This window comes from Hyalangium ruber, assembly GCF_034259325.1.
GTDB classification, from domain to species: domain Bacteria; phylum Myxococcota; class Myxococcia; order Myxococcales; family Myxococcaceae; genus Hyalangium_A; species Hyalangium_A rubrum.
The window spans coordinates 57,508-114,260 of record NZ_JAXIVS010000019.1 but is presented as its reverse complement, the minus strand read 5'-3'; the positions used below and the strand labels follow the sequence as shown (position 1 = coordinate 114,260).

The following is a 56,753-nucleotide window of genomic DNA, read 5'->3' as shown; positions in this document are numbered from 1 at the left end:
GGACGAACTCCGGCCGGCCGCGCCCCTCGTGGGTGAGCAGGTCGGAGATGAACACGACGCCCCGAGGGGTCTGCTGCCACCAGAGGGTGAACATGACCTCGGCGGGGCCGGGCGTGTGGAACGCGCTCAGGCCTCCGGGGAGGGAGGCGCCGCTGGCGTAGAAGTTGTCCGGCTCCTCTTCGAGGCCGTGAGCGTTCTCCGGGGCCCACACGGGTACGTGGAAGAGCTTGCGGAAGCGCCAGGCCGAGCGCTGGTGGTTGCCCGCGGTGAGCACGATGGCGCTGATGGTGCCGAGCGGGCGCAGCAGGGACTCGTCGATGGGCAGCGGGTCGATCAGGACGACGGCACCATCCCGGTCCACCACCGCATAGGCGTCACTGCGCGCGCCGATGCGGTCATCCCGCACGTGCCAGTTGTAGACACCTGGGACGATCTCATCCAGGTCCGTGGCCTTCGTCTTCGGCTCGCTCATGCGAGCAAAGCTAGGCACTGCCCGGGAAAGCCCCCGAATGAGCCCGCTGGGCCTCTCGGTCAGCAGGCGAGCAGGCACGGGGCTTCGAAGGGGCAAGGGGGACTCCCATCTTTCCCAGGAGAGACCGGGAGAGAGCCATGCGTCTGGGCCTGACGTCGCGACCGCTGGTGCTGTACGACGGGGACTGCGGTTTCTGCCGGAGGTGGGTGACTAGGTGGCAGGCGCACACCGGAGGGCGCGTGCGCTTCCTTCCGGCACGGCCGGCGGTGCGCTGGTTGCTGGGCATCCGACGCAAGGAGGCGCGGCGTGCGATGCAGCTCATCGAGCCCTCCGGCGCTGTCTTCCAGGGAGCCGAGGCCGCTTTCCGCATGCTCCTCTCGTCGCCTCGACGCGGGACACGCTGGGCCGCGCGGTTGGGATTGCTCCCGGGCGTGCGCTCGGTCACCCGGGGGGTGTACCGCGTCATCGCGAGCCACCGAGTCCAGGCCTCGCGGCTGGATCGACTCCTTTATGGGCGGCGCTACGTGGGGCCCGCCGACTATCGCCAGGTGCGGTGGCTGTTCCTGAGGTTGCTCGGAGGCACCTTCCTCATCGCATTCACCTCGCTGGGCCGGCAGGTGCCGGGGCTCTTCGGCTCGCGGGGCATCCGCCCGGTGAAGGACTGGGTGGGCTCGGAGCAGCTCCAGACACTGGGGAAGGAGCGCTTCCACCTGCTGCCCTCGGTGTTCTGGCTGGACGCGTCCGATGCGGCGCTGGTGCGCGGCGCCCGGGCCGGACAGCTGCTGTCGCTGGCGTTGCTCTTCAATGTCGCGCCGAGGACGAGCGCGGCCCTGCTGTGGGCCCTGTACCTCTCCTATGTCTCGGTGGGCCGCGAGTTCCTCTCCTTCCAGTGGGATGCCCTGCTGCTGGAGATGGGGCTGCTCGCGGTGGTGACGGCGCCGGGCGGCGTGCGGCCCGGGTTGGGGCGGGAGTCGCCCTCCGCGCTGGACGTGGCGCTCTTCCGGGCGCTCCTGTTGCGCCTCTACCTGGGCTCGGGCCTCAGCAAGCTCCAGTCCGGAGACCGGACCTGGCGGGAGCTGACCGCGTGCAACCACTATTATGAGACGGCGCCCCTGCCCACGCGTGGCGGCTGGTACGCCCACCAGCTGCCCCAGCGCCTGCAGAAGGCCTCCACGGCGGCCACCCTGGTGATGGAGACCGCGGTGCCGGTGCTGACCCTCCTGCCGAGGCGCCCCCGCCAGCTCGCCTTCGCGCTCTTCGGCCTGCTGCAGGGGACCATCTTCGCCACGGGCAACTACGGCTTCTTCAACCTCCAGTCGCTCGTGCTCGGCCTGTGGTTGTTGGACGACGAGGCCCTCGCGCGCGTGTTGCCCCTCGGCCCCGTGGAGCCCGCGCGTCCTCGGCCGCTCTGGCGCACGCTCCTGGGAGGCGCGGCGGCCCTGCCGCTGCTCGTGCTCGGCGCCAGGGAGCTGCTCGCCCGCTTCGGACTGCCCCGGCAGCTCCCACGGGCCCTGGAGCGCCTGGAGGAGTGGGCGCGTCCACTGCGCGCGGTGAACTCCTATGGCTTGTTCAGCGTGATGACGGTGGAGCGGCCGGAGATCTCCATCGAGGGCTCGGAGGATGGAGAGCACTGGCGCGAGTACCCGTTCCGCTACAAGGTGTCGCGGCTGGACCAGGCGCCCCGGCAGGTGGCCCCGCACCAGCCGCGCCTGGACTGGCAGATGTGGTTCGCGGCCCTGGGCTCGCCGCCCAGCTGGTTCCTGTCGCTGCTGGTGCGGCTGCTGGAGGGCTCGCCGGAGGTGTTGGCGCTCCTCGAGCGCAACCCGTTCCCCGAGCGCCCGCCCCGGTATGTGCGCGCGGTGCTGTACGACTACCGGATGACGGACCCGGCCACGCGGCGGAGCACGGGGGCGTGGTGGAAGCGCGAGCAACTGGGGCTCTACGTCCCACCCGTCGCGCTGGGCCTGGGGGCGCGAACCCACCGGGGCCCCCTGCTCCAATGGAACGTCGAAGCATGAGGCCCCGGGCGCCGTCCGCCCGCTGAGAAGCTCCGCCGCTACGGCTTCTCGGCGGGCTTCGTCGGGGCGGGAAGCGGCGTGGACGCGGGAGCGCGCTTGCCGCCCTTCTTCTTGCCGGGCTTCTCCACGGGGTCGCCGGGGCAGCGGGGCTCACCCTCGGCGGCGGGCGGGAGGATGGTGAACTCGACGCGCCGGTTGAGGGCCATGCCCTCCTCGGTGTCGTTCTCCGCCAGGGGCTTGGTCCGACCGAAGCCCTGCGAGCACAGGCGCTCGGTGGACACGCCGCTCTCTTCCAGGTAGCGGCGCACACTGGCCGCGCGGCGGTTGGACAGGTCCAGGTTGTAGTCATCGCTGGCGCGCGCGTCCGTGTGGCCCTCGACCAGGAGGCGGTTGATCTCCGGGTGCGTCTTGAGCACCTGGGAGACCTCCTCGAGGATGGGGAAGGACTCGGAGAGGATGACGTCCTGGTCGGTGGCGAAGTTCACCTGCTCCAGGATGAGGATCTTGTTGCCCTGGATGCGGACCAGCGGGCAGCCGCCCTTGCCGTCGGGACCGGCGGCGACCTGGGGACACTTATCGAGCGAGTCCTCCACGCCATCGCCGTCGGCGTCACGAATGGGGCAGCCGCCACGGTCGGCACGGCCCGGCTCCTTGGGGCACACGTCGAGGTCGTCGGTGACGGAGTCCCCATCCGAGTCGGGCGGAGGCGGAGGAGGCGGCTCGGGCGGCTCCTTGAACTTCTCGATGGCCTCCCACTCGGCCGTCTTGGCGGGCACCCAGACGATGGAGGTGAAGAAGCGCAGCGAAGGGGCCTGGAGCGAGCAGCCGCACCCGCCACCGCCGCCGACGGTGAAGGTGAGGCCGGTGGAGCTGTACCAGCGCAGGCCGAAGAGCAGCTCGGCGGGGATGTTGCGCGGCTCGTCGGGCAGCTTGTCGAGCCCGACGGCGCCGTGGACCATGCCCACGGCGGTGATGCCGGAGCCGCGGAGGATGGGGACCTCGGCGGCGATGCCGAAGGGGGCCATGTCCCCGACGGTGGTGCCATTGAAGACGCGGTCCGGGCGGTCCCAGAGGCCGGCGGTGCCGGACAGGAGGATGCCGCTCTCGAAGCGGTAGTCCACCAGCAGGCCGGGGGAGTAGGTGAGCTCGCCGTCGCTGGCGAAGGCCTCCTGGTCTCCGGTGGGAAGGCCGAGGCCGAAGGTGATGGCGGCGCCCAGGCCGGAGTCCTCGGGGCGGCGCCGCAGGCCGGGGACGGCGACCTTGCCGGTGAGGCGCAGGTCTCCGAGGACATAGCCCTTGATGGCGCCCTCGGAGCCGATGGCCTCCAGGTTGTCGCCGCCCTGGGCGAGCACCAGGGGCATGTCCACGCCCAGCTCGGCCCAGTCGAAGACGCCCACGGTGGCCATGGCGTCGAGCTGGAGGCGGTTGCCGACGAGGCTGAGCACCTTCTTGGAGGAGTCGCCCGACTTGTTCACCAGCACCAGCGGGTCGAGCGAGAAGTTGAGGAAGAAGCCGCCGGAGGCGGACATGTGCGCGAGGGGCCGGGATTGGCCCACCATCACCACGTCTTGAGGGGCTCCGGAGGGCCGGAAGAGCTGGACATCGAAGCGCGCGTCCTGCGCGGTGGCGGCGGTGGCGGCAAGGCCCAGCGCCAGGGCGAGGGCCGTGGTGAGCGAGCGCTTCATAGAGAGCGGCGGGAGTGCAGGAGGAGGAAGCCCACCAGGAGCATGGCGAGGAAGGCGCCGGTGCCGGTGGAGGTGAGGTCGGCGGTGGTCGTCTCGCAGCAGAACGAGCCGCCTTGAGGCGAGGTGCCCGGCTTGCGGCGGCCTCGCTCGCACTCCTGGGTGAGGGGAGAGCAGTACTCGACGCCGAGGCAGTCGCCGCTGTCTTCACACTGCTCGGTGCAGGTGTTGGTGCTCAGGTCGCAGGAGCCACCGCAGGGGCAGTGGGCGTCGGCGAAGCACTGGACACAGGCCGAGCCGTTGCAGACCAGGCCCTGCTCGGCGCAGTTCTGTTCACAGCCGGTGGGGTTGGTGCAGGTGAAGGTGGCGGGGTTGCACTGGCCGCCGGTGCCGCAGTCGGAGTTGTTGCGGCAGGCCACGCAGGCGCTGCCGGCGGTGGTGCCGTCGGTGAGACAGAAGGGGGTGGCCGGCTCACAGGCCTCGCAGCGGGAGCCGCAGTGGCGGTCGGTGGTGCAGGAGGCGCACTCCCCGCTGAGACAGAACTGGCCGCTGCCGCACTCGAGGTCATTGCGGCAGGTGACGCAGACCTGGCCATCGAGACAGAAGGGGCGCTCGGTGGGGCACTTCACGCATTCGGCGCCGCAGCGGTCGGAGGTGTTGCACTCCGGGACGGTGTCGACACAGCGGCCGTTGATGGTGTCGCACTTCTGGCCGCCGAGGCACTGGCTGTCGGTGGTGCATTCGACGCAGGAGGGGGAGGCACCCGGGGTGGGGGAGGCGCACTGGGTGTTACCGGGGCAGCAGTTGCAGGAGTTGCCGGCGCAGCTGTCGTTGGTGGAGCAGGTGACGCACTGGTGATTGGAGCAGCTCTTGCCGCGCTCGCATTCGGAGTCCTGGTTGCACTCGCGGCACTCCTTGAACTCGGGGGCGCAGACCTCGTCGGGGGGACAGTCCTCGTCGCGGTTGCACTCGACGCAGGTGGCATTGGGGACGTCACAGACCTGGTCGGCGGGACAGTCGGTGTCGTCGTTGCAGCCCTGGCAGGTGTTGGTGGCGGTGTCACAGCGGCCGGTTTGAGGACAGTCGGCGTCGTCGTTGCAGCCCTTGCAGGTGTTGGTGGAGGGGTCGCAGCGGCCGTTGGGGCACTGGCCGTCGACGGTGCATTCGACGCAGGTAAAGGTGCCGTTGACGTTGATGCAGTTGGGGGTGCTGGCGCCACAGGGAGAACAGGACGGGCCACAGACCCGGGAGGTGTCACAGGGGGCGCACAGCGCGGCACCGTTGCAGTAGAAGCCGGAGTTCAGGCCACAGCCACCGTTGCCGGGCGTATTCGCATTGGCGCGGTTGCACTGTGCGCACTGGTTGAGATCTTGTGGCGCGGTAGGTGTGCCAGACGGGCGCCCGGTTTCCGTCTGGAAGAACTTCTCAGGCGAAACGAGAAGAAAATCGGCTTGCCTCAGAGAGGCCGAGGTGGCTGCTGTCTGCTCGAAATCAGAAAAAACTCCCTCGAAGAGCGACATCTCGAGGGCCGCGTGATCCGTGCCCTGCGCGTAGAGGACCTCGACAGGATAGAGCCCGGACTGCAGGAAGGTGACGTTGTTTGTGCTTCGCCACGTGTATTGGAACCGCACAGGTGGCCGATTGATGACCTGGTACTGAGTGTTGGCTTTATCGAAGATGGTAAAGCTCACTGCGTCATCGGTGTAAAAACCGAAGTGAAGCACTTTGCCTACCATGTCCGGAGTGACGTTCAGGTACCCGCGGAAGCGTGAGCCAAAGGGTGTCGTCGTATCGTTGATGAAGAAACCGCAGCCGTAGCTGGGACACCCCTGAATGGCGTCAAGGAAGTCCCCTCGGCTCGCTTGAGGGGTATTGGTGTGGTTGTTGGACAGATCGAACGGTGCGCGGAGCACGTAAGTCACCCGGCTCGCTGCGGTCCGTTCCATGAAGTCATTCAGCCCACCGATAAAAGCCGAAGTACTCTCAGGAAAGTCGACGTTCGGATCCGTCGAGATGCTGTTGGCAACGCACAGTCCCGTGCCGCTTTGCCCGGGTGACGGCACCACCGGATCGCCGGTCACGACGACATCAGGCAACTTTGCCGCCTGCGCGGTACTCGCGAGGCACACAAGCACTGTCAGTGCCAGATAAGCACTTCGAAAAGTTAGCGAGAACAAGGGGTTACATCATCCGCCATCCCCCTTCGGGGATCAACGTTCCGGATGCTCCAGAAAGCAGGTTCGGGGTGTTACGGGAGTTCCGATTTGGCCCCCGCTACAACCCCCCGTGCTCACTTGCCTGCTGTGCCCCGACGCTTGCGGTACTTCGCCGCCAGTTTCGCCTCCGGCTCCACGAACGTCAGTAGCAACCGGTGCAGGTCCGCCATGTGTCGCCGCACCGCCAACCGCTGAAACTGCGTCAGCTTCGGAATCACCGGCACGAACCGACTCATCAGCATCAGCCACTCGTCATGTCGCGGGTCCGGCGGTCTGGGATGCGGCCGCTCGGACGACGAGAGTCCCAGCAGCTGATCCGCCGACTCGCCCAGCTTCTCGCAGATGTCCGCCAGCCGCTCCACCCGGGGAAAGATGCCCCCACGCTCCAGGCGCCCGTACACCTCAGGCGAGATGTCGATCAACTCCGCCATCCGCTCCTGTGTGATGCCCTGCTGCATCCGCGCCCTGCGGATGTTCGCGCCGAGAGTCTTCTTAAGGGCCTTCGACCGCTCGCTGTCCATGACCTCTGCCCATCGTGAAAAGTCGGGGCCATAGGTAAGACGTAATGAGTTGGGTTCGCAAGGACATGCGAGGTCCGCATGAGAAGCCGACCACCCAGGTTAGAACTTTACCGGTTTCGTGCTTCCGTCCTACCTGTCAGGGATGTTAATCAGGTCGATTCCTGCTACTTCCGGCTCCGAGACTGGCGCGTACGCCGGGACATCACCGCCGATGGCCCCTTCTTCTTCATCAGGGTGATCAGCCGCTGCAGGTGAGCGAAGGTTTGCATCAACTCCTTGCGCTCCGCCTCCGTCAAGCGTGACTCCATCTGCAGGAAGAAGTGACGCATCACCGTCATCATCTCGTCGTAGGCCGGTGAGGTCGGCGCGGCCGGCGGATGACTCGGGCCAGCGGTGAAGCCCAGCATCTGATCAGGCGACACCCCAAGGATTCGGCACAGGAGGACCAGCCGCTCCAGCCGCGGCAGCACCTTCTTGCGCTCCATCCGTCCGAGCACCTCGGTCGACATCTCGACCATCTCGGCCAGGCGTGCCTGGGAGAGCCCGAGGCGCAGCCGCGCCTTTCGGATGTTGGCCCCGATGGCCTTCTTGAGGGTTTCGCTCAGCTCCTTGTCCATGGCCATCCTATGCCCACCGCGAAAAGTCGGTGGCGTTCATAGGACGTAGAGCGTTGTCCTCCAAGGACACCCGGGGTTGGGATGCACAAGGGACCGGTCAGGTCATAACCTTGTTGGTCTTCCCGTCATTTCCTACCCATCACGGGTGATTCTTGCTCGGAGACCCGGAGCTCAGCGCGCCTCGGCCTCGGCGTTCGCTCGGCCCACCGCCTCACCGTACGCCTTGACCTCCACCGCCGCCCGGAGCCGAGCTCCCGCCTTCACGGGCGCCACGGTCGCCTCCCAGCGCGTCTCGCTCTTGCGGACCAGGTTCGACACCGTCGAGCCCTCCAGCCCGCTCACCATCACGGCGCCATCCGCGATGGGCGGAGCGCCCGCCTCCGTGGGACGGGCGTTCACCTCCAGCTGGAACCGGTCTCCCTCGGGCCGCAGCGTCACCTCCGCGCTCACCGAAGGTTGGACCTCCACGCTTACCGGCCGGAGCACACCCACCGCGTCCACCGTGTGAATCCCCGGCGCCAGCATCACCGCCTCGGTGCCCACTGCCTTGCCCTTCACGCGCAGCGCCATGCCCGCCGCCGGGTCCACGGACAGCTTCACCTGCCCACGCCCCTTCACCCGCACCGGGTCCTGGGCTTCGCCGCGCTCCACCTTCACCGCCACCACCTCCACCTTGCGCGGCGCGGAGGGCATGCCCGGCAGCCCCAGCGCGTCCACCGCCTGCACCCGGGCGTAGTACCGACCCGGCGCCAATGCGGTCGTCTCGAAGGTGGCCGTCACCTCCGAGGTCGGAGCCGCCTGGGCCACCAAATCATTGAGCCCTTCATCCTTCGCCAGCACCGCGCGGTAGCTCACCGCCCCCGGCACGGGTTGCCACTTCAGGGGGTGGAACTGGGGCGTGCCACCGAGCGCCAGCAGCACCTCGCGCACTCCCGGGGTGCTCCAAGCCGGCGCGGGGAGGAGTGGACGCGGGGGCTCGGGCGCCTTGCCCTGCTCCACGCGCGTGCCGTTTCCGCCAGGGACCTCCACCCGCGCGCCCTTCGCAGAGACCTGCGCCTTGCCGTCGAACACCGCCACCCGGCTCATGCGCTGCTCATCCACGCTGACGAACACGTCCTGCCCGGTGGCCGCCACCTGTGCCGAGGGAGTCTCCAGCGGCAGGGACTCGCCCCGCAGCGCCGCCAGCCGCATGCGCAGGTCTCCTTGCACCAGCTCCACGCCGCCTGACTTGCGCTCCGGCTCCTTCGGGGTGGCCTGCGGCGCGCCGTAGATGACGACGAGCGCGTTCTCTCGCAGCTGCAGCTTCGAGGTGTCCTTCAGCGTCACCTCCGCTCCCGCGCCGCGCAGGGTGTTCACCTGGTAGAGCCGGTACAGCGCCTCGCCCTGGCGCCCTGGCTTCCACTGCGGCTCCTGTGGCGGACGCGTGTTGACGTCCGGCTTTACGTACGTGAGGTGAGCCTCCGGCTCGGGGCGGATGCGCAGGCGCATGCCCGGCACCAGCGGGGGGTGCGCGTTCTTCAAGGCATTGAGCGCGTGGAGCTGCCGGTACCCATCCGGCGTGCCCCACAGGCGCTGGCCGAGCAGCTGGCACGTGTCTCCCGGCTGCACGACGATGAAGTCCTCGCTCGGGCCCTCCGGCTCGGCCGCCCCCACCACGGTGGCCAGGAGCAGCAGTCCCAGCCCCAGGACGCGCTCAGCGGCGCGCCCGCAGGGCACGAGCCACCTTGCGAGAGAGGTCCACCGGATCCAGCGGAAGCGGGATGTAGTCATAGACTCCACCTTCAATGGCACGGGTCATCACCGTGAGGTCGTCCTCGCCGCACAGCAGCACCGGCGGCCCATGAGGACGTGAGGCCAGCTGGCGCGCCAGGGGCAGTGCATCACCTCCGGCCTCGGGGACGATGATCAGTGCGCGCACGTCGCCCACGGACACCCCTTCGACGCACGGCACGACGCGAAAGCCGGCCGCGGCGAGCGCCGTGCCGACTCCATGAGGATTGGCGAGGCCCCCCGCCTCCATCACTCCCACGGGAGCATCCGAGGGCACCTCGGTCTTCGAGGGCTGGGGCGCCGGCAGGGGGCGCTCCTTCTTCTTGCCCTCGCCTCGGGGCGCCTGGGCCAGGGAGATGGGAAGGGAGAGCGACTGGCGCAGCCGCAGCCGCATCACCTGGGCGTTGTCCGGGCGCTGCTCCTTCATCTTCGCCAGGCACTCGAGCACCAGCGTGTCCAGCGCCGGCGGGATGGAGAGATGGGGCCGCAGCTGCCGCAGGGGCGCGGGAGGGCGGTACAGGTGCCCGCTCATCACCTCCGCGACCGGCATCTCTCCGAAAGGCGGCTGCCCGATGAGGAGCTCGTGCAGCACGCACCCCAGAGCGTACAGGTCCGCGCGCCCGTCCAGCGGCTCTCCTCGGCACTGCTCAGGAGACATGTACCCCGGCGTGCCATGCACCATGCCCGAGACGGTGATGCGCTCCTGAGGCGAGCCGTCCACCAGCTGCGCCAAGCCGAAGTCCAGCACCTTCACGCGAGGGGCGGACAGCTCCCCGAGGAGCATCACGTTGCCGGGCTTGAGGTCCCGGTGGACGATGCCCAGCGCATGGGAGGCCTCGAGCACCTCCAGCACCTGCGCCACCACCTCCACCGCCAGCGGGATGGACAGCGGGCCCTCGCGGAAGGTGACCGTGTCCAGCGTCTCGCCTTGGAGTCGCTCCATGACGAGGAAGAGCTCTCCGGCCTCCTCGCCGAAGTCGTACACCTGGGCCGCTCCTGGATGCTGGAGCCGCGCCATCAGCCGGGCCTCGCGCTGGAAGCGCATCACCGCTCCCGGCGCGGTGGCGATGTGCGTGTGCAGCACCTTGACCGCCACCTGGCGGGACAGGCCCACGTGCTCCGCCTCGTACACCGTCCCCATCCCGCCCCGGCCCAGCACGCGCTGCAGGTGGTAGCGCCCGGCCAGGGTCCTCCCCAGTCGCGCATCGGGCTCGGTGCTCACGCGGCCACCTCGAACACCTGCGTGGTGGCGTTGCGGCCATGCAGCGCGCGCTCGCCCAGGTGGCGCAGCACCTCGGCCTCCTCGCCCAGCCGCTCCCGCGTCGCCGCGCTCACGAGGATCTGCCCCGGCTGCGCCATCGACTCCAACCGCGCCGCTACGTTCACCGCGTCGCCGATGACCGTGTACTCCATGCGCTTCTCACTGCCGAGGTTGCCCGCCACCACCGTGCCGGTGTGCAGCCCCATGGCCAGCTGAATCTCCACGCCCCACTTCTGCCGCCAGCGCCGGTTGCCCGTCTCCACCCAGCGACGGAGCTCCATCGCCGCCTCCACCGCCTGGCGTGCGTCGTCCGGGTGCGACTCGGGCGTGCCCCACACCGCCATTACGCTGTCGCCGATGAACTTGTCGATGATGCCGCCGCGCCGGTGGATGATCTCCGTGGCGAAGGTGAACAGCTCGTTGAGCAGCGCCACCACCGTCTCCGGCGGCAGCGACTCCGACAGGCGCGTGAAGCCGCACACGTCCGAGAAGAGCACCGTCACCTCGCGCCGCTCGCCTCCCAGCCGTAGCCGGCCCGGCTCCCGGGCGATGAGCTCCACCACGTCCGCGGACAGGTAGCGGCTCAGCGCCGTGCGCACCCGCGTCTGCTCCACCAACTCCTTCTCGGAGCTCTCCAGCGAGCGCGCCATCTCCCCGAGCGAGCGCCCCAGGTGCCCCAGCTCGTCCGCCCGCGTCTCCACCTCGCCCTCTACCTGGGTGAAGCTCCGCGCGGCGATGCTCCGCGTGGCGCGCACCAGCGCCTGAATGGGACGCGAGAGCTGCCGGGCCCCCAGCCAGGCGCCGACGAGCGCCACCAGCGCGCAGAGCCCCAGCGCCAGCCCCACCGAGAGCCGCATGTCCCGGAGCGTCTTGAAGGTGAGCGGCTGCGAGCGCTGCACCACGATGGCCCAGCCCACCTCGGGCACCGTCACCAGCGCGCCGAACATCGGCATCTCGGCCTCGAAGTCGGAGGCCGCCACGAAGTCCGAGTGGAAGGACACCTCCCGGCCAATTGCCGCGAAGAAGTCGGACTCCGCCAGCGAGGCGCCCAGCCGCGAGCGCGTCGGGTGCAGCACCACCCGCCGCTCCGCGTCCACCACGTACACGCCCTCCTCCAGGCCGTCCCACTCCGTGCTCAGCACCTGGAGCTGATCCACCAGGGGCTTCAGCCGCACGTGCGTCAGCAGGTAGGCCAGGGGCTTGCCCTCCACGCTCGCGCGCTGCAGCACGCGCAGGGAGGGAAGCTCTCCCGCCATCGTCAGCCCGAGGACCCGCAGGCCCTGCTCGGGTACCTCCGTGAGCAGCGCCGTCGGCAGCGTCGCGGGCGTGTCCGGCTCGGCGACGCCCCGCGCCTTCAGGGTGCCCAGGCGCTCACCCTCCAGGCTGTAGAACGACACGAAGTCCAGGCTGGTGGAGAACGCGAGCTGCGAGTCGGCCAGCTTCTCGCGCTCCTCCTGCGTGCCCACGTCGGGGGCGAGCATCAAGTAGCCGATGGCCGCGCTCTGCTGTCGGGCGCGCTCCAGCTCCTCCCGCAGGGCTCGGCGCACATCCAACGCGATGGAGAGGTGCAGCTCGCGCGCCGAGTGCAGCAGCGCCCCCTCGTTCACGTTCATCATCGCCAGCCCCAGCCCCACCAGCGGCGGCACCGCCACCGCGAGGATGAGCAGCAGCAGTCGGGCCGCCAGCGGCAGGCGAGTGGTCGCTACCGGCGCGGTAGGCGCGGGCTGAGGGGGAGGGGTCTGCACGGCGCAGCTCCAGCAGAGGCCGAGGGAGTGTCCGATAGTGCAATGAACCCACCCCATCCGCCAGCAAGGCGGGGGCCGTTCCCCTGCTGAAGGTGGGTTGCCCGCCTACTCCGCGAGCCTTCGGGCGGTGACTTCCAGGGCCTCGGCGGTGCGCGTCCACTGGGCTGACTGCGTGTCCAGGTGTCCCAGCAGCGGGGCGAAGAAGCGCGCCTCCAGGGCTTTGGCCAGCGTGGCGCCGTGGGCGTCCGCCCACTTCTGGGTGACGCGGGCGCGCACGTCCGCTCCCAGCAGGTCCACGAAGCGCTCCAGCAGCGGCGTGGACAGCAGCGTGCCGGCCCAGATGACGGCGTCATGCCCCATGCCGCCCGTGGCCACCGTCACCACCGCCGCCGCCCCCGAGGGCACCGAGTAGACGAGCGTGGTGAGCGCCTGGAGCAGCTCCTGGCGCATGCCGCCCTGCAGCTCCTCGCCCACCAGGCTCCGGCAGAAGGTGTAGAGGCTGTCGCGGTCCGCCGCGTGGGCATGGAGCGGCTCGAAGCCCAGCGGCTCCTCCAGCCGCGCCAGCGTGGGCGGGCCGAACGCCTCGGAGAGCTGCTCGCGCGTCGCCGCGTCTCCCCGCCACGCGGCCACCTCCGGCGCCATCAGGTCCACCAGCCGCCGCACCCCGTCACGCAGCGTCTCGTCCGTGGCGTGGAGCACCGGCGCCGCGGAGGGCTCCGCGCCCGTGAAGGACTGGGCCACCTTGCGCGAGACGAACGTCAGCGCCGTGGCCAGCGCCCGGAACGGCAGGCGCACGTAGCGGTGGAACGAGCTGCGCGCGTCCAGCTCGTCCCGGAAGGCATCCACCAGCACGTCCGCGGGCACGCCCTTGAGCGCCGCGCTCTTGCCCACCGCGAACAGCTCGTGGCGCAGCCGCTGGCGCAGTCGCTCCGGCTCGTGGGTGGCCTGTCGCGCCGCCCGGCCCAGCGTCTCCATCTCCGCGCGCGCATCCGCCAGGGAGGCGGCCAGCGCCCGGGCCTTCAGCTCGCGCACGTGCTCGGCCTCGCCCAGCAGCGCGGAGAGGGTGGGCTGTCCGTCCAGCGGCTGGGTGCTCAAGGGCCGCTGCCCGGCCTCCACCTCCGGCTGGTGCGGGGCGAGGTAGCGCGCCAGGGGCGGGTGGCCCACGTCGGAGGCCAGCTTGTCCAGGTGCCCGCGCGCCACCTCCTCGCGCGTGGCCTCGTTGTAGACGAGCAGGTACGGCCGCCCGCGCCCCACCCCCGCGCGCAGGAAGTCCACCAGCGCCGCGTTCTGGTACGTCTGCCGGCTCACCACGAAGACGAGCACGTCCACGGTGACGAGCAGCGCCTCGGTGCGCTCGCGGTTGTCGCGGTACACGCTGTCGAAGTCCGGCGTGTCCATCACCAGCAGCCCCTGGGGCACCGCCTCCGCCAGCACCAGGTAGAGGCGCCCGGACGGGCCCGGCTGGTCCACCGGCGCGCTGGAGCCCGTGGGCACCGGGACGACGTCATAGCGGCGGGTGAGGAAGTCGCGCAGCGAGCCCGTCCACGTCTCCGGGTGCGCGGCCGCCAGGCACTGCTTGGTCAGGCCTCCCTCGGGGCGCGCGGGAGACAGGGCCGCTCCCACCAGCGCGTTGAACAGGGTGGACTTGCCCACGTTGTTGGGCCCGGCGATGGCCACCAGCAGCAGCGGCGCATCTCCCCCCAGGCGGGGCAGCAAGTCCCGGCGCAGGCGCTCGGCGAGGCGGCGCGCGGTGTCCGCGTCCTCCGCGCCAGAGAAGCGCTCTGGCGCGGGCAGGACAGTGAGGGCCGACTCCAGGGCTGCGCGCAGCTCGGGCAGGGTGAGCATTCGATGACCGGAGAACACCACGCGCCGCACGCTCCGCCCAGTTCTTCCGCGCGTCCCTGTCCGCCGAGGACAGAGCCGCCTGGCGGCGCTATGGTGCCCGCCATGCGTACTCACGTTGCCAGCCTGCTCGTCGTGGGGCTCCTGGCCTGCACGGCCTCGCGCACGAATGCGCCCGAGGCGTCGGTTGCAGCCCAGGAGCAGGCCCCTCTGCCGTTCATCGAGGATGACTACGCCCGCGCGCTCGCGGAGGCGAAGGCGAAGGGGGTGCCCCTCTTCGTCGATACCTGGGCGCCGTGGTGACACACCTGCCGCTCGATGCGGGCCTACGTCTTCACGGACAAGGCGCTCGCGCGGCACGCCGGACGGTTCGTCTGGCTCGAACTCAACACGGATCTCGAAAAGAACGCCGTCTTCCAGGAGAAGTACCCGGTCGAGAGCTGGCCCACCTTCTTCATCATCGACCCGAGGGAGGAGAAGGCCCTCGTGCGCTTCGCGGGCAGCGCCACCGTGGCGCAGCTCGAGAAGCTCTTCGAGGATGGTGAGCGCGCCTATCTCGGCAAGGCCGAGGGCGCCGAGGCGGCATTGGCGTGGGGCGACTCGCTCTATGGCCAGGGCAAGCCAGCCGAGGCCGCCGAGGCCTTCAGCCGGGCGCTCGCCGAGGCTCCCGCGGACTGGTCCCGCCGGGGCCGCACGCTGGAGTCACTGCTGACGGCCCTCTGGGGCGCGAAGCAGACCGAGGCGTGCGCGCGCAAGGCGATGCAGGAGCTACCGCTCGTGCCCCGCTCTCCGTCCCTGGCCAATGCGACGACCATGGGGCTGATCTGCGCGCTCTCGCTTCCGCCGGACCACCCGGCGGGCAAGGAGCTGGTTCGCACGCTGGAGGCCAAGGCCGTCGAGGTGATGGCGCCTCCGCTCATCGACATGCCCGCGGATGACCGCTCCGGCCTGTACGAGGCGATGGTGGAGGCCCGGTCCGCCGCGGGGGATGCGGCGGGCTCGAAGGCGCTGGCGGAGCAGTGGCTCACGTTCCTCGAGGGCGAGGCGGCCAAGGCTCCCAACCCCGAGGCGCGCACCGTCTTCGACTCGCACCGCATGGTGGCGGCGCTCGCGCTGGAGGAGCCGATGCGCGTGGTCCCCGCCATCGAGCAGAGCGAGCGGGACCTGCCCCTCGACTACAACCCGCCGGCCCGGCTGGCCAACCTCTACCGGATGCTGGGCAGGCTGGATGAGGCGCTCGCCGCCAACGACCGGGCACTGGCGCGTGTCCAGGGAAGCCGACGGCTGAGAGTCCTCTCCGACCGGTCCGCCATTCAGGTGGCTCGCGGAGAGAAGGACGCGGCCGTGAAGACGCTCGAGGAGGCGATCGCCTACGGGAAGTCCCTGCCCGAGGCGCAGGTCTCGCAGCGCCAGCTCGATGCGCTCGTGAAGAAGCTCGCCGAGGTGAAGGCGAAGTAGGGCACCAGGCCGCGCCGCTCAGCCCGGCGGCGCGGCGGCGCGAGCGTCCAGGTCGAACAGCTCGTACGCCTCCACTGGCGCCTCGCGCATTCCGCCGTCCGTGAAGACGAGCACCGCCTCACCGGGCCCTGTTCTCGCTGGGGCGCCGTGGGCATAGGAGACCTGCGCGCCATCCGTGAGCAGGTGGCGCAGCATGCCCTCTCGCACCTCGCCCGGAAGGCGCAGCAACTGCCGGGTGCGCTTGTCCTTCGTATGGCCCACCACCTGGGTGAGCCCCAGCGGCAGCCGCCGGGGATCGAAGCGCCGGCGGGGAGTGCGGCGCGTGAGCTCCGCCTCCTCCGGGCTCAAACTCGGGCGCTGGTAGAAGATGCCCACGCCCTCGCTGGAGGCCGCGCTGCCCGGGTGGTGCAGCTTGGGGATGACGAGGCGGCCTCCCTTCCAGGCCTCCACCGCCGCATCCAGCGCCCCGTTGAGCGCCGCCGCCACCGTGGGTGCGTCCCCCTGGCTTCCTTCCGCGACACCCACCTCTCGCAGGTCCTCTCGCGTGACGCCCGCATGCAGCACGAGCAGCGAGGGCCCCGCCGCGTAGGCCACGCGCAGGCGCCGCTGCCGCAGCAGGTGCGTCACCCACGCGCGCTGCTCCTCCCGGAAGTTGCCGAAGTCACGAGAGACGAGCTCCACTGTGGGCACGTGCGGGTAGCGCTCGAGGAAGGCGTGCTCCTGCGCTTCGTCCGTGTCGTCTCCCGAGTACACGCGGTCCGCCTCCGCCTGAGCCTGGGCGAACGTGGCGTCGGTGAACTCCGCCATCTCTCCCACGCGCCCCAGGTCGTGGTTGCCGGCGAGGATGATGGCCTGATCCGCCGGGTGCGCCGCGAGCCACGCCACCAGCCGCAGGCAGCTTCGCGCCACCGCCTCCCGCTCCTCCCGGCCGCCCCAGTCGAAGTGGTCTCCCACCGAGACGAGCTGCACGTGTGGCAGCAGCCACCCATTCGCGCCGAGCAGCCCATGCCGGTCCAGGATGGCGAGGAAGCGGCCGAGGTCCGCCTGGGGATCGCCGATGGCCACCCTCCGCGTGCGCGGAACGGGGGGAGTCTGAGCGGGCTCGGAGTGGGGAGCGCCCGCCGCGCATCGGGCGGCGTTGTCCAATGCAGCCTGGATTCGAGGGGAGGTCACCCGCCCATCCTAGGCATGGCGCCAGCGCTCAGGGGCCCTGGAAGAACTTCGCGATGAGGGCCGAGCGGCTCTCCACCTGCGCCTTGCTCAACACGTGGGTGACGTGGACCTCCACCGTGCGCTCCGCGCAGCCCAGCCGCGCCGCGATGGTCTTGTTGCTGGCCCCCTGGACGATGTGCTCCATCACCTCGGCCTCGCGCGCGGTGAGCTCCCAGCGCTCGCTCAGCACGTGGAGTCGCGCGCTGGCCTGTGCCTCCGAGCTCCGGTCCACCAGCAGGTAGTGTGTGGAGAGCCCGGGCACCCGCAGCGGCGTGACGGAGGCATCCGTCACCCCCTGCTCGCCCCGCGCGTAGCGCCGCGTCACATCCGCCAGCGCTCGGGGACTGCGCTCCGCCCAGGCCTTGCCCGCGCTGTTGGCGTGTACCACCCGCCCCGTGGCGGTGAGCACGTAGGCCGGCTGCCCGAGCGCCTCCAACGCCGCCTCCAGCGCCGAGCCCAGCAGCCCTGCCTCTCGCAACCGCAACTCCACGCTCAGCCGGCGCTGCAGCGAGGGGATCAACTCCTGCAGCAGCCGCTGCTCGCGCGGCGTGAAGGGCTCGGAGCGCAGCGCTCCCACCCACGCCAGCAGCGCGGGGCCCTCGCACACCAGCGCGCGCACCTGGAACATGTGCTCCATGCCCAGGCGCCGGTACAGCGTCCCCGCCGCGGTGCTCACCCGCTGCCGGACCTGCGCCTCCTCCTCCGGGCCGATGCCCAGTCGCCTCCAGCCCTCCTGGGGCGCGTCAGGCAGCGGCGGCGCCTGCGACTCCACCTGCGCGTGGGGGCTGAAGTGCAGCGCCCGGTTGCGCTGGGCCGGCGCCGGACGCGCCGGATCGTAGTAACCCCAGGGGTTGGGTTGCTGGCGCAGAAACCCGTTCAACGTCTCCAGCAACTCCCCCTGCGGTTGGGGAAAGCCCACGCCGTGGCAGAAGCTGGCCACGTACTGCTCCGGGGCGACTTCTACCCCGTAGGACACCATCCGCTCGGCCCGAAGGCTCTCGCGAAAGGTGCCTAGCAGCCTCGGGAGCACCTCCTCCCCAGGCTCGAGCACCTCCAGTTGTCCCCGGAGGTCCGCCAGGAGGGCTCTATCCCTGGAATCCAATTGATTCACGATTTCCAAGTATAGCTCCTCCTGTGACACGCAGACGAGCCTTCGGAGGGTGCTCCCACGGCGGAGCGGCTTCCTCTGGGATTCGGAGGAAGTGCGCAAAATTGAACGAAGGGACGACCTAAGGGGTTCCCCCAATAGAAACTAATCGACCCCTCACGCGAAACTACTGTCTGGCCCATGGGGGGGAGGGCCACCCTTGAAGTCGTCGTCTCTCGGCGCGCGTCAGGCTCTCATTCGCAGGCCTGGCGCGCGTCGTTTTTTTCCAGCGCCCCGGGCCCGTGGCTGACGCCTTGTATGCTGGGGGAGCGCCATGACCATCGACATCGCCTTCAAGACGCCAGACGCGCTCGTGTTCGCCACGGACGGACTGGCCACGGTGATGGAGGTGGACGCGCGCGGGCAGGAGCGCTTCCTCTCCAACATGGCCAACGTGGAGAAGCTGGTGCCGCTTTCGGGCGGCCGGCTCCTGGCCATGTTCAACGGGGTGGGCTCGATCGGCTCGGGCACGGTGGCCACCTCCCTGCGGGCCTTCGATGACCGCGCGCCGCTGGGCGAGAGCGAGTCCGTGGGCGACTACGCGCGGCGGCTCCATGCGTCGCTGGAGGCCCAGGCGCTGAGCCGGCTGGGAGCGCTGCCTCGGCCCTTCCACCTCATCCTCGGAGGCTTCTCGCAGCAGCCCGAGCATGGCGTGGATCCGCCCACCCTCTGGTCCATCCAGTGGAGCGTGGACCCGAGCCTGCCCACCACGCCCACGCCCATCCTCCATACAGAGGAGGAGGGCGGCGCGGCGCGGCACCGCTTCGGCGTGCATTACGCGGGCGTCACCGAGGCGGTGGCGCGCTTCGTGGAGGGCTTCGACCCGGCGCTGCCCGAGCGGTTGGCGGTGCTGCTGGCGGGCACGGACGCGGAGGACGGGCCTCCGGGGCTGCTGGAGCAGCTCGCGCAGGAGGCACGGCGCCTGGAGTCCCTCGCCGAGCCGCTCTCCAACGCGGCGGCCCGGGGGCTGGCCCGGAGGTACGCGCGGCGCGTGCTGCGCGCGGGCTTCTTCTCGGCGGCGCAGGAGCCGCTCTCCGAGCACTTCTCCCTGCAGGCGGCGGTGGACTACTGCGTCTTCCTCGCCCAGTGCGCCTACGCGCGGGAGAACCTCTCGCCCACGCGACGGGGGGCTCCGCGCGTGGGCAGTACACTTCAGGTGGCGTACCTCGTTCCCAGCCGCCCCGCGCACGTGCTGGCCGGCATCCGGCTCGGGGTGCGCCTGCAAGGCATCGACGGAGGACTTCCATGAGTACACGCAAACCCCAAGGCAAGGGCAGCGGTACCCGGCGCGGCGCCGCGAGCAAGGCGGCGGGGAAGAGCGCGGCGAAGAAGGCGGGGAAGAGCGCGGCGAAGAAGGCGGCCGGTTCGGCTCGCAAGCGCCCCGTGGCTGTCCCCGAGCCGAAGGCCGAGGCCGCGCCTCCTCCCGCCGCGTCCTCGCCCACGGGCGCGCCGCTGGCGTTCGGCAGCCGCGTCTCCGAGATGCCTCCTCCCGCGCAGGTGCGCTCGGCGGAGGCGGCCGCGCTGCGCGGCATGGTGGCGCGCCAGGGCTTCCGGGCGGTGATGTCCCTGGAGCCCGAGTCCGCTGCTCCCCCGTCGGAGGGCTCGAAGCGCAACGTCGTCGAGTCGAAGGCGAAGGACGGGCAGCGGCTGGCCGCCCTGCGCAAGGAGACCTCGAAGCGGCCCGTGGCCACGGTGCGGCCGGACTACTTCGGCACCGCCGAGCACCGTGCCAGCGCGGAGCAGCTCGCGCGCATGCTCGCCGGGGAGGCGGTGTTCCCCAAGGCCTCCGCCGCGCAGACCCATGTCCTGTTGCGCGTGGCGAGCCCCAACCCCGTCCCGGGCGCCTTGCTGGAGCGCGAGGGGCTCTCCGTCGCCAGCGCGGACCCGGCCTGGCGCGAGCCCTTCCAGGCCCGGCTCGAGGACCTGATGGCGCGCTACCGGCCGCTCACGGACCTGGAGATCCGCCCCGGCCTCACCCTGACCTACGGAGAGGTGGTGGCGCTCGCGGGCGACTACTACGCCACCCCCGAGGAGCTGGCGTCGGAGCTGACGCCCGCGGTGGCCGACGCGATTCGCGGGGTGACGCCCCAGGACGAGGGCACCTTCCTGCTCAACACGCACCGCGGCTGGTTCGACTACGCGATGCTGGCCAACGAGAACCAGGACCACTTCGCGCCCCGGAGCTGGGCCCGCTACGCCCGTCACCACCGCGAGGCGCTGGAGATGGCGGTGCGCAAGGACCTGGACGCGGCGCTGGTGCGCAACGCGTTCGCCGACCACTTCCTCACGGACGCCTTCGCCTCGGGCCACCTGCGCGTGCCGCGCAACGCGCTGGAGGGCCTGTCCGGCGCGCTGCCCACGCGCAAGATGCATGACGAGGAGAACGTGCATGGGCTGTGGGTGCAGAGCGCCAGCGGCTTCGTGTGGCGCTCGTACGGCGACGACCACCTGGGCACCAACCCCGTCCACCTGACGCTCACCGCGCACGCGGTGGGCCTGTCCCTGCTGCGCATCTTCAAGGCCTACCGGCTGGAGGGCGAGGCGCTCTACCAGCTCATCGACGCGCTCGGCGAGGCGCAGCCGCTGGAGCTCACCGCCGGAGAGATGGTGGACCCGCGCACGCTGCCGCGCTTCCTGGGCGACGTCGCGGGGCTCCCGAGCATCCGCGAGCACCTGCCCGTGCCGCTGGGCACGGCGGACGAGCCGGACACGGCGAACGTGCTGGCCAACTACCCGCCGCAGGTGGGCCCCGACGGCAAGCGCCGCAAGGAGACGCCGGACTTCGACGCCTACTTCCGTTTCGAGTGAGCGGTGCTCCGGCTCATTCGTGGGCCGCCGGCTCCAGCTTGCCGGAGAGCGCGGCCAGCACGCTCAGGGCTCGCTGGAACTCCTCCAGGGAGAGCTTGCCCGAGGCGAACTGCTCGCTCAGGCTCATCAGCGACTGGGTCTCGGCCACCGCCATCCACGCGCGGTGGGACTGCTCCTCGGCCGCGTTGGCGGGAGGTGCCCACTTGCGGGCCAGCGTCTCCAGCCGGGCGCTGGCGGCCTGGGCCAGCGCCTGGAGCTCCTCGAGCTGCTTGGGCTCCAGCCGCCCCGGCTTCCCGTCGATGACACAGAAGGAGCCCACCGTCTGGCCCGCCACCCGCAGCGGGAAGCCCACGTAGGCGCGGATGCCGTAGGTGTCCACCAGCTCCGTGGGCAGCGCCGGCTCCTTCGTGGCGTCTTCGATCTTCAGCGGCTGGTCTCCGGCCACCACGTACTGGCAGAACGAGATGCACCGGTCGGTGGCGCGCGAGGACGCCAGCTCCGGAGGCAGCCCCGCCTGCGCCCGGAAGAACTGGATCTGATCCACCACGAGGCTCACCAGCGCGATGGGAAAGCCGCTCACCTCCGTGGCTCGGACCACCAGGCGCTCCAGCTCCGGGTCCGGCGTCCGGTCCAGCAGGGCCGCGTCGAAGGCGTTGAGCCGCTGGTGCGCATCCAGCCGCGAGAGGTCCTTGGGGATGGCGTCGTTCATGAGGGGCCTACCTCGCCCCGGGCGTGGCGCAGGAAGAGGGGGAAGACGACCTTCTCCTCGGTGTCCATCATCGAGCGCAGGGTGGAGGCCACCGTTCGGAAGCGCTGCAGGAGCCGATCCGGGTGCGGGTCGGGGAAGCGCAGGAAGCCCATGATGGCCTCGCCCATCACGTTCATGTTGCTGCGGAAGATGTTGAGCACCGCCGTGCTCGTCTTGTCTCCCTTGAGCTGACACACGCGGACGGAGTCTTCGTAGAGCGCCACCTTGGCCTGGCGGTGGGGCACGAAGAGCTCCTCCAGCCGTCGCATCGAGGATTCGAGCTCCTGAGGGCTGGCGACTTCGCAGTGTTGGAGGAGGGCTCGCAGGCGAGCGTGGTCTTCCTGGAGGTGCAGGACCTGGGTGCGTTGCATGTCTCGAGCGCCGAAGAGGGCCGGCAAGGCTACACGTTCGTGAACGAGGGTTCTCAAGCTTCTGAAATACCTGGGGTTTGCCGGTCCGGATCCGAGCCGGTGCTTTAACGACAAGGGTCGGAAATCTCTATGAAGATTTCTCGGTCCGAGGCGCCACCTCCGCGTAGCGGAACATGTTGCGATCGCTGATGAGCGGGCGCGAGTAGGCGCCCGACACCGCGCCGATGAAGGTGCCGATGACGTGCAGCGCCAGCCACCCGCCGACGCCGAGGCCCGAGAAGAAGCGCAGCAGGTCCGGGGCACCGACGCCGTAGGCGAGCAGGAGGATGCCCGGCACGATGATGGAATTGGCCACCGCCGCCGCCAGGGCGCGCTTCATCCGCCCCGCGTGGAAGCCACCGAAGGCGCCGCCCAGGAGCCCGTTGAAGAAGGGGATATAGAAGATGATGAGGCTGGTGAACACCATGGTCGCCACGCTGACGACGAGGATGTTGTCCTTGAAGTGGATGCCCTCCGGCTTCAGGGTGACGTCCGGGGGCAGGGTGGCGTACTCCACATGGCGGGCTGGCTCGCTGGCGTAGGAGCGCGGTGTCTTGTCCTGGTCAGGGGCGGGCGGAACGAACTCGGGCATGCGGGGCTCCTAGGCACGGGGCGCATGGCCCCGGGTGGTTCAGACAAGGGACTGGTGCTGTTGAAGATGTGACACGCACCCGCGAGCGGCACGGGGGGGGCTGCTCGGGAGACAGGCCGCCCACCAGGCGCCGGGACGGCTATGCTGCCGCGCCCGTCGTACCGACACCCTGTCTGGATGGAAACCTCATGAACCTTCGCCGTGTCCTGCTGAGCCTTGCCCTCGTGACCCTGGGTCTGCTGTCCGCCTGCACGCTGCGCCCGCATTACCGAGACGTGGTGCAGCCCGCCGGGGCCTCGCAGAAGGCCGTCGAAGGGCAGACGCTGATCCTTCGCGTGGTGGAGCCGGGCTCGGGCAAGCCCATCGCCGGGGCCCGGGTGCTGGCCGGCGCGGGCCATCCGCGCCTGTCGGCCGTGACCGACGCCGAGGGCCGCATCTCCGTGCCCGTCTCCCGGGCGCTGCTCGACGAGAACCCGCTGATGGAGGTGGTGCTGCCCAAGGGCGTGAGCCAGTACCAGTTCCAGCTCGCCCGCGCGGAGGAGGCCCCCGCCGAGGCGCCCGCGCCGCAGCCCTCCGAGCCCGCCACGGGCACGGACACCGCGGCCCCGCCGCCCTCCGAGACGACCCCGCCGCCGTCGACGATGGGCGGCACGGACGCCGGCGTCTGAGTCACCGCTGAATCCGGGAGGGGAGCGGGGCGGAAGCCGCTTCTCTCCGCCCCGCGCGACGCTCAGCCGAGCTTCGCGTGGAAGAACTCCACGGTGCGCCGCCACGCCGTCTCGGCGTTCGATGGCGAGTACACCTCGGGGCGCGTGTCGTTGAAGAAGGCGTGCTGGGCGTCGTAGCGGTGGAGCTCCACCGACACGCCCGCGCCCTTCAGCTTCTTCTCCAGCGCGTCCACCCGGTCCGGCGAGCACCAGTCGTCCTGCTTCGCGTAGTGGCCCTGCACCGCGCCGCGGATCTTCGTGAGATCCGCCCGGTCATCGCCGGGGATGCCGTAGAAGGGTACGCAGGCGGCGATCTCCGGATCCCTCGCCGCGGCGAACAGGGACACCGCGCCGCCCATGCAGAAGCCCGTGATGCCCAGCTTCGTGCCCGGGTGGCGTTGGCGCAGCGCCTCGGCGGCCCGGCGCAGCTCCGCACCGACCTGCTGCCAGTCCGTCGCCCCCATGTATTGCTGGGCGGTGGCCGCGTCCGTCGCCACCTTGCCGTGGTAGAGGTCCGCGGCGAAGACGGTGAAGTCCTCGCGCGCCAGCCGGTCGGCCACCTCGCGGATGTGCGCGTTGAGGCCCCACCACTCGTGGATGAGCAGCACCGCGCCGCGCGTCTTTCCTCCCGGCGCCTCGCTCAGGTAGCCCGGCAGCTCGGTGCCATCCTTCCCGGTCAGCTTCGTCGTCTGCGTCATGTGTCGTGCCCTCGTCAGCGGAACCAGCGCACGAGGCGCCGGCCCTGGCGTTGCCCATACGCCAGGAGGCGTCGGGTGAAGTCGCTCGGCAGGGAGGTGAAGCGCACGCCGTAGCGCCCTCGCATGTGCTCTCCCGCGTACTGCCGTGTCCACACCACCTCGCCCTCGAAGGGCAGCTCCGCGCCCTCCAGCGCGAGCGTGCCCCGCACGGGAGTGCCCGGCTGCATCGGCTGGAGCATGTCCGCCTGGAAGCCGCTGGGCGAGACATCGCGGGTGTACACGGGGAGCATTCCACGCAGCCGTACGGCGAAGCGGTGGGCCTGACGCGGCAGAGCACGCGGGAGGTACATGCGAGGCAGCCTGCCACCGGGCGCGAGCGCGGCAAGTTTCTGCTGGCGTGGGCCCGTCAGGCACCCCACATTGAGCGGGAGGGGGCGGGAGCCCCGAGCGGGAGGTGGCATGTCCAAGGCGTTCACCAAGGAGGACAGCGCGGGCGATGAGGGGCTCGTTCCCCCTCGGCCCCGCTCCACGTCCGGGGAGAAGCGCTACATCACTCCGGAAGGCTATCGGGCGCTCGAGGAGGAGCTGGCCGCGCTGCTTGCACCCCAGGCAGGCGACACCGAGCTGTCGGAGCTGGACGCGGGCGTGCGCAAGCGGGAGCGCGAGCGGCGCGCGCAGCAGCTCGCGGCGACGCTGGAGGAGGTGCGGGTGGTGGCGCCCGAGGCCTCCCAAGAGGGGCGTGTCTTCTTCGGCGCCTGGGTGACGCTGGAGGATGAGGACGGCGCGGAGACGGCCTACCGCATCGTCGGGCCCGACGAGGCGGACGTGCGCGCGGGCCGGCTGAGCGTGGAGTCCCCCCTGGCGCGGGCGCTGCTCGGCAAGGAGGTGGGCGAGTCGGTGCAGGTGGAGCGGCCTCGTGGCGCGGTGGAGTACACGGTGACGCGAGTGGCCTATGCGCCGCCCACTCACTGAGGCCAGAGAGCAGGCGGGCCGTCCCGTTGGGTAAGGAAGGGGACCCCCTGGGTAGACAACGCCCGTGTCCCGGGGCGTAGAGTCGAGGTGCCGCGCGGCAAGTCATGCGCCCCCGCGCCGCCTCGCCATGACCCCTTCCTCGCCGCGCCTTCCCGTTCGCCTCCGGCTCCTGCTGCTCGGGGGCTCGGTGCTGGTGGGACTCTTCACCTTCCTCTATGCGCGGTTGGTCTGCACTTTCATCTGCAGCCTGCCGCCGCCGGTGCTGGCGCGCACGGTGCTGCTGCTGGCGCTGTTCCACATCGCCCTTCGGGAGCTGTTGCTGCGCTTCATCCCCGCGCCCCGGGAGCGCTCTTCCCCCGCGCGCCATGCCTGGCTGATGTCGGTCTGCTCGTGGGTGCTCGTGGGCCTCGTCGGCATCGTGTTGCACGCCTGGCGCTACCCGACCTTCCCCCTCTTCAGTCACCTGAAGTTCGCCGTGGGGTACTGGCTGCTCGGCGGCGGCATCGTCGCGCAGGTGGAGTACCTCCTCTTCGAGCGCGTGCTGCCCGTCCCGCCCTCCGTCTCGCTGGAGGCCCAGCTGCGCGAGCGGCTCGGGCGCAGGCTCGGCGAGGGCTACGTCATCTTCACCACCGTGCCGGTGGCGGTGTTGCTGCTCACCCTGCTGCGCTTCATCGACGAGCTCGGAGGAGACCGGCGCTACGTGTTGGAGGCGGCCGTGCTCGCCGTGGGCTTCACGGGCGGCGCGCTCGCGGTGGCCATCGCTTATGGCCGCAGCCTGCGCCGGGATTCGGAGCGGCTCATCGAGGCCATTCGCCGGGTGGGCAGCGGAGACTTCCAGCCGAGCGCGAGCACGAGTCGCCCGGATGAGCTGTCGCTGGTGGCCGCGGGCATCAACGAGATGGCGGGTGGGCTGCAACTGCGCGAGCGCATCCGCGAGGCGTTCGGCCGCTTCGTCTCGCCGCAGGTGGCCAGCGAGTTCATCGAGAAGTACGCGCGCCAGGGGAAGATGGGCGTGCTGGGCGGCAGCCGGCGGGACGTGGTGGTGCTCTTCAGCGACCTGCGGGACTTCACGCACCTGTCCGAGTCGCTGGCGCCCGAGGTGCTCATCGAGGTGCTCAACGGCTACTTCCAGGAGATGGTGGAGGCCATCCAGCGCCACGGAGGGCTGGTGGACAAGTTCATCGGGGACGCGGTGCTGGCGGTCTTCGGGCTCACGGAGGGCGTGGGCAACCCGGCCGCGGCGGCCGTCGCGGCGGGCCTGGAGATGCAGCGGCGCCTGGAGGCCTACAACACGAAGCTGGCCGAGCGGGGCATCCAGCTCCAGTCGGGCATCGGCATCCACGCGGGAGACGCCGTCGCGGGCTACCTGGGCAGCACGGAGCGGGTGGAGTTCACCGTCATCGGCCACACCGTGAACATGGCCTCGCGCATCGAGGGCCAGGCCCGGGAGCCCCGGCCGCCGCTGCTGTTCAGCGAGGAGGTGGCCCGGCGGCTGGGGGATGCGTACCCGGTGCGGGAAGTCGCCACGGTGCCGCTCAAGGGCGTGGCGGGAGAGACGCGGCTGCTCACGGTGGAGGCGGCGACCCGCCCCGCGCAGGCGGCCTGAGGACTCGCGGCGGTCGCGGCGGCGGCTATGATGGCCCCGTCCTTCGCCCGGGAGTCCCTCAAATGAAGCGCTTCGTCATCGTCTTCTCCAACGAGCCGGAAGACGCCGCTCCGTGGGTGGCGCGTGCCTGTGCGTCCGCGAAGCTGAAGTTCGTGGACAATGACCCCATCACCACGGAGATCTCCCGCATCCCGGAGGCGCAGAAGCAGTTCCTCCAGTCCAACCTCCCGCCGGGCGAGAACCCGGCGCTGGCACCGCACTACCAGGCGGCGCTGGAGAAGGTGGCGGGGCGCGAGACGCGCGTGGGCCTCTACAGCCTGAGCTGGCTGCTCTACCTGGGGCAGGCGGATGGGTGCGTGCTGGACTTCTCCGCGCTGGAGTCGCAGCGCAAGCAGGGGCTGGCCGCCGGCATGAAGCAGAAGGACGTGGACGCCTACGTGGCGAAGTTCACCCAGCAGATGCGCGATCGCGCCAGCAAGCACGTGCCGCGCGAGCGCATCCTCGAGCTGCCCGCGGGCGAGCCCGAGGCGCGCAAGCTCGAACTGAGCGCCGACTTCATCCGCAAGCTGGGCTGAGCCGGGGCGGCGCTTCTCGCCTACGCCCCCGGCTCGCCCTGCGCGGGGGCTATACGCCCATCAGGCCTTGCTGGAACTCCTGCATGTCCGTGATGAGGTCCGCTGCTCCCTTGATGACGGAAGCGGTGCCCAGGACGATCTGCAGCGGGCCGGTGATGGCGTTGAGGCCGGGGATGGTGCCCGCCACGTCCAGGCCGAGCTGACCGGCCGCCAGGGCGATCTTGATCGGATCCTTCGGATCCTCGCCGATGGCGCCCACCAGGTCCTTCAGGCTGCCCAGCGCGCTCACGCCGCTGACGATGTTGCCGATGAAGGGGATGGACTTGAGGCCCGCCTTGGCGGCGAACTTCGTGGCCGCCTCGGTGATCTTCGCCTTGATCTTGTCCGGCAGCGCGTCGACGAAGCGCCCGAACAGCCGGGTGAAGTTCTCGATGCCCTGCTGACCGAAGGGCAGCTCCACGCCGGCCACCTCGAAGTGGTCGCCGTGGCCCAGCAGGCTGCCGGCCGCGCCGGCGATCTCGCTCATGGCCCCGCCGATGTCACCGCGCGCCAGCTTCTCGAACGCGTTGAACATGTTGGCCGCGGCGCCCGAGTCCACCATCGCCGCGTTGAGCTGCGGGTCGGCGAACAGCTCGCCCACGCTGCCGGGGATCTTCGCCAGGGTGTTGAGGAAGGCCTTGGCCACCTCGGGCGAAGTCTGGGCGATGGTCCGGCCCGTGGCCGCCAGGCCCGCGGCGAAGCCCGCCACGTCTCCGCGCTTGAGCGCGTCGAAGGCTTGGCCCAGCGACTGGCCCACCGCCTCGTTGCCGATGAGGCCGGCGGCGGCGACCAGGGTGTCCTTGGCCCAGGCGGGCAGACCGAGCTTGTCGGCGAAGGCACCCACCATGCGCGCGCGCAGGTCCGGCGAGAGGCTACCCACCGCCTTGCTGAGCGACTTGAGCGCCTCCTGCGGGTTGGGAGGGTTGGAGGCCAGGTGCTTGACGGCGTCCAGCACGTCGAACACGGCGCCGCCCAGAGCCACGATGTCGGCACCCGACTGGATGCCGAAGGGCTTGAGCTTGTCCATGATCTCCGGGTTGGAGGCCAGGGCGTTGGCGGCGGCGTCACGGACCGCCGCGTTGCCGAGCAGGCCGCGGAAGCCGTTGACGAAGTCACCCTCCATCATCTGGTCGAAGGTGGCGTGCAGGTCCTTGTTGTTGACCAGCTCCTTGACGAAGGCCGGGTCGGTGAGCAGCGACCGCGCCATGCCGGCGAAGCCCGTCTCCGGCAGCTTCGAGGCCATGGTGATGATGGCCTTCTCGACGACGGTGGACGGAATCTTGCCCGCGGCGTTCTTGAGGTGCTGGAGGGCCGCCTGCGGATCCGTGGGGAAGGCCTGCGCGGCCTTGAGCAGGTCGGGCAGGGCGCGGGCGGACTGAGCCAGCTCGGAGGCGGTCAGGCCCAGGCTGTCGAGGGTGGTGCGGACGTTGGGCGGCAGCTTCGCGATGATCTTCTGGCCGAGCTTGTCCAGCAGGGCGGGGGCGGCCTCGGCGGCCTTGCCCAGCGCCGTGGCGCCGGCCTCGATGTTGCCATCGGCGAAGGCCTGCATCGCGTCGAGCAGGTGCGGGGCGGCCTTGCCAGCCTCGACGAGGTCGGCCGGGGTCAGGCCCATCTGCTCCAGCTTCTGCTGGACGGCCGGGTCGCTGCCGAGGGCGGTGAGCGCCGCGTCGCGGGCGGAGTCGTTGCCGAGCAGGCCGCGCAGGCCCTCCATGCGGGTGCTCTCGTTGAAGAGCTTTCCGACCTGGTCGTGGAGGTCCTTGTTGGTGATGAGCTCCTTGAGGAACGCATCATTGGTGAGCAGCGTCTTGACGGCGCCGAGCTCGGCGGGGAGCTGGTTGGCCAGCCCCTTGAGGGCCTGGGTGGCCAGGTCCGGCGCGGCGATGCCCGCCTCGCGCAGGGCGGTGAGCGCGCCCTGCCAGTCGCCGTTGGCGACCGCCTGGGTGGCGTCATAGAGGTGGGGCAGGGCCGGGCCGGCGGTGCGCAGGGCCTCCTCGGTGATGCCGAGCTTGGCGAACTGCTCCTTGACGCTGGCGGGCAGCTTCTCCACCAGGCGCTGGCCCAGCTTGGCGGCCAGGTTCGGCGCGGCCTCGACGGCCTCCTGGAAGGTGGACAGGGCGCCCTTGATGTCGCCGCTGGCCAGCTTCTCGAACGCCTCGATGAGCTTCGGGGCGGCCTTGCCGGCCTCGACGAGATCCTCGGGGGTCAGGCCGATCTTCTCGAGCTGTGCCTTGACGGTCGGGTCGTTGCCGATGGCGGTGAGCGCGGCGTCACGGGCCTTGTCGTTGCCCAGCAGCTCCTTGATGGCGCTGGTGTCGCCGCCGATGAGCTTCTCCAGCGAGCCCTGGAGATCCTTGTTGGTGACGAGCTCCTTGAGGAAGGCGTCGTTGGTGAGCAGCGACTTGACGGCGCCGAGCTCGGGAGGGAGCTGGTTGGCCAGACCCTTGAGGGCCTGCGTCGCCAGCTCCGGAGCAGCGGCAGCGGCGTTCTTGATGGCGCTGTAAGCGGCCTTCCAGTCGCCCTTCGAGATGGCGTCGGCAGCCTCGTAGAGGTGGGGCAGCGCGGCGCCGGCGCTCTGGAGCGCCTCGGGGGTGATGCCCAGCTTGGCGAACTGCTCCTTGATCTGCGGGGGCACGCGGTCGAGCAGCTTCTGTCCCAGCTTGGCGGCCAGGTCCGGAGCGGCCTGCACGGCGGCCTGGAAGTCCGTGAGCGCGCCCTTCACGTCACCGGCCTGCAGCTTCTCGAAGGCCTCGAGGATCTTCGGCGCGGCCTTGCCAGCGGCGACGAGGTCCTCCGGCGTCAGGCCGATCTTCTCCAGCTGCGCCTTGATGCCCGGGTCGTTGCCGATGGCGGTGAGCGCGGCGTCACGGGCCTTGTCGTTGGTGAGCAGCTCCTTGATGGCGCTGGTGTCACCACCGATGAGCTTCTCCAGCGAGCCCTGGAGGTCCTTGTTGGTGACGAGCTCCTTGAGGAAGGCGTCGTTGGTGAGCAGCGACTTGACGGCACCGAGCTCGGGAGGGAGCTGGTTGGCCAGACCCTTGAGGGCCTGCGTCGCCAGCTCGGGAGCGGCAGCGGCGGCGTTCTTGATGGCGCTGTAAGCGGCCTTCCAGTCACCCTTCGAGGCGGCATCAGCGGCCTCATAGAGGTGGGGCAGAGCAGCGCCCGACTTCTGGAGGGTCTCGGGGGTGATGCCCAGCTTGGCGAACTGCTCCTTGATCTGCGGGGGCACGCGGTCCAGCAGCTTCTGGCCCAGCTTGGCGGCCAGGTCCGGAGCGGCCTGAACGGCGGCCTGGAAGTCCGTGAGCGCGCCCTTCACATCGCCAGCCTGCAGCTTCTCGAAGGCCTCGAGGATCTTCGGCGCGGCCTTGCCAGCGGCGACGAGGTCGGCCGGGGTCAGGCCGATCTTCTCCAGCTGCGCCTTGATGCCCGGGTCGTTGCCGATGGCGGTGAGAGCCGCGTCGCGAGCCTTGTCGTTGGTGAGCAGCTCCTTGATGGCGCTGGTGTCACCACCGATGAGCTTCTCCAGCGAGCCCTGGAGGTCCTTGTTGGTGACGAGCTCCTTGAGGAACGCATCGTTGGTGAGCAGCGACTTGGCGGCGCCGAGCTCGGGGGGAAGCTGGTTGGCCAGACCCTTGAGGGCCTGCGTCGCCAGCTCGGGAGCGGCAGCGGCGGCGTTCTTGATGGCGCTGTAAGCGGCCTTCCAGTCACCCTTCGAGGCAGCGTCGGCGGCCTCATAGAGGTGGGGCAGGGCGGCGCCCGACTTCTGGAGGGTCTCGGGGGTGATGCCCAGCTTGGCGAACTGCTCCTTGATCTGGGGCGGCACCTTGTCGAGCAGCTTCTGGCCGAGCTTGGCGGCCAGGTCCGGAGCAGCCTGAACGGCGGCCTGGAAGTCCGTGAGCGCGCCCTTCACATCGCCAGCCTGCAGCTTCTCGAACGCGTCCCAGATCTTCGGGGCCGCGCTGCCAGCCTGGGTGAGGTCCTGCGGCGTCAGGCCGAGCTTCTCGAGCTGCGCCTTGACGGCCGGATCATTGCCGAGCGCGGAGAGGGCGGCGTCGCGGGCCTTGTCGTTGCCCAGCAGGGCGCGCAGGCCCTCCAGGCGGGTGGAGTCATTGAAGAGCTTGCCGACCTGGTCGTGCAGGTCCTTGTTGGTGACCAGCTCCTTGACGAAGGCGTCATTGGTCAGCAGCGACTTGAGCGCGCCGAGCTCGGCGGGGAGCTGGTTGGCCAGCCCCTTGATGGCCTGCTGCACCACCTCGGGCGCGGCGCCAGCGGCCTGCTTCAGGCTGTCGAGCGCCTTCTGCCACTCGCCCTTCGCGGCGGCGTCGGCGGCGTCATAGAGGTGGGGCAGCGCGGCGCCCGACTTCTGGAGCGTCTCGGCGGTGATGCCGAGCTTGGCGAACTGCTCCTTGATCTGCGGGGGCACCTTGTCGAGCAGCTTCTGGCCCAGCTTGGCGGCCAGGTCCGGAGCGGCCTGCACGGCGGCCTGGAAGTCCGTGAGCGCGCCCTTCACATCGCCAGCCTGCAGCTTCTCGAAGGCGTCGATGAGCTTCGGGGCGGCCTTGCCAGCGGCGACGAGGTCCTCCGGCGTCAGGCCGAGCTTCTCGAGCTGCGCCTTGACGCCCGGGTCGTTGCCCAGCGCGCCCAGCACGGAGTCGCGGAGCGAGTCGTTGCCGATCAGCTCGCGCAGCGTCCCCAGGTCCGCGGGGTTCTGGATGAGCTTGCCAATGGAGGCGTGCAGGTCCTTGTTGGTCAGCAGCTCGTGGGCGACCTTCGGGTCGCTGAGCAGCGTCTTCACCGCGCCCGCGCTGGCCGGCAGGTTCTGCGCCAGTCCGCGCAGGGCCTTCTCGGCGATCTCCGTCGAGGAGGCGGCCGCGTCTCCCAGATGACCGAGCGCCTCTTCCCACTTGCCCTGGGTGGCCGCCTGCGCCGCCTGCTCCAGGTGCGGCGCCGCGTGCGCGCCGGCCTTGACCAGGTCATCGGCCGTCAGCCCCAGCTTCTCCAGCGCGCCCGCGCGGGGAGGGACGACCGCCGTCTGCGGCGCGGTGGTGGACCCCAGCAGCGCCTGCGTGTTGCGCTGGTTGGGCTTGGCCGCCTTGGTCTCGAAGCCGTCCGACTGCGGCTTCACCTGGTTGCGCGCCTGGTTGCGCGTGCCCGTCTGCTGCTGGCCCTGGCCCTGGGCCTCCTTCTCGGCCTTGGGCGGGTCCTTCGGCTTCGGAGGAGCCTTCTTCTCCTCGGCATCGCGCAGCCTGTTGTTCGAAGAACCACCACCGGTCTTGTTGACGGACATGACAACCTCGAGAGTTCAGGAGCTCCCAGGAGGGCCTGGGGCGGGGAGGTGGGAGAAACTCCCCCATGCTGGGGTTATCGCCCCCGCGAAACTCCAGTTGCGTGATTCGGTTTCTTGCTGGGTTTTGACGCAGTGCGGATCACTTCGAGGCGGAAGCGGCGATGCCCTTCTTCACTTCCTCGAGGGCCTTCTCGGTCAGCTGCACGGCTTGATCACGGCTGGCGCTGGCGGGGGCCTTCACCTCGGCGCGCTTGAGGGCGTTGAGCGCGTAGCGCAGGTGGACGAGCGCGTCGTCCAGCGTGGGAGGGCTCGCGGCATAGGCGGCGTGGCTGAGGGCGCCCAGGACGAAGGCGGCGGCGACGGCGAGAGCAGTGCGGCGCATGCGGAGGACTCCGAAAAGCGATGACGGGAGAGCCCTCAGCGTAGTGGCTTTTCTGGAAAAGCTCGATAGGGCTGTATTTTTGAGAGGGCACCGTGCGGGGCTCCCTCACGAAATCGATCGAATCGTGGAGCGCGGAGCAGCCGCCCTGCCAGGGTGTCTCTTCGCCCCTTTCACCCGCAGTGACACTCTGTGCCCTCGTCTTCACCCACGGGTCGGGGAAGACTCACTGGGGGTGGGTCAGTACCCAGAATTCCGTTCACAAGGTGAGCAGCCAACCTATCAGGAAAATTGAGCTTTTCTGACCAGGTAGGCCCTCCACGTTTTCTGTCGAAAGTCGCTCAATGACAGCAGTTCGACACCGAGGAGAGACACATGAATGCGCGCTTCAACATGACCTGGAAGGTGCTGCTGGGAACGCTCGGGCTCTCGCTGATCGGCTGCGGAGGAGCCGCCGAAGGGGAGGGCGCTTTGACGCGCTCCGTCGGAGCACTGGAGGGCGCCGTCACGGTGACGCTCAACGGAGCCGCGGAGATGACGTTGGAGTGCGGCGTCGACACGTGGGTGGATCCGGGCGCCACGGCGACCGACGGGGACGGCGCGCCGCTGGAGGTCCAGACGTACAACGGTGGCAATGACGAGTACGGCCCGGGCCCGAGTTCCGTCGCCGAGGGCATCTACTACGTGCAGTACGCGGCGCATGACGCTGAGTGGAACTGGGACACGAAGCTGCGCTCGGTGGCGGTGCTGGACACGCGCGCGCCGACGCTGGTGCTCAATGGCGACGCGGAGGTGACCCACACCTGCGGCAGCGCCTACGAGGACCCGAGGGCCACGGTGGCGGACGAGTGCTACGACGTGAGCTCCCAGCTGATCATCACCGGCGAGGTGAACGGGTGGATCGAGGGCACGTACACGCTGGTGTACGAGGTGGTGGACGGCGCGGGCAACGCTCCGGCCGCCGTGACGCGCACCGTCCACGTCGTGGACTGCCCCACCTACGAGTAGCAGGAAAGGCTTCTCCGCGAGGGCGGAGCGGTTAAGGTGCGCGCCTCGCAGCGTCCCACCTGCTGGAGTCTCCCGCGATGAAGGCTCTCCTGACCGCTCTTGCCCTGTCTCCCACCCTGGCGCTCGCCCAGGACATGGATTTCTCGAAGGTCCAGGTGACGGCGACCCCCGTCGCCGGCAATGTCCACCTGCTCGTGGGAGCGGGTGGCAACATCGCCGTGTCGGCGGGGCCGGACGGGGTGCTGGTGGTGGATGATCAATTCGCCCCGCTGGCCCCGAAGATCAACAAGGCCATCGACAAGCTGAGCAAGAAGAAGATCCAGTACGTGCTCAACACGCACTGGCACTTCGACCACACGGGCGGCAACCCCGTCTTCGGCAAGGAGGGGCTCATCGTGGCGCACGACGCGGTGCGCACGCGCCTGTCGGCCGAGCAGAAGATCTTCGGGCAGCCGGTGGCGCCGCTGCCGAAGGAGGGCCTGCCGGTCATCACCTACGACAACCAGATGTCCATCTTCTTCAACGGGGAGGAGATCCGGCTGACGCACTTCCCGGCGGGGCACACGGACGGCGACACGGTGGTGTACTTCACCAGCTCCAACGTGATGCACACGGGTGACCAGTTCATCGTGGATTCGTTCCCCTTCTTCGACATGGAGAACGGGGGCACGGTGGAGGGCTACGTGCGCAACCTGGAGAAGATCCTCCAGACGCTGCCGCCGGACGTGAAGATCATCCCGGGGCACGGGCCGCTGGCGAAGAAGGAGGACATGGAGCGCATGGTGGCCATGCTGAAGGAGAGCACGGCGATGGTGCGCGCGAGCCTGGCCGCGGGCAAGACGCTCGAGCAGGTGAAGGCCCAGAGCCTTGGCGAGAAGTACAAGAGCTGGAGCAACGCCTTCATCAAGGAAGAGCAGTACCTGGAGATGGTCTACAAGGGCTTGTCCGCCTCGGCGAAGAGCCCGGCGGCTCCCGCGCCCGCCCCGGCTCCGGGGAAGAAGTAGCGTCGTACCGCGGGGCAGGGCGGTGGAGCGGCGCCCGGGCGCTTTGTTAGCCTGGGCCCGTGGACACCCTGACCCGGCCGGATCCAAGTCGCTCGCAGCGTGATGAGCTGGAGCGGCTCCAGCAGGAGCTGCGCGAGGCCCGTCGCCAGCGGGAGGCCCTGCCTGGCGAGAACGCCGAGTTGGCCGCGCGGGTGGCCACGCTGGAGCGGGAGGTGCGCTGGCTGCGCCGCACGCTGGCGGTGGCGCGAGAGGAGGCCGAGCGGCCCGCCTCCTCCCTTCCGGAACAACTGGTGCTGCCCTTCCGCGTGGCGCCCTCGCGGAGGACCGCTTACGGGCGGACGCGCTTCGCGTTGAAGCTGGTGCTGCCGACGCTGGCCTCGTTCATGTACTTCGCGGGCGCGAGCGTCGATTCGCCGGAGCGCAGCGCGCTGGCGGTAGGCCTCTTGCTGCTGTGCCTGGTGCTGGCGTTCGTCCTTCAGGGGCCCGAGGACGATGAGGAAGGGCCCGCCTGGAGCTTCGATGAGGAGGGCTTCGCGCCCGTGGGCAAGGACAGCACGCACGGCAAGGTTTTCTACCGGGAGCTCCACAAGGTCGAGGTGAAGCAAGGGATGCTCCAGGGCCTCTTCGGCTTCGGCTCCGTGCGGATCCTCTGGACGCCCGCCGCGCCCACCTCCATCGGCAAGGCGGAGAGCTACCCGAACCGGTCCGTGGACATCGACATGTTGGATGACCCGGAGCGCCTGGCCGAGTGGCTGCGAGACCAGGTCCGTGGAGCGAAGGAGACGAAGCGTGTCGACTGAGCGCTATGTCGATCCCTCGGTGGGGCAGGCGGTGGAGGAGGTGCGGGAGTCGCTGCGGAGCGAGCAGCGGGCGTTGGAGCCATTGCCGACGGAGAACGCCGAGCTCCGCGCGAAGCTCGAGCGACTCCAGACCGAGCGGGAGCGCCTGCGCGGCGAGCTGGAGGGCCTGAGGCAGGGGCGCGCCGGAGGGCGGGTGCCCCGACTGCCGGAGGCGCTGGAGCCTCCCTTCGTGGTCCGCTCGCCGGTGCTCCTGCGTCGCCAGGCGCGAGAGTCCTTGCCGGTGCTGGTGGTGCTGACGCTGCTGGGCTCGCTGGCGTGGAGCAGGCAGGGCTCGGGACTGGTCATCCTCCTCCTCCTGCTCATGGTGTTCATGGCGATTCAGTTCTTCGCGGTCTGGCGCGGAGGCGCGCGGTGGCGCTTTGGCGAGACCGGCATCGAGGTGGATGACAAGGATGTGCCCGAGGGACGGGTGCGCTACGCGGACGTGGTGGACGCGGAGGTCCATGTCTCTCGTGCCCAGCGTCGGCGAGGCGTGGGCACCGTGGAGGTGCGCTACCGGGCCAAGAATGAGGAGCGGACACTGTCTCTCAAGGATGTGCCCGAGCCCGATCGCCTCGCGGAGTGGCTGGACTCGAAGCGCCCGGGCGCGGCGTGAGGGGCGTGGAGCGAGGGCGCCGCTGGGCCATCGCGGCCCTTTGGGTGCTCCTGGGGACCGCCTGTCGGGACGAGCGCCTCGTGCCCGCGCTCCCGCCGGGGCTGCACGTGGAGACCTATGCCCAGCGCTCCGCCTCGAAGGTGGATGTGCTGTGGGTGGTGGACAACTCGGGCTCCATGGCGCCTCGCCAGGAGAACCTCGCGCGCAACTTCGAGGCGTTCATCACCCTGTTCCGCCAGGGTCGGCTCGACTTCCGCCTCGCCGTCACCACCACGGACATCTTCGCCCGGCCCGGGGAGCTGGTGGGCGCGCCCGCGCTGTTGACGCCCGACACGCCGGACCTCGCGGAGGCCTTCGCGCGGAACGTGCGGGTAGGCACCTCGGGCAGCGCGTACGAGGCGGGCCTGGAGGCGGCGCGGCTCGTGCTGGAGCGACAGGCGGAGGAAGGAGCACCTCAGCGGGAGGCGCTCGCCGCGTGCGAGGCCGGCTGCGAGACGGAGAGGTGCCGAGAGGACTGTGCCGGGCGCCACCCGGTGGCGTTCCTGCGACCCGGGGCGTTCCTGTACCTCGTCTTCGTCACCGATGAGGAGGACCGCTCGCCCCAGGAGCTGCGGGCGTACTGGCGGGCCTTCGAGCAGGCGCAGGGGATTGGCAATGACGGCACGGTGGTGGCCTCCGCCATCATCGGAGACGTGCCAGCCAATGATTGTGGGGCGACGCCAAGCCAGCGCTACCAGGAGCTGGCGCGGCTGACGGGCGGAGAGGTGGGGAGCATCTGCGATGCGGAGTTCGCCGACACGCTGCGCGCGTTGGCCACGAGTGCGGTGGGGCTGCGGCGGACGTTCGTGCTCGCGCACGCGCCGGACCCGGAGACGCTCTCCGTGCGCGTCAACTACCCGTGCGGCGTGACGGCGGAGGCGGTGGAGGCGTGTGCGGCGGTGGACCGGGCGGCGTGCGAGGGACAACCTGTCGAGGCTTTGGAAGTGGTGTGTACGCCCCGACAGGGCGGAGCGGAGGGCTGGCGCTACGAGCCGGAGCGTGGCGCCCTCTTCTTCGCGGGCCGCTCGGTGCCGGGACTGGGGGCTCGCCTGGAGGTGCGCTACTTCGAGGAGGGCACACCGTGAGGGCGCTGGTGCTGGTGTTGCTGTGCGTCGCGTGTGGCGATGACGTGGCCCGCCAGGTGCGTCCACGGCTGGTGGCACCTCCGGGGACGCTGGAGCTGGGTGCCGTACCCGTCCTGCGAGAGGCCACCGGGGAAGTACCGCTGATCAACGCGGGCCGAGCGGGTCTACGGGTGCTGGGCGTGCGCATTCAGGAGGAGGGCGCACCGTTCCGCGTGCTGTCGGCACCGGAGGGCGTGGACGCGGCAGGAGCGGCGGCCATTCAGGTTGCCTTCGTGCCACCGGGGGAGGAGCGCTACCAAGCCACGCTGCGGGTGGAGACGGACGATATGGAGCGTGGCACCGTCGACGTGGCGCTCGTGGGAGAGGGACGCACGGCGGCAGCGTTGGAGCTGGAGCCAGCGGTGCTCGACTTCGGCCGTGTCCCGGAGGGGCAGTCCGTGACGCGCTCGTTCTCAGTGCGCGCGCTAGGCACGGCGGATCTCGTGCTGGAGGACCTCCAGCTCACGGAGGACACGAGCGCGGCGTTCGGCTTCGTGGGCTCGGTGCGAACGCCTGCGGTGGTGGACGTGGGAGGGGAAATCCAGCTCACCGTGCGCTACGCGGTACCGCTGGGCGCCGAGCCAGCGGCACGGGGAGCGGTGCGCCTGCGGAGCACGGACCCTGGCCGGAGAGAGGCCACGGTGGCGCTGCGAGGTGAGGTGAACCGAGCGCCCGTGGCGGTGGTCGCCCCCGTGGAGGTGAGTGTACCCGGAGGCGAAGTGGTGCTCGACGGAACGGGCTCGGAGGATCCGGATGGCGACGCGCCGCTGTCCTATCGCTGGGTATTGCGCTCGCGGCCGGTGGGAGCGCAGGGAATGCTCGTGGCGCCGGAGGCCGCGCGCACGGTGTTGCGGTTGGACGCAGCGGTCCCCGGGGAGTACGGCGTGGAGCTGGAGGTCACGGACGCGGCGGGAGCACGGAGCCTCGTTCCCGGCCGAGGGCGGGTGGTGGCGGCCCCCGCGCAACAGCTCCTCGTGGAGATGTTCTGGGACAACGCGGTTACGGACATGGATCTCCACGTGCTGCGCGTGCCAGGAGCGGCGCCCGGGAGCATTCCGGACGACTGCCACTATGCGAACCCGCGCCCGGATTGGGGCGAGCCGGGAGTTGAGAGGGATGATCCGGAGCTGCTGCGCGATGCGCTGACCGGATATGGGCCGGAGGTGTTCGGTTACGGTGAGCCGGTGGCGGGGAGTTACCGGGTGGCGGTGGTGTTCTCGCGGGCGAACGGAGCGGTGGATCCGCGGAGCACGGTGACGGTGCGGGTGTACGAGCGGGGCGTGGTGAAGGGAGAGCTCCGGAGGACGCTGTCGCGACAGGGCGAGACGTGGAACGTGGCGGACGTGGGCTGGCCCGGTGGTGTCATCACGGAGGCCCCGTGAGTCCTGGAGGCAGAGGACTCCTGTTGCTGGCGGTGCTCCTGCTGGTGGCCTGTTCGGACTCGGAGCCGGTGACGCGTCCCGATGAGGGGGTGAGCACTCCCGCCTGCGAACACCGAGAGGACTGCCCCGGAGGCCAGATCTGTTCCCCGGAAGGGTTCTGCGCGGCGTGCGGGTCCGACGGGCAGTGCCGCCTGAAGGAAGTCTGTGCGGCCGACGCGCGAGTCTGCACCCCACGTCCAGGCTGGGGCGCGGAATGCGCCCTCAACGCGGAGTGCCCCGCAGGTGCGTGGTGCCACCAGGGGTTGTGCCAGCCTCGCACCGCCGTCACCCTCTGTCCTTCAGGGACACGCGACGAGTGCCCCACCGGGCAGCGTTGCCACCGTGCGAACCTCGTCTGCGAGGAGGACCTCGGCTGCCTGGAGGATGCGGATTGCGGCGCGGAGGAGCTTTGCAACACCGGGCTGCATGCCTGCGTCCCACGATGTACCGAGGCCACCGCCTCCACGGTTTGTGCTCCCAACGAGCGCTGTGCCGACAGCCGCTGCGTCCAATGTGTCGAGAGCCGCGAGTGTGGTCCGGGGCTGGTCTGTGACGCAGCGGGCCGGTGCGCCCTTGCTCCGCGCTGTTACTCCGACCGGGACTGTCTCCTGCCACTGGCGTGTCACGTGCCCACGGGAGCGTGCTTGGAGCGCCCTCCACCCTGCACCTCGGACGAAGGCTGTGCCGCTCACCTGCGCTGCGAGGTGGGCACCGGTACGTGCGTGCCTCGGGCCTGCCAACCGGACACCCTGGAGCCCAACGATTCACCTGCCGCAGCCTTCCCAGTCAGCGCCAGTCGCTACCTCGACCTGACCCTGTGCGCGGGAGATTCGGATCACTTCGCGCTCGCGCTGCAACGAGGCGACCAACTCGGAGTGAATGTCGAGGCGGACCCCTTCGCCGAGTCCTCCTTCTCCACGACCATTGCAGAGGCGAGCGGGAGGGTGCGCGCCTCGGGACGGATGCTGGCCTCCTTCGTCGCCGCCGCTTCGGGGACTTATATCGTCCGAGTGGGGACCACGGCGCCCTCGCAGCGTTACGACATTGGCTTCTTCCTCTCGCGCGGGACGCCCTGTGACGACGATCTCCACGAGCCCAACGACACTCCGGGCACGGCAACGGCGTACACGCTTGGGACACAAGCAGAAGGAGTCCTCTGCCCGCAGGACGAGGACCACTTCGCTCTGTCGATTCCGCAGGGACGTGGCGTGCGCGCCCGATTGACGAACTACACCGCTGCCAGCGGGCTGCTGCGCCTGTGCCTGTTCGATGGGAGCACGGAGCTGGGTTGCTCGGACGAGCCCTCGGGGGCCGTCGTCTCCTTGCCCGAGGCGATCGTAGGAGGCAGGACTCTCACCGCGCGTGTCGTCGGGGACGATGCACGCACGACGAACGGCTACACCTTCCAGGCGGAGCTCCCATGATCGAGACTCTCCGACTGAGTGTCCTGGTGTTGCTCCTCGTCGCCTGCGGAGCGGAGCGTCGGCCGGACGTGGACGGTGGCACGCGGGAGGATGCGGGGAGCGGAGACTTTCACGACGCGGGGACAGCGGACGCGGGCATCGTTCCGGACGCGGGTCCCCTGCCGCCGCCGACGCTCCTGGAGGTATCTCCTGTGCGCGGGGAGAACAGCGGGGGCACGTGGCTCACGCTGCGGGGCAGGGGGTTCCTGCAAGGCGTGGCGGGGAGCACGACCGAGGCCGCGAGGCGCACGGTGCTCAAGCTCGGGAGCAGCCAGGTCCAGGGCTTCCAGATCATCGATGACACCGTGCTCGATCTGCGCGCGCCGCCGGGGCCCGTGGGGACCGCGAGCATCACGTTGGAGAACCCGCGAGGCGTCGCGGTCTGCGAGGGCTGCTTCACCTGGTTCGAGCCGCTCACCCTGAGCGCTGTCACGCCCGAGGTAGGTCCCCTGGCGGGAGGCAACACGGTGACGCTTGCGGGCGCGGGCTTCACGGAGACGACCCAGGTACTCATCGGCGGCGCGGCGAGCCCTGGGGTGACCCGTGTCTCCTCGACGGAGCTGCGTGCCGTGGTGCCCAGGGGCCGGACGGTGGACCGCGTGGACGTGCGTGTCCACGGCGGAGGCGAAGGCAGCGTCCTGCGCCGGGCTTATCGCTATGCCGAGGAGGTGCGCATCGCGGACCTCGTGCCACTCACGGGGCCACTGGCGGGAGGAACCCAGGTCGTCCTCACCGGGCGCGGCTTCGAGGGCGCCACGGGAGTCCTCTTCGGAGGCATTTCCGCGAGCACGTTCACGGTGGAGAGCCCCACGCGCATCACCGCCACCACCCCGCCCGGTGCGGGGCTTGGGGCGGTGGACGTGCGCGTACACACGCCCTGGGATGCATGGACAGCGCGAGGAGGCTTCACCTACGCCGACGACTCGGGGCCCCTGGCGCTCTACGGCGTCTTTCCCCACGTCGGAGCACGGGCGGATGGCACGGTGACCCTGACCGGACAGGGGCTCGACGCGCCGGGGCTGGCCGTGAGCTTTGGAGGAGAGCTGCCCCGAGCCCCTGTCGCCGTGACCTCGACCACGGCCGTGGTGAGCGTGCCTCTCCGAGGAGCCCTCCCCCGCGTTGTCAGCGTGACGGTCACCCAGGGCGCCGAGAGCGTGAGCCTTCCCCAGGGCTACACCTTCCGTCTCTCCCTGGCGTCACTGAACCCCCTGCGCGGACCGGTGCGAGGCGGAACGGAAGGCTTGCTCGAAGGCACCAGCCTGCCTCCAGACGCCGTGGTGCATCTGGGCGCGCTCGAAGCTGCAAACGTCTCCGTCGCCGGTGAGACGCAGCTCCACTTCACGACTCCTGCTGGCGCGAGCGGACCCGCGAGCGACCTTCGAGTCCACGCCGCGGGCGATCCAGAGAATGAGGCGCTCCTGCCCGCGGCCTTCACATACGAAGCGCCGCTCCTGCTCGGCCAGGTGCAGCCAGCACGAGGGGCCATTGCCGGGGGCACGCGCGTGACGCTGTGGGGCGCGGGCTTCGGAGAGGGCACCTCTGTCACCTTCGGCGGTGTACACGCTCGAGACGTACAGATCCTCGATGCCCACACGCTCACCTGCCTCACGCCACTCTCCCAGCCAGGAACGGTGGAGGTGGTCGTGGAGAGGGAGAGCGCGCGTGCCGTGCTGCCCGAAGGGTTCACCTTCTTCGACCCACGCGGCCCCGGGGGCCTGTCCGGAGGCCCCTTCACCGGCACGCTCAACGTGACGGTATTGGACTCCTCCTTCGGTGCATATGGGAGGCCCGTGGCTGGCGCGCGCGTCGTGCTCGGCCTGGAGCCGACGACGCCATTCCAGGGAACGACGGACGCGAGGGGGCAGCTCACGTTCTCGGACTCCCGACTCGCGGGCGCGCAGATGGTGACAGCCTTCAAGGAGGGCTACGACGCCATGACGGTGACAGGGCTTCGAGCCGAGAACCTCACCGTCTTCCTTCGCCGCGTGGGCAGCGAACCCAATCCAGGCGATCCCCCGGTTCCTCCCACGGCCGTCATCACCGGACGCATCCGAGGCTTCAAGCCGCCAAGGCCGCTCATGCCGGACGAGGCGCTGGAGGCGCGCGTCTTCGTCGCCCAGGCGAGTCCCACGGGTGGGCCGCCGTTCGGGAGCGCGGGGGACCGAACCGCTGACACATGGAGGCTGCGCCAGGAGGGGGCCTCCTTCCGAGTGCATGCCCGGCCGGGTCTGCGTGCCGTGTACGCGATGCTGGGCGTGGTGAAGGGCACGGACTTCGCGCCCTACCTGCTCGGCATCCGCCGTGGTGTCGCCGCTTCCAACACCCGGGTCGCGGAGGGCCAGGACGTGGTGCTCGACATGCACCTGGACGTCACCGTGCCGCTCACCGTGGAAGGACCGCTCGAGGTCAGCGGAGTTCCCGCGCTGCACCAGGTGTATGCATGGTTGGAGCTGGGCGCGGAGGGGTTCATTCCCCATCCGCACAACTGGAACGCGGGCACGCGGCTCGTCTCCTCTATTGAAGGCCCCGGCCCGAGCCTGTCCTTCCCGCACTTCCCGAGGCTCGACGGCGCGAGCTTCCTCTTCCTCGATCTGCTGCGAGGCACCACCGCGTACCCCCAGAGCCTGCTCTACCACCGGCAACCGGGAGCGCTGGCTGCCGGGGTGACGCTCGGGCCGATGCTGCCCCTGGCCACCTTCACCACGCCGGCGCGAGGCGAGCGCTTCGCGGGCACGGTGGCCTGGCACGAGGAGGGAGCCGCCCCATCGGACGTGCGGCGGTTGGTTCTCTCGGAGACAGGCCCCACGGGAGGGCCCCGCTGGACGGTGGTGATGCCCGGCGGGCAGACCCAGGTGTCCATGCCCGCGCCAGCGCTGGAGGTGCTGCGCGCCACCCTGCCCGAGGGCGCCGTGCTGCGGGCGGAGCTGACGAGCAGCCGGGTACCCCGCTTCCAATATGACCAGTGGACCTATGACGCGCTGTCTCCCGCCGCGTGGACGGCGTATGCGCTGGCTCGCTCGGAGTTGCTCGAACCGTGAATCGTCTCCTGCTCCTCGCGCTCCTGCTCCTGCTCGCTGGCTGTTCCGAGACACGCACGGACTTGGAGTGCCGTGAGCCCTCCGACTGCGGCGCTCTCGCGGAGGCGTACCGCTGCTCCGAGGGGGCATGCCTCTGCCGCACCGACGCGGCCTGTGCCGCTGGCGAGCTGTGCAACGCGGCGGGCTTCTGCCAACCCCGCGCCGGCTGTGAGAAGAACGCGGACTGCGCGGACCCGACCCTCTTCTGTGACACCACGACAGGCACCTGTCTCCAGCGCGGGCGCTGCGCCACGGACCTGCACTGCCCGATAGGAGAGGTGTGTGACGCCTCACGCGCTCTCTGCGTGCAGGGGTGCCGGAGCGCGGGAGACTGTCCCTCGGCCTCCTGCCGCTGCGGAGACGCGCCCTGTCTCTGCGAGGCCACGGACCCGGAGGGCCGAGCCGCATGCGCGCTGGGCGTGTGTGACGCGGCCTTCTGCGCGGAGGACGGCGACTGTGCCTTCGGTGAGCGCTGCGGCACTCCGACGGCAGAGCCCCGCGCGCTCTGCTACAGCGACGCGGACCCGGTGCGCCGGCCCTACTGCGCGAGCTGCAACTACGGCGGAGGCATCCAGGTCTGCGGGCGCGGAGCCAACTACTGCCTGGTGGAGACGGCCCCCGGAGGGAGCGCCTTCTGCGGGGTGGACTGCTCGGAGGGGCAGGGCTGTCCGAACGGCTACCAGTGCGCGGACGTGGTGGTGGCCTACAGCCGCTCGCGCTGCCGTGCCGACGCCGAGTGCCCGGCGGACCCGTCGCTCCCATGCCGCGCGGACACGGACTGCCAGCGCGGCGGGCGCTGCGTGAAGGAGACAGGACAGGAGGTGGGCGCGTGCGCGGGGCGTTGTGACGTGGCCGAGGGCGACGTGCTGGGCTACTGCTCGTGCCAACGGGACACTGACTGTGCGCAGGGCACCTGCAGCCAGGGCGCATGCACGCTGAGCCGCAAGCCTTGCGTGACGGACACGGACTGCCGGCCCGTGCGCTGCGTGGACTTCAACGGCGCGGGCGGCTGCCTGATCGGCCAGAATTGCGCCCCCGAGGAGGGCCTCACCTGCGCCGAGGTGGCCCCCCGCTGAGCCAAAAACCCCCGACATTTCCGAAGAGTAGCGGCCTCCCCCTCCCTGGGAGCGGGTCGGCCCGTTGGGAATGAATCTTTTGGGGACTCCCCCGTCAGAAAGGGCACTACGACGGAGGAACTCGAAAATGGCCCTCAAGACCGGCATCTTCTCCCTGGCTCTCAGCGCACTGCTCCTCGGCTCCACGGCGATGGCGCAGGACACCCAGGTGAACACCCAGCAGAACCTCACCGCCGCCCCCGAGGCCCAGGCATTTCACGGGGGCCATGACCAGCCCTCCTATTACGACGGCCGCGACGACCATGGCCGGTACGACGATCGCCGTGACCGGCACGACCGGCATGACCGGCACGACCGCAGGGATCGCCGGGGCCGCTTCGAGGTCCACATCCACACCGGCAACTGCCACCATGGTCCGCAGCCGGCGCCTCCGCAGAACGAGCAGGGCCGCTACGAGCTCCGCCTCACGCAGCAGTGGGTCCCCGGTCGCTACGAGCAGGTGTGGGTGCCGCAGGACTGCCGCTACCGTCCCCGCCGCGCCGTGACGAAGTGCACGGGCGGCTACTATGACCAGCGCTGGGTGGAAGGCCGCTACGAGACGGTGGAGCAGTGGGTGTGGGTCTCCGCTCCCTGGCAGCGGCACTCGGGCTCCGGGTGGGGCGCCCCGGCCAGCCGCTGGAACTGAAGTCAGCGATAGCTGGAAGCAAGCAAGCGCTGGGGACCTCGGGTCCCTGGCGCTTTTCGTTTCAGCGCTCGAGAAGTGGTAAGACGCGCCGCCTCCTCCTCAAGGATCAGGGATGAAGCTGGACAACCGCTCTCGGCTCTTCGTGGTGCTCGCCGGGGTGTTCTGCACCGCGCTCGTGGTGGGGGACATCATCGGGGTGAAGCTCTTCGAGGTACATCTGGGACCCATCGTCTCGGTGATGTCGGTGGGCATCCTGCTCTTCCCGGTGACGTTCGTCCTCACCGACACCCTCAACGAGTTCTACGGCAAGCAGACCGCCCGCTTCGTCACCTGGCTGGGCCTGGCGATGGCGCTGTTCGCCTTCACCTTCATCTATCTGGCGATGGGGCTGGACTGGGCGCCCTTCACCCGCGCTCCGGACTACCGGGGCACCGTCGAGGGCTCGTTCAACAACGTCTTCGGAGGCTCTCAGCGCATCCTGATGGCCTCGATGGTCGCCTACCTCATCGGCCAGTTCAGCGACATCGCCCTCTTCCACCTGCTCAAGCGGCTCACGCACAACCGGCAACTGTGGCTGCGCGCCACGGGCTCCACGGTGGTGTCCCAGCTCGTCGACACCGTGGTGTTCCAGCTCATCGCGTGGTGGGGCGTGGTGCCCCTCGAGGGCATCCTCGGCATCGTCACCACCTCCTACGCGGTGAAGCTGCTGGTGGCCGTGGGGCTCACGCCCCTCATCTATGCCGTCCACGCGCTGGTGCAGCGCTGGCTGGGGATGAAGCCCGTGCTGCTGGGCAACAACGGCGAGCCCCTCGCCGACAGCCCCTAAGCGCTACTCGTCCTCGCCCTCGTAGCGGCAACCGCTGGTGCAGGTCTCTCGCACCACCACGCGGTGCAGCAGGGGCAGGGTGGGGCGCAGCCTCCGCCAGATCCACCGCGCCAGGTTCTCGCTGGTGGGGTTCTCCAGGCCCTCCACCTCGTTGAGGTAGTAGTGGTCCAGCTTCGCGTGGAGCGGGGAGAAGGCCTCCTTCAGGTCCGCGAAGTCCATGATCCACCCGGAGCGCTCGCCCACGGGCCCACGCACGTGGATCTCCACACGATAGCTGTGCCCGTGCAGCCGGCTGCACTTGTGCCCCGGGGGAACATTGGGCAGCCGATGGGCCGCCTCGAAGGTGAATTCCTTGAAGATCTCCACGAGGACTCCAGGTGAAACCGGCGCGGTGCGCGCGGCGCCATGCTCTTACACAGGCCCACGAAGGGTGCATCCATTTTCACGCGACCCGGGGCGCCAACCTCGCGGAATCGTGTCAGCCGCTCTCTTCCCCAGCGGCCTGGCAGGCAGGGCTTGCCCAGGGGAGGGGGAATGATCAGCGCGCCTGCCTTGTCCGGCGGCCGACGCACGGCGAACCCCTTCGCCTGAACCCACACCCGGAGTCTGGATGCGCATCAGGTCGGCCCTCGCGGCGCTCGGTAGTGCTGTCACCCTCTCCTTGCTCGCCTGTGGGCGAGCCGACATGACCCAGCACGAGGACCTTCCTCGTTCGAACCTCCCGGGCGCCTCGGCGCCTTCCCAGAACGAAGGCACCGCTACCCCGCCCGCGGAGCCTTCTAGCCCCGGGGTGACGCCTCCGACGCCTGAGCCCTCGCCTCCCGCGCCCGAGCCCACGCCCCCGCCGCAGGCACCCTCCCAGCCGGTCCCCGCTCCGGCCCCACCTGCCACGCCTCCGCCCGCGCCAACCCCGCCGCCCGCGCCGGAGTTCTCCCGCATCTTCTGGGTCGCTCCGGGGGGCAGTGACACGGCGGAGGGCTCTCAGACGCGACCCTTCCGGACCCTGGCCAAGGCGCTCTCCCTGGTGCGGCCCGGCGAGGCCATCTTCCTCGCCTCCGGCACGTACACCGAGCGGCTGCGCCTGGAGGAGCGGGGCGGCTCCGCCTCGAAGCCCCTGACGTTGAAGGCCGCCCCGGGCGCTGTGCCCACCCTGAAGGGAGGCACGGGCAGCTCCACGCCGATGATCGAGGTGCGGGGCGCGTACTGGCGCATCGACGGGCTCACCGTGGACGTGGCGGGCGACCGAGCCTTCGCGGCGCTGTGGCGCACGCAGGGCGCGCACCATGGCGTGCTCCGGAACAGCACGCTGAAGAACGGCACCGCGGGGGCCGGCGTCGATGTCGCCGAGTACGCGAGCGACGTGCTCATCGAGAACAACGAGATCCACCACTTCCAGAAGTCTGGCGACGACAGCCACGGCGTCATCGTCCAGACGACGGCGCGCAACGTGGTGGTGCGCGGCAATGACATCCACCACAACTCCGGCGATGGCGTGCAGTGCATCGGGCCGGAAGGCGGGGCCACCCTCTCCGGCACCCCGTTCGACAACCTGCTGCTCGAGGACAACGAGCTGCACGAGAACCGGGAGAACGGCGTGGACATCAAGACCTGTACGAAGGTGGTGCTGCGCCGCAACACCATTTGGGGACACCGGCGCTCCTCCTCCTCGGGCGGAGAGGGCGTGGTGGTCCACCTGTCCGCCAAGGACGTCACCCTGGAGGAGAACGTGCTGCGCGACAACGGGCGCGGCATCAGCGTGGGCGGGGTGCGCGTCGGCGCGCCTCCCACCCGCATCGTCCTGCGCCGCAACCTCGTGCTGGACGGCTACAACGCCAATGACAATGACGGCGTCGGCATCCGCGTGGACACCTCCACGGATGTGAAGGTGCAGCACAACACCGTCTGGAACATGCCCGGCGCCTGCTTCTACTTCGGCGGCGGGGACACCGGCCCCTCGCAGGGATTGGATGCGCGCAACAACATCCTGGCGGGCTGCGGCCAGGCGCTGCGCGCGGGGCCCGGCCGGAGCGGCGCGGTGGTGGACAGCAACCTCGTCTACCGAGAGGCGAGCGCGGCGCGCTTCCGCCTGGATGGGGTGGAGATGGGCCTGTCCGAGTGGAGGACGAAGACAGGGCTGGACCGGCGCTCGGTGGAGCGCTCCCCCGGCTTTTCGAATGTCGCCAACGCCGACTTCACCCCGGGGCCGGACTCGGCGGCGCGCGACACGGGTGTAGCACTGGGGCTTCCCTTCTGTGGGACGGCTCCAGACCTGGGGGCACGCGAGGCGGGCTGCCCCTGAGCCACGCTCACGTGTAGACTCAGGCGCCCCCATCTGGAGCCTGCTGCTTCGTGTCGTCCCCCGAAATCGCCCTCGGCGTTACCCTGGTGCCTCCGGACTCGCCCGCCCGCGAGCCGCTCGTGCGTGCCGCGGCGCGGGTCGGCCTGCGGGTGATGGACAATCCGGCCGAGGCCGCCATCATCCTGGCGGACCTCACCGCCGCGGGCAGCGGCCCGGCGCTCGCGGCGGTCCTCGCCGGTGGCAACGCCTCGCGCGCGCTGCTGCTGGCGCTGGTGGACCCCGGCGAGGATGCCTTCGCCTCGCTGGAGCCCCTCAAGCCGGACGACGTGCTCACCAGCGCCGTGCCGCACGAGCTGGCCTACCGCCTCCACCGCCTGGCCGAGCGCTACAGCGAGCGCGAGGAGCAGGCCCAGCTCCAGAAGGACCTCTCGCTGCTGCTGGAGCTCACCGCCGACTACGCCGAGAGCCTCGACGTGGAGGCCCTGCTGCATGACGTGACGCGCCGCCTGGCCCTCCAGCTCGACATCTCCCGCGCCTCGCTGGTGATGTTGGACTCGGATGCGCAGGAGGGCGTCATCGTCGCCTCCAGTGACGACCCCGCGCTCAAGGATCGGCGCATCGAGCTGGCGCGCTACCCGGAGATCCGCGAGGTGGCGCGCACCGCCCGGCCCCTGGTGGTGGAGAACGCCCCCAACCACCCGCTCCTGGAGGGGGTGCAGGGTGCGGTGGCCGCCCAGGGCATCCACGCCATCGCCGCGCTCCCCATGCCCATCCGCGGCCAGGTGCGCGGCGTGCTGCTGGTGCGCGCCTCCGGGCGCCGGCGCACCTTCACCGCGCGGGAGATCGACTTCCTCACCACGGTGGCACATGCCACCGCCATCGCCCTGCGCAACGCCTCGATGATCGAGACGGTGCGCGGGCAGACCGAGCGCGAGAAGACGGCGCGCATCGCCGCCGAGGAGCAGGCCGCCGCGCTGCGCACCTACCACCTCTTCTTCGCCAACGTGGGCGAGGGCGTGGCCATCCTCGATGACAAGGCGTGCGTGCTCAGCCTCAACCCCGCGGGCGCCACGCTGCTGGATTCTCCCGCCGAGCAGGCGCGCGGGCGCCACCTGCTGCAGCTGCTCCAGACGGTGGACGACGGGGTGCTGATGGAGCTGGTGGCCGCCGCTGGGCGCGGCGAGACGCGCTCCAACGTGGACGTGGCGGTGCAGACGGTGGGAGGCCGGCACCTGACGCTCTCGCTGTCGGCCGCGCCCCTGCACAACGGCAGCCTGGCCACCATCCTCTCGTTCCGGGATGTGACGCACGCGCGCCGCCTGGCCAACGAGCTGAGCCACACCAAGGACTTCCTCGAGCGGCTCATCGACTCGTCCGTGGACGCCATCATCGCCGCGGACATGCAGGGCAAGATCATCCTCTTCAACAAGGGGGCCGAGGCCATTCTGGGCTACACCGCCCAGGAGGCCCTGGCGGGGATGACCGTGCAGCAGGTCTACCCGCCCGGCGTCGCCCGGCGCATCATGGCCCAGCTGCGCAGCCCGGACTTCGGCGGGCGCGGGCGGCTGTCCGTCATGCGCCAGGAGCTCATCCACCGCAGCGGCGATTCGGTGCCGGTGAACATGACGGCCTCCATCCTCTATGAGGGCGGCCGCGAGTCGGCCTCCGTGGGCATCTTCACCGACCTGCGCGACCGCATGCAGCTGGAGCGCAAGCTGTCGGACGTGGAGACGCGGCTGGAGGAGAGTGAGAAGAGCGCCGTCATCGTCGCCCTGGCCGGCACCGCCGCTCATGAGCTCAACCAACCGCTCACCTCGGTGATGGGCTACGCCGAGCTGCTCAAGCGCAAGCTCAAGCCCGAGGATTTCGCGTTCAAGCCCGTGGACATCATCTATCGCGAGGCCGAGCGCATGGCGGAGATCGTCCGGAAAATCGGGAAGATCACCCGCTACGAGACCAAGGCCTACATGGGTACGCAGCGCATCCTCGACCTCGACAAGGCATCCTCCCATGAAGAGTGACTCCCGCGTGCTGCGCATCTCCGGCGGCCCGACCCCGGAGGCATTCCAAGCCCTCTTCGAGGTGCTCGACGAGCCGCTCGCCCTGTGTGACGGCACGCTGCGGCTGCTGGCCGCCAACCCGCCCTTCATCCGCTTCTGCTCCGCCCAGGACACCACCCCCGAGGGCCTCGTGGCCGGAGTGGTGGCGACGCTCTCCCAGGACGCGGGGCTGTCGCCGCGCGAGGGTGAGAACTCGGACGTGGAGGTGTCCCTGCCGGACCTGCGCTGCGTGCTGGTGACGCTGGCGCGGCGCGGTGACACGGTGGTGGTGCGCGGGCGCATGGAGCCGGGCCGGCTGATGATGGCCGAGCGCGCGCTGCTGGAGCAGGCCCGCACCGAGGGCGTGCTGCTGGACCTGAGCCGCAGCGTGGCGGAGGCCACAGGCGAGGAGGAACTGGTCGCGGCCGTGGCTCGCGGAGTCAAGGAGCTCTTCCCCCAGCGCGCCTTCTGCATCCGCATCGTCGATGCGCGCACGGGCGGCCTCACCTCCCTCTACGCCGAAGGCAGGCTGAAAGAGGGCGCGCACGAGCCGCTCGTCCTCAAGCAGAGCGCCGTGGTCAAGACGCACCTGGACCCGGACGCGCTGCCCGCTGACCGCGTCGTCGTCTCGCGCGAGGTGCCCCTCATCTTCAATGGCAGCACCCTGGGCGTGAGCGCTCCGCTGGTGGCCAGCGGCCAGCTCTTCGGCGCCATCAACATGGAGTACCCCGAGGGGCTGGAGGCGGACGTCGCCCACGACGAGCGGGTGCTCTTGCAGCTCGCCAACCAGGTGGCGGTCGCCGTGCGCAACGCCAAGCTCATCGATGAGCTGACGTTCGTGCGCAAGTACCTCGAGGAGCTGCTGGAGAAAGCCAACGCCCTCATCCTCGTGGCCAACCGCGAGAAGCAGGTGGTCGTCTTCAATCAGGCCCTCAGCGCCCTCACCGGCTTCTCCAAGGAGGAGGTGCTGGGCAGGGACGTGTTCGCCTTCATCCCCGAGGACGAGCAGCTGCGCCTGGGCTCCGTGTTCGCCTCCGCCATCCGGGGCGAGGCGGTCAACAACTTCGAGACACGGCTGCGCTCCAAGGAGGGCGAGGTGCGCGTCTCCTTCGCCACCTCCTCGATGCGCACGCCCCTGGGCGAGGTGGAGGGCGTCATCGCCATCGGCCAGGACATCACCGTCATCAAGGAGCTGGAGAAGCGCATCATCCACGCCGAGAAGCTGGCCTCCATCGGCCAGCTCGCCGCCAGCGTGGTGCATGAGATCAACAACCCCATGACGGCCGTGTCCGCCTACAGCGAGGCGCTGCTCATCAAGGCGCAGTCACGCCAGGACGCCGTGCCCGCCGACGTGGACAAGCTGCGGAAGATCCTCGAGAACAGCCAGCGCATCCTCCGCTTCACCAAGGACCTCGTCTCCTACGCGCGGCCCGCCAAGGACCGGCCCGAGCGGGTGCAGCTCAACGCCATCGTCGACCAGGCGGTGGGCTTCTGCGAGCACGTGGTGTCCAACGCCAAGGCCAGCGTGCAGCGCGAGTACGCGGAGCTGCCGCCCATCTCCGCCGTGCGCGCCAACCTGGTGCAGGTCTTCGTCAACCTCATCACCAACGCCTGCCACGCCATGTCCCCCGGCGGAAAGGTGACGCTCGTCACCCGGCGCGACGGTCAGGAGGCGGTGGTGGAGGTGCGCGACACGGGCTCGGGAATCGAACCCAAGCACCTGAGCCGCATCTTCGATCCCTTCTTCACCACCAAGGAGGAGGGCAAGGGCACCGGCCTGGGGCTCTCCATCGTCCAGGGCATCGTCGAGAGCCACGGTGGCCGCATCACCGTGAGCAGCCAGGTGGGGCAGGGCACGGCCTTCACCCTGCGCCTGCCGCTGGTCGAGTCGTAGGCCCGCGCGGGACTCGCCTCAGGCCTCGTTCTCAGCCCTCGTCCTTAGCCCTCGTCCTTAGCCCTCTTTGTCGTCGTCCAGCTCGCGGGCGAACTCCTCGTTCGAGAGCAGCCCCTTACGCGCCATGATGCGCATGAGCGCCCAGAACTTGCGCTCCAGCTGCTCCACCCGGTCCGGCTCCTCGCGCAGCCCGCCGAAGAGGTAGTCCAGGTCGTCCAGCACGCCCGAGCCACCGGCGGCCGCTTGGGCCTTGGCCTCGCCCTGGCCCCGCTTCTGCCGGCGCTGCTCCTCGCGCTTGCGGATGAGCTCCGCCAGCTGCGTGCGCTGGGTCGTCTCTCCCGGCGGCAGCTCCTCGCCGACAATCACCTCTTCGTCGTCGTCCTGGGGGGGACGGGCCTTGGACGCCGAGGCCGGAGCGGCCGGACGCTGCGAGGCTGCCCGTGTGGCCGGCCTGGAGGCCGTCGCGGCCGGCTTGGAGGCCCCAGCCGCGGGGGTCGGTGTCACCTTGTGGTAGTAGCGCAGGATCGCAGTGCGGACAGCAGACAGCGCCGCCACGCGCGGGCTCACCTTCAGCCCCGTGGTGAATTCAATCTCCTCCACCGCGGGCCGGTTGAGCGGGTCCGCCATGGCCACCACCAGCTGCCGGCGCCCCCCCACGCTCTCCAGCGCATAGGGGAACATCTCGTGCTGCTCGCACGAGCGCGCTCGCACCAGGTGTACCGCCGCCCAGTCGGGGCTGACGGCCGTCAGATCCACCACGGGTATGCCCAGTGCTTCACTCACCGCCTGCACGAGCACGGCTTCCGTGATCGCACCCTGGGCCACCAGCGTCGCCCCCAGCCGCTGCTGGGTCTGCCTCTGGGCCACCAGCCCCGCCTCCAGCTGCTCCGGGGTGATCGCGCCGCGCTCCAGGAGGATTTCACCAATCCGCTTCCTCGACATGCGCGCGCGCTTACCACGAGCCCTGGGTGTTCCCAAGCTTACGACCTGGCACCACATGGGGTGTTCGCCTGCTCACGTTGCGGGGTGCCAAGCCCTGGTCCGCACGCAAAATTCCCATGAGATTTCAATAGCTAACGAGGGTGCCTGCCTTGACACTCAGGGGTGCCGTTCCTAAAGTCCGGCCCATCGTTTTCAACATCCAAGACTGAAGTTCTTGGCGGGGTAGTGGTACGCCCGCGGGGACATCGGTTCTGGAGCGGCCCACCCATTCCGGGCCCGCCTAGCGGAGGCAACACTCGATGAACCTGGGGTTTTTGACGAATCTGTCCGTTCTGGCCAACACGGGCGGTCCGCAGCGCAGCTTGATGGAAGAACTCGCCATGCGCTGGGAGGCGGGTCAGTGGGGTATGTACCCCATCGCCGTGTGCGGCCTCATCGCCCTGGCCATCATGATCGAGCGCGCCGTGGTGCTCTTCTTCATGTCCTCCATCAACAAGGAGGGCTTCCTGCGTGGGCTCAAGAAGCACATCTACGCCGGTGACCTGGACAAGGCCATCAACTACGTGGCCGGCCAGAAGTCCACCCCGCTGACCAACGTCATCAAGGCGGGCCTGATGAACGTTCCCAAGGGCCAGGATGAGGTCCAGGCGGCCCTGGACGAGGCCTCGCTGCGTGAGACGCCGAAGCTCGAGGCGCGCACCGGCTACCTGGCCATGCTCGGCAACGCGGCGATGCTCGCCGGTCTGCTCGGAACGGTGTCGGGTCTGATCTCCTGCTTCGAAGCCGTGGCCAACGTGAACCCGGCCGACAAGGCGACGATTCTCGCCAACGGTATCTCGGAAGCCATGAACTGCACGGGCTTCGGGCTGCTGACGGCCATCCCGGCGCTGGTGGCCTTCTCGGTGCTGATGGGCCGCACCCAGGGGCTCATCAACGACATCAATGAGACGAGCGTCTCGGTGCTCAACCTCATCGTCAACAACCGCGACAAGTTCAAGAACCTGAACATCCCGACGTCGTCTCACGGCGCCGAGGAGTAGTTCGGGAACCTGGAACCCGGGCGCGCTGTCTGGAGCACTGGACGGACAGCAGCGCCCGTCGTCTTTTCTGTCTTTTTCTTCTTCGAACGTAGCGCAGCGCGGAGGTTGCCATGGCCGGCGGAATGGACCTAGGGAACGGTGGGAAGGGTGGCAAGAAGCCGCTCGACACCGCCATCAACCTGGTCCCCTTCATCGACCTGATGGCCGTGACCATCAGCTTTCTGATCATGACCGCCGTCTGGACGCAGATCGGCCGGCTCCAGGTTTCTCAAGCCGGAGGTCCCGCCGCGGAGGACACCCAGCAAGAGGAAGACAAGAGCAAGACGGTCACCCTCACGCTGGCCATCACGCCGGAGGAGCTGCGGCTGACCGCCGATCAGAGCACCTTCGAGCCGATTCCGCTCACGCGCGGCGCCAACGGCAAGCTGGATCTGGTGAAGCTCAATGAGCGCTTCAAGCAGCTCAAGGAGCAGTTCCCGGACACGGCGGCAATCACTCTGCAGACCGACGACAAGGTGCGCTACGACGTGCTGGTGCGCATCATCGACGAGTGCATGGGCTCGGGGCTGCCGCAAATCTCCGTGATGGCAGCGGGCTGAACGCCCTTCACGCAAGGACTCAAGGTTAGAACGCCATGGCCATCAAGGTTCCCGGCAAGCGGTACGGCAAGCGGCTCGAGCACTCGAAGGTGTTCGGCCACGGCCACCACGGCAAGAAGAGCACGTTCTCGGACCTGCTCATCACCCCGCTGGTCGACATGTTCATCATCATCGTGCTCTTCCTGATCGCGAACTTCTCCGCGACGGGCGAGGTGCTGATGATGACCAAGGACATCCAGCTGCCCGAGGCTGTCAACGTCAAGGAAGTGGAGATGCACCCGGTGGTGCTGGTCTCCAACGACCAGGTGTCCATCTCCGGCAACATCGTCGGCCGGGTGGAAGACCTGGTGAAGGACGAGTACCTCAACATCCCCGCGCTGGAAGAGAAGCTGCGGGACATGAAGAAGCAGTTCGAGGATCTTCACGCCATGGCCGGCGGCGAGGCCAACGCCTTCAAGGGCGACGTGAACATCCAGGCCCACCGCGAGGTGGAGTTCAAGATCATCAAGCGGGTGATGTTCAGCTGCGCCACGGCCGGCTACAACAACATCAACTTCGCGGTGCTCACCAAGGGCGGTGACAGCGGCGCGGCGCCTCCGGCGAGCGCGGCGGCCACCCCGTAGTCGCCCGCTTCCTCTTCAGGACTCCCACGAGTCGCTCGAGCGCCTCGGCCTTGTCTGGCCGGGGCGTTCGTGTTTGAGGAGAGGCATGCCCCTGCGCGCCGCCATCTTCGACTTGGACGGGACGTTGGTGGACTCGCTGGCGGATATCGCCACGGCGATGAACCACTCGCTCTCCCAGCACGGACTGCCCACCCACCCCACCGCCGACTACCGCCACTATGTGGGCGAAGGGGTGATTCAGCTGGTGCGCAAGGCCCTCCCCGGAGGGCAGGAGGCGCTGCACGCCTCGGTGCTGGACGGGTACCGCGCCTTCTACGCCGAGCACCTCTTTGATCAGACGTACGTGTTTCCGGGGGTACCCGCCGTGCTCTCGCAGCTGGCCGCAGAAGGGGTGCGGCTCGCGGTGCTGAGCAACAAGTCGGATGCCTTCACCCGGCGCCTGGTGGAGGGGCTGCTGCCGGGCATCCCCTTCGCGGCCGTGTACGGCGAGCGGCCCGGGGTGCCTCGAAAGCCCGACCCCACGGCCGCGCTGGGGCTGGCCGCGGAGCTGGGCGTGGCGCCCACCGACTGCGCCTTCGTGGGAGACACGTCGGTGGACATGGACACCGCGCGCAACGCCGGCATGTACGGCGTTGGCGTGACGTGGGGGTTCCGCGGCGCCGAGGAGCTGCGGGCCCATGGGGCGCGCGCGCTCGCCAGCACCTCCGAGGAGCTGCTGGCGGCGCTTCGCGCGGCGCGAGGTTAGGAGACCTCTGTCCGCCAGGCAGGCAGGCGGGCGCGCTCCTTGTCCTCCGCCCGGTTGTAGGCGGTGGCGGCGGCGATGATGTGGCACACCCAGCCCAACAGGCCGCCGGTGCCCACCCAGAAGCCCGGGGTGATGATGAGCCAGAAGACCCCGCGCAGAATGTCTCCGTTGTAGATCTGCCCCACCCCAGGGATGAGGAACGACAACAGCGCAGCGGCACCAGGTCGCGACATCGTCTTCTTTGCCTCCTTGTTACTTGTCCCTACGCAATACCCTTTGGGCCATTGCAACCGTCATCAGGTCAGCACTGGAGGGCGTTGCCCCCAGGGACGGTTGGCCACGGCCGAGCGCCCGGGTACGATGCGCCCCATACACCTGTCCTGAAGGCCATGGGCAGGTGTGGGGGGGCACACCATTCGTCTGCCTGAGCGCACGCACTGGGCGTACGACGTCCGCGGCATCCTGACGATGCTCGCGCTGGCGGGCGTGTATCTGGCCGTCGCGTGGGCGGGCCTGCAGTTCACCATCTTCCACAAGAACTCCAGCCCTGTCTGGCCCGCTTCGGGCGTGGCGCTCGCCGCGTTGATGGTGCTGGGAGTGTCTCGCTGGCCGGGC

The 56,753-nt window shown here is 69.8% G+C and carries 49 protein-coding genes (2 of these 49 only partly in view); 28 read left to right on the top strand and 21 right to left on the bottom strand.

What is annotated here, in order from left to right; translation table 11 throughout:
• Nucleotides 1–472, bottom strand: the 5' portion of a protein-coding gene (locus SYV04_RS38510; protein WP_321551053.1) for an MBL fold metallo-hydrolase. The gene continues 179 nt to the left of window position 1, outside the view; the window shows 472 of its 651 coding nt (coding positions 1–472); it begins with the start codon at nt 470–472; its stop codon lies beyond the left edge, outside the window.
• 137 nt (nt 473–609) lie between these two features.
• Here SYV04_RS38510 and SYV04_RS38505 point away from each other — a divergent pair, with 137 nt between their 5' ends.
• A complete protein-coding gene (locus tag SYV04_RS38505; protein WP_321551052.1) occupies nt 610–2,490 on the top strand; it encodes a lipase maturation factor family protein in 1,881 nt (626 codons plus the stop codon).
• 38 nt (nt 2,491–2,528) lie between these two features.
• On the opposite strand, the gene traB is transcribed toward SYV04_RS38505, so the two are convergent.
• The 8 genes from traB to SYV04_RS38465 form a co-directional block, all read right to left on the bottom strand.
• Nucleotides 2,529–4,175, bottom strand: a complete 1,647-nt coding sequence (traB, locus tag SYV04_RS38500; RefSeq protein ID WP_321551051.1) for an outer membrane exchange protein TraB — start codon at nt 4,173–4,175, stop codon at nt 2,529–2,531.
• On the bottom strand, nt 4,172–6,307 hold the full coding sequence (traA, locus tag SYV04_RS38495) for an outer membrane exchange protein TraA family protein (RefSeq protein WP_422724017.1): 2,136 nt from the start codon (nt 6,305–6,307) through the stop codon (nt 4,172–4,174). Before traA ends, traB begins: the two co-directional genes overlap by 4 nt.
• Nucleotides 6,308–6,462: 155 nt before the next feature.
• On the bottom strand, nt 6,463–6,909 hold the full coding sequence (locus SYV04_RS38490) for a helix-turn-helix domain-containing protein (protein WP_321551050.1): 447 nt from the start codon (nt 6,907–6,909) through the stop codon (nt 6,463–6,465).
• A gap of 164 nt (nt 6,910–7,073) precedes the next feature.
• Nucleotides 7,074–7,532, bottom strand: a complete 459-nt coding sequence (locus tag SYV04_RS38485) for a helix-turn-helix domain-containing protein (RefSeq protein WP_321551049.1) — start codon at nt 7,530–7,532, stop codon at nt 7,074–7,076.
• Between the two features lie 165 nt (nt 7,533–7,697).
• Complete coding sequence (locus SYV04_RS38480) at nt 7,698–9,242, bottom strand: FecR domain-containing protein (protein WP_321551048.1); 1,545 nt, start codon at nt 9,240–9,242, stop codon at nt 7,698–7,700.
• Complete coding sequence (locus SYV04_RS38475; protein ID WP_321551047.1) at nt 9,220–10,518, bottom strand: serine/threonine-protein kinase; 1,299 nt, start codon at nt 10,516–10,518, stop codon at nt 9,220–9,222. The genes SYV04_RS38480 and SYV04_RS38475 overlap by 23 nt, the downstream gene beginning before the upstream one ends.
• A complete protein-coding gene (locus SYV04_RS38470) occupies nt 10,515–12,302 on the bottom strand; it encodes an adenylate/guanylate cyclase domain-containing protein (protein WP_321551046.1) in 1,788 nt (595 codons plus the stop codon). Before SYV04_RS38470 ends, SYV04_RS38475 begins: the two co-directional genes overlap by 4 nt.
• A gap of 105 nt (nt 12,303–12,407) precedes the next feature.
• On the bottom strand, nt 12,408–14,147 hold the full coding sequence (locus SYV04_RS38465) for a GTPase (RefSeq protein WP_321551105.1): 1,740 nt from the start codon (nt 14,145–14,147) through the stop codon (nt 12,408–12,410).
• A gap of 102 nt (nt 14,148–14,249) precedes the next feature.
• On the opposite strand from SYV04_RS38465, the gene SYV04_RS38460 reads away from it, so the two are divergent.
• A complete protein-coding gene (locus SYV04_RS38460) occupies nt 14,250–14,447 on the top strand; it encodes a hypothetical protein (protein ID WP_321551045.1) in 198 nt (65 codons plus the stop codon).
• A gap of 15 nt (nt 14,448–14,462) precedes the next feature.
• A complete protein-coding gene (locus SYV04_RS38455) occupies nt 14,463–15,602 on the top strand; it encodes a thioredoxin family protein (protein ID WP_321551044.1) in 1,140 nt (379 codons plus the stop codon).
• 18 nt (nt 15,603–15,620) lie between these two features.
• Here SYV04_RS38455 and SYV04_RS38450 read toward each other — a convergent pair whose 3' ends face one another.
• The gene (locus SYV04_RS38450) at nt 15,621–16,775 is read right to left on the bottom strand and encodes a metallophosphoesterase (RefSeq protein WP_321551043.1); all 1,155 of its coding nucleotides are present in this window, start codon (nt 16,773–16,775) and stop codon (nt 15,621–15,623) included.
• 28 nt (nt 16,776–16,803) lie between these two features.
• Nucleotides 16,804–17,925, bottom strand: a complete 1,122-nt coding sequence (locus SYV04_RS38445) for a LuxR C-terminal-related transcriptional regulator (protein WP_321551042.1) — start codon at nt 17,923–17,925, stop codon at nt 16,804–16,806.
• Nucleotides 17,926–18,235: 310 nt separating this feature from the next.
• Here SYV04_RS38445 and SYV04_RS38440 point away from each other — a divergent pair, with 310 nt between their 5' ends.
• Both SYV04_RS38440 and SYV04_RS38435 read left to right on the top strand, forming a co-directional pair.
• Nucleotides 18,236–19,210: a hypothetical protein gene (locus SYV04_RS38440; RefSeq protein WP_321551041.1), complete on the top strand. Its 975-nt coding sequence runs from the start codon at nt 18,236–18,238 to the stop codon at nt 19,208–19,210.
• Nucleotides 19,207–20,769, top strand: a complete 1,563-nt coding sequence (locus SYV04_RS38435; protein WP_321551040.1) for a hypothetical protein — start codon at nt 19,207–19,209, stop codon at nt 20,767–20,769. The genes SYV04_RS38440 and SYV04_RS38435 overlap by 4 nt, the downstream gene beginning before the upstream one ends.
• A 13-nt stretch (nt 20,770–20,782) precedes the next feature.
• On the opposite strand, the gene SYV04_RS38430 is transcribed toward SYV04_RS38435, so the two are convergent.
• From SYV04_RS38430 to SYV04_RS38420, 3 genes are all read right to left on the bottom strand, one after another.
• Nucleotides 20,783–21,478: a GAF domain-containing protein gene (locus SYV04_RS38430; RefSeq protein WP_321551039.1), complete on the bottom strand. Its 696-nt coding sequence runs from the start codon at nt 21,476–21,478 to the stop codon at nt 20,783–20,785.
• Nucleotides 21,475–21,786 (bottom strand): hypothetical protein, encoded by a 312-nt coding sequence (locus SYV04_RS38425; RefSeq protein ID WP_321551038.1) that lies wholly within the window; start codon nt 21,784–21,786, stop codon nt 21,475–21,477. Before SYV04_RS38425 ends, SYV04_RS38430 begins: the two co-directional genes overlap by 4 nt.
• A gap of 229 nt (nt 21,787–22,015) precedes the next feature.
• Nucleotides 22,016–22,519 carry a hypothetical protein gene (locus tag SYV04_RS38420; protein ID WP_321551037.1) on the bottom strand — a complete coding sequence of 168 codons (504 nt, stop codon included), beginning with the start codon at nt 22,517–22,519 and terminating at the stop codon, nt 22,016–22,018.
• Between the two features lie 188 nt (nt 22,520–22,707).
• Here SYV04_RS38420 and SYV04_RS38415 point away from each other — a divergent pair, with 188 nt between their 5' ends.
• Nucleotides 22,708–23,187: a transthyretin-like family protein gene (locus tag SYV04_RS38415; RefSeq protein ID WP_321551036.1), complete on the top strand. Its 480-nt coding sequence runs from the start codon at nt 22,708–22,710 to the stop codon at nt 23,185–23,187.
• 62 nt (nt 23,188–23,249) lie between these two features.
• On the opposite strand, the gene SYV04_RS38410 is transcribed toward SYV04_RS38415, so the two are convergent.
• Together SYV04_RS38410 and SYV04_RS38405 are read right to left on the bottom strand one after the other, a co-directional pair.
• Nucleotides 23,250–23,924, bottom strand: coding sequence for a dienelactone hydrolase family protein (locus SYV04_RS38410; protein WP_321551035.1), 675 nt, complete (start codon nt 23,922–23,924; stop codon nt 23,250–23,252).
• Nucleotides 23,925–23,938: 14 nt separating this feature from the next.
• Nucleotides 23,939–24,274 carry a PilZ domain-containing protein gene (locus SYV04_RS38405; protein WP_321551034.1) on the bottom strand — a complete coding sequence of 112 codons (336 nt, stop codon included), beginning with the start codon at nt 24,272–24,274 and terminating at the stop codon, nt 23,939–23,941.
• Nucleotides 24,275–24,383: 109 nt separating this feature from the next.
• Between SYV04_RS38405 and SYV04_RS38400 the strand changes: the two genes are divergently transcribed.
• From SYV04_RS38400 to SYV04_RS38390, 3 genes are all read left to right on the top strand, one after another.
• Nucleotides 24,384–24,896 carry a GreA/GreB family elongation factor gene (locus SYV04_RS38400; protein ID WP_321551033.1) on the top strand — a complete coding sequence of 171 codons (513 nt, stop codon included), beginning with the start codon at nt 24,384–24,386 and terminating at the stop codon, nt 24,894–24,896.
• 127 nt (nt 24,897–25,023) lie between these two features.
• Entirely contained in the window at nt 25,024–26,502 is a 1,479-nt protein-coding gene (locus SYV04_RS38395) for an adenylate/guanylate cyclase domain-containing protein (RefSeq protein ID WP_321551032.1), read from the top strand.
• 62 nt (nt 26,503–26,564) lie between these two features.
• Nucleotides 26,565–27,077 (top strand): hypothetical protein, encoded by a 513-nt coding sequence (locus tag SYV04_RS38390; protein WP_321551031.1) that lies wholly within the window; start codon nt 26,565–26,567, stop codon nt 27,075–27,077.
• Nucleotides 27,078–27,126: 49 nt separating this feature from the next.
• On the opposite strand, the gene SYV04_RS38385 is transcribed toward SYV04_RS38390, so the two are convergent.
• Together SYV04_RS38385 and SYV04_RS38380 are read right to left on the bottom strand one after the other, a co-directional pair.
• Nucleotides 27,127–32,400, bottom strand: coding sequence for a hypothetical protein (locus SYV04_RS38385; protein WP_321551030.1), 5,274 nt, complete (start codon nt 32,398–32,400; stop codon nt 27,127–27,129).
• A 139-nt stretch (nt 32,401–32,539) separates the two neighbouring features.
• Complete coding sequence (locus SYV04_RS38380) at nt 32,540–32,782, bottom strand: hypothetical protein (RefSeq protein WP_321551029.1); 243 nt, start codon at nt 32,780–32,782, stop codon at nt 32,540–32,542.
• Nucleotides 32,783–33,154: 372 nt separating this feature from the next.
• Here SYV04_RS38380 and SYV04_RS38375 point away from each other — a divergent pair, with 372 nt between their 5' ends.
• The 11 genes from SYV04_RS38375 to SYV04_RS38325 all read left to right on the top strand — a co-directional run bounded on the left by SYV04_RS38375 (nt 33,155) and on the right by SYV04_RS38325 (nt 45,957).
• Nucleotides 33,155–33,787: a DUF5011 domain-containing protein gene (locus SYV04_RS38375; protein ID WP_321551028.1), complete on the top strand. Its 633-nt coding sequence runs from the start codon at nt 33,155–33,157 to the stop codon at nt 33,785–33,787.
• 77 nt (nt 33,788–33,864) lie between these two features.
• Nucleotides 33,865–34,791 (top strand): MBL fold metallo-hydrolase, encoded by a 927-nt coding sequence (locus SYV04_RS38370; protein ID WP_321551027.1) that lies wholly within the window; start codon nt 33,865–33,867, stop codon nt 34,789–34,791.
• Nucleotides 34,792–34,850: 59 nt separating this feature from the next.
• Nucleotides 34,851–35,591 carry a hypothetical protein gene (locus tag SYV04_RS38365; protein WP_321551026.1) on the top strand — a complete coding sequence of 247 codons (741 nt, stop codon included), beginning with the start codon at nt 34,851–34,853 and terminating at the stop codon, nt 35,589–35,591.
• The gene (locus SYV04_RS38360) at nt 35,581–36,246 is read left to right on the top strand and encodes a PH domain-containing protein (protein ID WP_321551025.1); all 666 of its coding nucleotides are present in this window, start codon (nt 35,581–35,583) and stop codon (nt 36,244–36,246) included. Before SYV04_RS38365 ends, SYV04_RS38360 begins: the two co-directional genes overlap by 11 nt.
• Nucleotides 36,247–36,326: 80 nt before the next feature.
• Nucleotides 36,327–37,370, top strand: a complete 1,044-nt coding sequence (locus SYV04_RS38355) for a vWA domain-containing protein (protein ID WP_321551024.1) — start codon at nt 36,327–36,329, stop codon at nt 37,368–37,370.
• Nucleotides 37,367–38,791, top strand: coding sequence for a choice-of-anchor D domain-containing protein (locus SYV04_RS38350; RefSeq protein WP_321551023.1), 1,425 nt, complete (start codon nt 37,367–37,369; stop codon nt 38,789–38,791). Before SYV04_RS38355 ends, SYV04_RS38350 begins: the two co-directional genes overlap by 4 nt.
• 683 nt (nt 38,792–39,474) lie before the next feature.
• Nucleotides 39,475–40,254: a hypothetical protein gene (locus SYV04_RS38345; RefSeq protein WP_321551022.1), complete on the top strand. Its 780-nt coding sequence runs from the start codon at nt 39,475–39,477 to the stop codon at nt 40,252–40,254.
• Nucleotides 40,251–43,331 carry an IPT/TIG domain-containing protein gene (locus SYV04_RS38340; RefSeq protein WP_321551021.1) on the top strand — a complete coding sequence of 1,027 codons (3,081 nt, stop codon included), beginning with the start codon at nt 40,251–40,253 and terminating at the stop codon, nt 43,329–43,331. The genes SYV04_RS38345 and SYV04_RS38340 overlap by 4 nt, the downstream gene beginning before the upstream one ends.
• Complete coding sequence (locus SYV04_RS38335; protein WP_321551020.1) at nt 43,328–44,446, top strand: hypothetical protein; 1,119 nt, start codon at nt 43,328–43,330, stop codon at nt 44,444–44,446. Before SYV04_RS38340 ends, SYV04_RS38335 begins: the two co-directional genes overlap by 4 nt.
• 127 nt (nt 44,447–44,573) lie before the next feature.
• Nucleotides 44,574–45,131, top strand: a complete 558-nt coding sequence (locus tag SYV04_RS38330; protein ID WP_321551019.1) for a hypothetical protein — start codon at nt 44,574–44,576, stop codon at nt 45,129–45,131.
• Nucleotides 45,132–45,243: 112 nt separating this feature from the next.
• Nucleotides 45,244–45,957, top strand: a complete 714-nt coding sequence (locus SYV04_RS38325) for a queuosine precursor transporter (protein ID WP_321551018.1) — start codon at nt 45,244–45,246, stop codon at nt 45,955–45,957.
• A 3-nt stretch (nt 45,958–45,960) separates the two neighbouring features.
• On the opposite strand, the gene queD is transcribed toward SYV04_RS38325, so the two are convergent.
• The gene (queD, locus tag SYV04_RS38320) at nt 45,961–46,323 is read right to left on the bottom strand and encodes a 6-carboxytetrahydropterin synthase QueD (RefSeq protein WP_321551017.1); all 363 of its coding nucleotides are present in this window, start codon (nt 46,321–46,323) and stop codon (nt 45,961–45,963) included.
• 244 nt (nt 46,324–46,567) lie between these two features.
• Here queD and SYV04_RS38315 point away from each other — a divergent pair, with 244 nt between their 5' ends.
• The 3 genes from SYV04_RS38315 (at nt 46,568) to SYV04_RS38305 (ending at nt 52,189) form a co-directional block, all read left to right on the top strand.
• The gene (locus tag SYV04_RS38315; RefSeq protein ID WP_321551016.1) at nt 46,568–48,256 is read left to right on the top strand and encodes a right-handed parallel beta-helix repeat-containing protein; all 1,689 of its coding nucleotides are present in this window, start codon (nt 46,568–46,570) and stop codon (nt 48,254–48,256) included.
• Nucleotides 48,257–48,375: 119 nt separating this feature from the next.
• Nucleotides 48,376–50,277 carry a PAS domain S-box protein gene (locus tag SYV04_RS38310; protein WP_321551104.1) on the top strand — a complete coding sequence of 634 codons (1,902 nt, stop codon included), beginning with the start codon at nt 48,376–48,378 and terminating at the stop codon, nt 50,275–50,277.
• On the top strand, nt 50,267–52,189 hold the full coding sequence (locus SYV04_RS38305; RefSeq protein WP_321551015.1) for an ATP-binding protein: 1,923 nt from the start codon (nt 50,267–50,269) through the stop codon (nt 52,187–52,189). Before SYV04_RS38310 ends, SYV04_RS38305 begins: the two co-directional genes overlap by 11 nt.
• Before the next feature lie 57 nt (nt 52,190–52,246).
• Here the strand turns inward: SYV04_RS38305 and SYV04_RS38300 are convergent, their stop codons facing one another.
• Complete coding sequence (locus tag SYV04_RS38300) at nt 52,247–53,131, bottom strand: cyclic di-GMP-binding domain-containing protein, MshE-related (protein WP_321551014.1); 885 nt, start codon at nt 53,129–53,131, stop codon at nt 52,247–52,249.
• Nucleotides 53,132–53,430: 299 nt separating this feature from the next.
• Between SYV04_RS38300 and SYV04_RS38295 the strand changes: the two genes are divergently transcribed.
• The 4 genes from SYV04_RS38295 (at nt 53,431) to SYV04_RS38280 (ending at nt 56,138) form a co-directional block, all read left to right on the top strand.
• Nucleotides 53,431–54,171 (top strand): MotA/TolQ/ExbB proton channel family protein, encoded by a 741-nt coding sequence (locus tag SYV04_RS38295; RefSeq protein ID WP_321551013.1) that lies wholly within the window; start codon nt 53,431–53,433, stop codon nt 54,169–54,171.
• Between the two features lie 110 nt (nt 54,172–54,281).
• A complete protein-coding gene (locus SYV04_RS38290; RefSeq protein WP_321551012.1) occupies nt 54,282–54,770 on the top strand; it encodes an ExbD/TolR family protein in 489 nt (162 codons plus the stop codon).
• A 35-nt stretch (nt 54,771–54,805) separates the two neighbouring features.
• Nucleotides 54,806–55,393 (top strand): ExbD/TolR family protein, encoded by a 588-nt coding sequence (locus SYV04_RS38285; RefSeq protein ID WP_321551011.1) that lies wholly within the window; start codon nt 54,806–54,808, stop codon nt 55,391–55,393.
• 85 nt (nt 55,394–55,478) lie between these two features.
• A complete protein-coding gene (locus SYV04_RS38280; RefSeq protein WP_321551010.1) occupies nt 55,479–56,138 on the top strand; it encodes an HAD family hydrolase in 660 nt (219 codons plus the stop codon).
• Here the strand turns inward: SYV04_RS38280 and SYV04_RS38275 are convergent.
• Nucleotides 56,135–56,371: a DUF5683 domain-containing protein gene (locus tag SYV04_RS38275; protein ID WP_321551009.1), complete on the bottom strand. Its 237-nt coding sequence runs from the start codon at nt 56,369–56,371 to the stop codon at nt 56,135–56,137. The genes SYV04_RS38280 and SYV04_RS38275 overlap by 4 nt on opposite strands.
• 166 nt (nt 56,372–56,537) lie before the next feature.
• On the opposite strand from SYV04_RS38275, the gene espC reads away from it, so the two are divergent.
• On the top strand, nt 56,538–56,753 hold the 5' end (the start) of the coding sequence (gene espC, locus SYV04_RS38270) for a serine histidine kinase EspC (RefSeq protein ID WP_321551008.1). 2,223 nt of this gene lie beyond the right edge of the window; only the first 216 of its 2,439 coding nucleotides appear in the window; its start codon is at nt 56,538–56,540; the stop codon falls past the right edge of the window.

Excerpts from the sequence above, each read along its gene's own strand:
- SYV04_RS38330 (WP_321551019.1), top strand. The coding sequence starts at position 44,574 with ATGGCCCTCAAGACCGGCATCTTCTCCCTGGCTCTCAGCGCACTGCTC.
- SYV04_RS38290 (WP_321551012.1), top strand. The coding sequence starts at position 54,282 with ATGGCCGGCGGAATGGACCTAGGGAACGGTGGGAAGGGTGGCAAGAAG.
- SYV04_RS38420 (WP_321551037.1), bottom strand. The coding sequence starts at position 22,519 with ATGCCCGAGTTCGTTCCGCCCGCCCCTGACCAGGACAAGACACCGCGC.
- SYV04_RS38370 (WP_321551027.1), top strand. The coding sequence starts at position 33,865 with ATGAAGGCTCTCCTGACCGCTCTTGCCCTGTCTCCCACCCTGGCGCTC.
- SYV04_RS38315 (WP_321551016.1), top strand. The coding sequence starts at position 46,568 with ATGCGCATCAGGTCGGCCCTCGCGGCGCTCGGTAGTGCTGTCACCCTC.
- SYV04_RS38385 (WP_321551030.1), bottom strand. The coding sequence starts at position 32,400 with ATGTCCGTCAACAAGACCGGTGGTGGTTCTTCGAACAACAGGCTGCGC.
- SYV04_RS38325 (WP_321551018.1), top strand. The coding sequence starts at position 45,244 with ATGAAGCTGGACAACCGCTCTCGGCTCTTCGTGGTGCTCGCCGGGGTG.
- SYV04_RS38295 (WP_321551013.1), top strand. The coding sequence starts at position 53,431 with ATGAACCTGGGGTTTTTGACGAATCTGTCCGTTCTGGCCAACACGGGC.
- SYV04_RS38280 (WP_321551010.1), top strand. The coding sequence starts at position 55,479 with ATGCCCCTGCGCGCCGCCATCTTCGACTTGGACGGGACGTTGGTGGAC.
- SYV04_RS38425 (WP_321551038.1), bottom strand. The coding sequence starts at position 21,786 with ATGCGACGGCTGGAGGAGCTCTTCGTGCCCCACCGCCAGGCCAAGGTG.
- traB (WP_321551051.1), bottom strand. The coding sequence starts at position 4,175 with ATGAAGCGCTCGCTCACCACGGCCCTCGCCCTGGCGCTGGGCCTTGCC.
- SYV04_RS38275 (WP_321551009.1), bottom strand. The coding sequence starts at position 56,371 with ATGTCGCGACCTGGTGCCGCTGCGCTGTTGTCGTTCCTCATCCCTGGG.
- SYV04_RS38305 (WP_321551015.1), top strand. The coding sequence starts at position 50,267 with ATGAAGAGTGACTCCCGCGTGCTGCGCATCTCCGGCGGCCCGACCCCG.
- SYV04_RS38375 (WP_321551028.1), top strand. The coding sequence starts at position 33,155 with ATGAATGCGCGCTTCAACATGACCTGGAAGGTGCTGCTGGGAACGCTC.
- SYV04_RS38485 (WP_321551049.1), bottom strand. The coding sequence starts at position 7,532 with ATGGCCATGGACAAGGAGCTGAGCGAAACCCTCAAGAAGGCCATCGGG.
- SYV04_RS38465 (WP_321551105.1), bottom strand. The coding sequence starts at position 14,147 with ATGCTCACCCTGCCCGAGCTGCGCGCAGCCCTGGAGTCGGCCCTCACT.
- SYV04_RS38380 (WP_321551029.1), bottom strand. The coding sequence starts at position 32,782 with ATGCGCCGCACTGCTCTCGCCGTCGCCGCCGCCTTCGTCCTGGGCGCC.
- SYV04_RS38390 (WP_321551031.1), top strand. The coding sequence starts at position 26,565 with ATGAAGCGCTTCGTCATCGTCTTCTCCAACGAGCCGGAAGACGCCGCT.
- SYV04_RS38410 (WP_321551035.1), bottom strand. The coding sequence starts at position 23,924 with ATGACGCAGACGACGAAGCTGACCGGGAAGGATGGCACCGAGCTGCCG.
- SYV04_RS38400 (WP_321551033.1), top strand. The coding sequence starts at position 24,384 with ATGTCCAAGGCGTTCACCAAGGAGGACAGCGCGGGCGATGAGGGGCTC.
- SYV04_RS38435 (WP_321551040.1), top strand. The coding sequence starts at position 19,207 with ATGAGTACACGCAAACCCCAAGGCAAGGGCAGCGGTACCCGGCGCGGC.
- SYV04_RS38460 (WP_321551045.1), top strand. The coding sequence starts at position 14,250 with ATGCGTACTCACGTTGCCAGCCTGCTCGTCGTGGGGCTCCTGGCCTGC.
- SYV04_RS38395 (WP_321551032.1), top strand. The coding sequence starts at position 25,024 with ATGACCCCTTCCTCGCCGCGCCTTCCCGTTCGCCTCCGGCTCCTGCTG.
- SYV04_RS38300 (WP_321551014.1), bottom strand. The coding sequence starts at position 53,131 with ATGTCGAGGAAGCGGATTGGTGAAATCCTCCTGGAGCGCGGCGCGATC.
- SYV04_RS38490 (WP_321551050.1), bottom strand. The coding sequence starts at position 6,909 with ATGGACAGCGAGCGGTCGAAGGCCCTTAAGAAGACTCTCGGCGCGAAC.
- SYV04_RS38505 (WP_321551052.1), top strand. The coding sequence starts at position 610 with ATGCGTCTGGGCCTGACGTCGCGACCGCTGGTGCTGTACGACGGGGAC.
- SYV04_RS38340 (WP_321551021.1), top strand. The coding sequence starts at position 40,251 with ATGATCGAGACTCTCCGACTGAGTGTCCTGGTGTTGCTCCTCGTCGCC.
- SYV04_RS38415 (WP_321551036.1), top strand. The coding sequence starts at position 22,708 with ATGAACCTTCGCCGTGTCCTGCTGAGCCTTGCCCTCGTGACCCTGGGT.
- SYV04_RS38440 (WP_321551041.1), top strand. The coding sequence starts at position 18,236 with ATGACCATCGACATCGCCTTCAAGACGCCAGACGCGCTCGTGTTCGCC.
- SYV04_RS38285 (WP_321551011.1), top strand. The coding sequence starts at position 54,806 with ATGGCCATCAAGGTTCCCGGCAAGCGGTACGGCAAGCGGCTCGAGCAC.
- SYV04_RS38405 (WP_321551034.1), bottom strand. The coding sequence starts at position 24,274 with ATGTACCTCCCGCGTGCTCTGCCGCGTCAGGCCCACCGCTTCGCCGTA.
- SYV04_RS38455 (WP_321551044.1), top strand. The coding sequence starts at position 14,463 with ATGCGGGCCTACGTCTTCACGGACAAGGCGCTCGCGCGGCACGCCGGA.
- SYV04_RS38430 (WP_321551039.1), bottom strand. The coding sequence starts at position 21,478 with ATGAACGACGCCATCCCCAAGGACCTCTCGCGGCTGGATGCGCACCAG.